Raw genomic sequence first — 55174 nt, 5'->3', positions numbered from 1 at the left:
TGTGCAAGAGTAAACTCCACCGCCCTTTGGAGAAGTGGAATTTAAATTTTCATTTTAGGGGCTGAAAAACACAATCTTGCCACTCTCGTTTTTTTATGCTTCATATGATATAATCTATCTATAGAAAATGCCTGTTCCGACAGGCTTAAAATACTTGCGTCTGCTCTTATCGGAAGCACTCCGCAGAAAACGAGGTGGCTTTATGCCCGGATTTACTACACACTATATCTTAGGAATGAAGGCCTACAATGACCTTCCCAACAATCAGTTAAAATATATCATTGCCAAATACCGCTGGCTCTACCAGCTAGGCCTGCAGGGGCCGGATATGTTTTTCTACAACATTCCCGTTCTGCGCCACCGGGACTACCGCAACGTTGGCTCCTACATGCATGAACATCACATCCAGGACTTCTTTGTCTGCTATCTGCAGCATTTAAGCGAAGTGAAATCCCGTCAGCAGAGAGAAGAAGGACTGGCCTACTTCTGTGGCTATTTAAATCACTACATCGGGGATTCCATCTGCCATCCTTATGTATATGGACGCATCGGCTACGATGCCAAGTCTCCAAACAGCCAGGCCCATGGCCGCCACGCTTCCCTGGAGAATGACATTGATGCCATACTCCTGTGGAAATACAAGCACAAAAAACCATCCCAGTTCAACCAGGCAGCAACCATCTGCTTAAACGGCATGGAAACCCAGTTTATCTCCCGTTTCCTTGCCGACTGTATCAATGAGACGTACTATCCCATCACCTACAGCAACAACTTCCAGGTAACCCCTGCCATGATCCACCGTTCCATTCTGGCTCTGCGCTTCGGCTGCCGGACCCTGGCAGACCCAAAGGGATCCAAACGCAATAAAATTGCCTTCGTGGAGAAGCTGGTCCTGAAAAATCCGGTGGCATCCCAGAAGCTGGTCACCGACGAGATCAATAACCCACGTGAAGTCCTGAACATCGACCACGACATCTGGTGCAACCCCTGGGACCGCAGGCTTGCCTCCCGCGCATCCTTCCCGGATCTGTTCCGCCAGTGCCTGCATAAAAGCAATGACGTTTATGCCATCATCAACTCCTATCTGACTGGTGAACTGCCATCCACAAGAGAAAGCATGGACCGGTTGTTAAATGAGCTTGGGAGTTATTCGTATCACAGCGGACTGCATGTGCCGGATTAAGCATATCGGATGAAGGAATTAACGGCCGTGCCTGGCTCATCCGCAATATGCAGTACAAACAAAAGAAAAGATGGAGACCAGCGATCCCTACCGGATCACCTGGTCTCCATCTTTCATACAGTAATGCTTTTCTATATTCAGTTCTTTCATCCACGCCTTGGTCTCCGGCGTTGTATACCGATCTCCTTCATTGTCCCACAGCCACTGCGGTGTCGGCCACATACAGATCTTTGGGCTGACTGCCTCATAAAACTCCTTTGTCACAGCATGCTGTCCGTGGTGCGCCATCTGAACAATGTCGGCTTTTAAATCTTCCTTTGCAACGGTTTCCAGCACATGGTTTCCGCCATCTACCTGCAGATCGCCGGTAAACAGAATCGTCACGCCATTGACTAACATCCGGTAAACCATGCTGGCATCGTTTCCGTCCCGCTCGCCGATGTGGTCATCATCCGGCTCGTAGCGGTCATTTAACACGGTAATGCAGACATCGTCCACCAGGATCTCATCGTCCTTTTTCACCGGGCATGCCTCTCCCTTTGGAAGGGCCGCCAGTGCCTTGAGGATCGCATCTGCGGTGCCAAGATCCCCCAGTTCATGGGTCTTGTACCAGTCCAGGGATGCAAAATCATAGTAGATATGGTCGATGGTGATGCCGCTGTCCTTTCCCTCTGCCTCGCTCTGCAGGATGTTTAACAGGGCTCCCACATGATCGGTGTGGGCGTGAGTCAGAAACCAGGCGCTGACATGACCGCCGCGCTTTTGGATCTCTTCGGTCAGATGATCTGCATCATCCCACCATCCGCCGTCTACCACGATCAGGCTTCCCTCTTTTGTTTCCAGAAGAAAGGACATCATCTGGGCCTTGGTCTGTCCGGCTAACATGGTAAGCTCGGCTCCTCCAAGGATCGGTTCGGTCAGCGCATCGATTTCCTGCTCGCTTTTTCCCTGCGCCTCCAGCTCTTTTCGCTTTTCCCCTTCAGTCACCAGCTCTACGTTTTCGTAAGTTCCGCTGTTTCCGGTCTGCTCCGTCTTGTGGGCAGATTCCGTCGCTTTTCCCTGTTTTGCCCGCACTGCACCGCGTACTGCAAACACAATGCCAAAAACCAGCACCAGTACCAGAACGATTCCAAGGATCAGACTCCACACGTTCCTGTGCTGCCGGTAGCTGCGGTATCGTCTCGATGCGGCACGGTCGATGGGCATCTCCATCTGCCAGCCGATCTTTCTGCTTCCGCTTCTTCTAAATCTGTGTCTTCTGCCAAATCTTCTCATATAATCCCCTTGCTTTTTCCGCATTGCTGTGCTATGATGTTCAATATAATTCAATTTTAAGTTTTTTTGAACAGGAGGCCGCTATGAAACATCAAACTGACCACTCCCTTTCCGAGAAAAAATCACTGCTCGGACAGATTGACTGGTTTACCACACTGGTTCCCTTTTTCTGCATCCTGGCGCTCTGCGCCTGGTTTGTCGTAAGCCCGGAGCAGTCCACCGCTGCCATCGGCGCAGTCCGCAATTTCCTGGGCGATGAGATGGGCAGCTATTACCTCATCATCGGACTGGGCGTTTTCGTCTGCTCCCTCTACATTGCCTTTTCCCGGTTCGGCCAGATCCGCTTAGGCGATGCAGAGCGCCCGTTGTACTCCGGGTTCCAGTGGGGTTCCATGATCTTCACCGCCGGACTGGCGGCTGACATCCTATTCTACTCCTGCTGCGAATGGATCTTATATGCATCAGATCCTCATACAGCGGAAATGGGAACGGTACATGAGTGGGCTGCCACTTACCCGCTGTTCCACTGGGGACCGATCCCGTGGGGCTTCTATCTGGTGCTGTCCGCGGCATTCGGCTTCATGCTCCATGTCCGCAAACGCTCCCGCCAGAAATACTCCGAAGCCTGCCGTCCGGTTCTGGGAAACCGTGTGGATGGCTGGGCTGGAAAGCTCATCGACCTGATCGCAGTCTTCGCACTCCTCGCCGGAACCGCCACAACCTTCTCCCTGGCGACACCGCTTCTGGCAGGTGCCATCAGCAATGTGACCGGCATTCCGCAGAGCACCGGTCTGACCCTGGTCATTCTGGTTGTCGTATGCGCGATCTATACTTTCAGCGTCTACTTCGGCATGAAGGGTGTCCAGCTCTCCGCAGCAACCTGTACCTGGCTGTTCTTCGGTCTCCTGGCTTATGTATTCTTTTTTGGCGGCCAGACCCGCTTCATCATTGAAGAAGGCATCACCGCTTTGGGAAATATGACCCAGAACTTCATCGGTCTTTCCACCTGGACGGATTCCCTCAGGACCTCCTCCTTCCCGCAGACCTGGACCATTTTCTACTGGGCCTACTGGATGGTATGGTGCGTGGCTGTTCCGTTCTTCATCGGTTCCATCAGCAAGGGCCGCACGCTGCGCCAGGTTATCCTGGGCGGCTATGTATTCGGTCTTTCCGGAACCTTTACTTCCTTTATTATTATGGGAAACTACGGACTCGGCCTGCAGATGCACGGAAAGCTGGATGTGCTCTCCTCCTATGCCGCAGACGGAAACCTCTATCAGGCGATCCTGGATATTTTGGGACAGCTGCCGCTCTCCAAAGCCGTGCTCGTCCTGTTAGTCCTGTGCATGATCACCTTCTATTCCACATCCTTTGACTCCATCACCATGGTGGCTTCCACCTACACGTATAAGGAGTTAAAGAGTGATGAGGAGCCGCACCGGAACGTGAAGCTGTTCTGGGCGATCTTCCTGATTCTGCTGCCGCTGGCCCTGATCTTTTCCGAGAACTCCATGTCCAACCTGCAGACTGTATCCATCATCGCGGCCTTCCCGGTCGGCATCATCATGCTGCTGATCATCACGTCATTCTTCAAGGATGCGGATGCGTACTTAAAAGAGCAAAAATAAATCCATGAAAAATTGCCTGCGGCAATGGGATTTTTGCTTTCTAGCCCATGTTTTCGTACGGTCAGCGCAGTGAATGCGCAGACCTACTGAACAGTTATTTATTTTCTTTGCTACACGCAACAATGTTCTGCGTTTCCTCCACGATGTAGATCGGCCGGTCTTTCAGTTCGCTGAACAAAATCGCGATGTACTCTCCGATAATGCCAACGATCAGAAACAGGATCGCAAACATAAAGCAATTTAAGATCACGATCGTGGCATAGCCGCTCGGCGCTCCCTGGCGGGTAAACAAGGTGTACACCATCACCACCACACCCAGAAGTGCCGCAAATGCTCCGGCATAGATACCGAGTTTTAACGGCAGGTTGGAAAAGCACATGATCGTGTTCATGGAGAACGCCAGCAGCTTTCGCAAGCTGTACTTGCTCTCTCCTGCCACCCGGTCGTGCGCCTCGTAGGTGATGGTTGCCTTCTGAAAGCCGATGCTCTGGACGTATCCCCGCAGGAAGCGCACCTTCTCACGGTAATTCTTCCGGAGCACATCTGCCGCTTCCTTCGATACTGCAAAAAAGTCCGATGCGTTCGGCTCAAATTTCACGTCGGAAAGGGTGTTGATGACCCAGTAAAAGCCAGCCGATGTGATGTTCTTGATGAGCCCCGCTGATTTGTTTTTTGTGCGCACCATGCTGATGACGCCGCAGCCTTCCTCAAACTTGCGCACAATCTCCGGCAGACATTCCGGCGGGTGCTGCAGATCTGCATCCATGCAGACGATCCCGTCGCCCTTTGCGTAATCGATTCCGGCGATCATGGCTGCCTCATGCCCGAAGTTCCGTGAGAAGGAAACAACCTTCACCTTCTCATCGTGGGCTGCAAACTCCCTTAGTATGGAAAGGCTGTCATCGCGGCTTCCGTCATTAACAAAGAGCAGCTCATAGTCCCATGGCAAAATCTCCAGGATCAGCTTCGTTGTCTCGTAAAACAGCGGCAGGGCCTGTTCTTCGTTGTAGACCGAAACCACTACCGATAATTTCTTTTCCATCATGCTTCCTCGTCTATGCTTCTTCGTCAAATACTTTGATGTCTACGGTGGAATGGGCTGGTACGCGCTCTGCCTCAGGCGGCAGCTTCATGTAGTCGCCGTATACCCAGGTCAGAACCTCATGCGCATGCTTCGATGCCATCAGTGTGGTGCCTGCAAATTCCACATCCGTAATTTCTTCACACCATTCCTTCTGGATCGTCACATACAGATAATCCGGCTGATAGTTGCTGTAGTAGCGCAGACTGCTGCGCCCATGTTTATCTTTTAAGGCTGCTGCATGCTGGAGCTTAAAGATCAGATTCATCGGAATCAGCTTTCCAACTGCAGATCCTCCACCCACCGCCAGCTTGTGGAACAGACTGTACTTGGAAAAATCCAGATGATAACGGTGTCCCATTGCCAGCAGGTAAATGCTCTTGTGAAGCAGACGGGTAAACCCTGCTGCTGCCTTGTTCTCCGGGAGCTCATCGATGATGAACAGATCTACCCAGAGGTGGTTTAACTTGCCCTCGTAATACTGCACCTCCGGCGTATTCTCATGACGGCGGCTGTTTTTATAAATGACGCGGGCTGTAAAGTCAAAGAACGCTTTGCCTCCCTGGAAATCCTCCGGCATCAGAAGCTCCATGGTATCCGGGAGTTCCCGTTTTACTACCTTTAAAAATGCCTCATAGTTGCTGCGGGTAAATGCAATATCCGCATCATCATCCCACGGGATGAAGCCTTTGTGGCGGACCGCTCCTAAAAGCGTGCCGCCGTCCAGCATATATTTGATCTTATATTTTCTGCAGATCCGGTCGATCTCTTTTAAAATTTTCAAGTTGATCTCATGGACCTTCGTTAAATCGTACTGCATATTCGCCCTCTTTTCCGGCTGTCGGATTTTCTTCGCAGCGAATCTGCCCGGCAGCCTGAGACTCTGTGTTGCTGTTCATACACTGCGCAAACAGCAACGGATTTTGCTGAAATGTTTTTCTCCAACGAACGGACTTATCTTTCCTGGTTGATTGCCTCACGGATCGTCTTAGCCATGTAATCGATCATCTCATCGCTCATGCCCGGGTACACACCCACCCAGAACGTATCCTGCATGATGCGGTCGGTGTTCTTTAAATCACCCACAACACGGTAGCCGCGGTTTTCTGCACGCATCTGGTCGAAGCACGGATGCTTGGTTAAGTTTCCGGCAAACAGCATACGGGTCTGGACACCTTTCTTCTCCACGTACTGGACCACTGCGTTGCGGTCCACGCCTTCCTTGCAGGTGATGAGGAATCCAAACCAGCTCGGTCTGGAGTTTTCACACGGCTCTGGCAGGATCAGCTTGTCTGTCGTATCGGCCAGAGCTGCCTTTAAGCGGTCGAAGTTATGGCGTCTGCGCTCTACAAAACCCGGGAATTTATCCAGCTGTGCACATCCGATGGATGCCTGCAGGTCGGTTGCCTTTAAGTTATATCCGAAATGAGAGTAAACATACTTGTGGTCATAGCCCAGCGGCAGCTCGCCGTACTGGCGGTCGAAGCGGTGTCCGCACAGGTTGTCCTTGCCGGACGGGCAGACACAGTCACGTCCCCAGTCACGGAAGGAGCGGATGATCTTATTGAGCAGCGGGTTATCGGTATAGACAGCACCGCCCTCGCCCATGGTCATATGGTGCGGCGGATAGAAGCTGGAGGTTCCGATATCACCCACGGTTCCGGTAAACTTCTCCACGCCGTCCAGTGTATAGCGGCTTCCCAGTGCATCACAGTTGTCCTCGATGAGCCACAGGTTATGGCGGTCACAGAACGCCTTCACTGCCTTTAAGTCGAACGGATTTCCCAGGGTATGGGCGATCATCACCGCCTTGGTCTTCTCAGAATAAGCAGCCTCTAACTGAGTCACGTCGATATTGTACTGCGGAATGGTCACATCCACGAATACCGGAACTGCGCCATACTGGATGGCCGGAGTCACGGTCGTCGGGAAACCGGCTGCCACGGTGATGATCTCATCGCCCGGGCGCACCTGGCGCTCCTTTAAGAGCGGGGAGGTCAGCGTCATAAACGCTGTTAAGTTTGCGGAGGAACCAGAGTTTACCAGTGCACAGTAGCGCACACCCAGATACTCTGCCAGCTTTGCCTCAAACTCATCGGTGTAGCGTCCGGAGGTCAGCCAGAATTCCAGTGCGCTGTCCACCAGATTTACCATCTCTGCTTCATCGTAAACGCGGGATGCATACGGAATGCGGTCTCCCGGTTCGTATTTCTTCTTATTATTAATATGATAGGTTCTGCAGTAATCCGCTACCAGGTCAAGTATTTCCTGGCGTGCCTGCTCCTGTGTTTTTTCCATATATTCATCTCCTATTTTGTTTCAATCAACGGGCAAAATCATTTTGCTCATCACCCATGGAAACTGGCAAATCCTTGCCAATCTCTGCCCTAGTCCTTACCGGTTTCAATATTCCTGGATCTGCGCATCCATCACCTGCTTCATGTCCTCCCCGGCCAGATACGCCTTCGACCAGACAATGGTCTTCTCGATCGCATCCTCAATATGCCAGTGCGGCTTCCAGCCAAAGGTTTTCTTAATCCTGGAACAATCAAGCTTTAAGAAGTTTGCCTCATGAGGACCTCCGTCATGCTTGTTGACCCAGGATGCACCCTCACCCCAGAGTTTGCAGAACAAGGTTACCAGCTCACCGGTCGTCACGCAGTCGCACTCATCCGGTCCTACATTATAATATCCCTGGTAAGTCCGGTCCTCATACTGTCTCTGGGCAATTTCCAGATACGCAAACAGCGGCTCCAATACATGCTGGAATGGTCTGGTAGAATACGGGTTTCGCACCACGATCTCTTTTTTTGCTGCCATGGCACGCACGCAGTCCGGGATGATCCGGTCGTTCGCAAAGTCGCCGCCGCCGATGACATTACCCGCACGTGCGGTAGAAATCGCGCAGTGTCCATCCGCAAAGAAGGATTTCTGGTAGCTGTGTGTTACCAGTTCCGAGCAGGATTTGCTGTTGGAGTAAGGATCGTAGCCATCTAACGGATCGCACTCCCGGTACCCGTACTCCCACTCCCGGTTCTCATAAACCTTATCCGTGGTGACATTTAAAAAGGACTTCACCGATGGAGTCTGGCGCACGCACTCCAGCACGTTCACCGTTCCCATGACATTAGTCTCATAGGTATAAACCGGATCCTTGTAGGAATCGCGCACGATCGGCTGTGCCGCCAGATGCAGCACAATTTGTGGCTGTACCCGGTCAAACACTTCCTTCAAATGCTTCAAGTCCCGGATGTCCCCGATCACACTGTCCATGGTTGTCTCCAGCCCGGCGATGGAAAATAAAGCCGGGTCAGTCGGTGCCTCGGCCGCATAGCCTGTCACCTGTGCTCCCGCAAGAGTCAGGATCCGGCACAGCCAGGAGCCTTTAAAACCAGTGTGTCCGGTTACCAGGACCTTCTTTCCCTGATAAAATTCCCTGCATGCATTCAGATCGTAATTCATATCATTCTCTCCCAATGGCCTCTGCATATCCGCAGCCAGCCCATTTTGTTTTTGCAGCACCCTGCACGTTTTCTATTCCTTCCAGATTTTCCATCGTGCTTTGCGCCGCACATTTATTCCTTCCAGATCTTCCACGGTGCCTTACCAGACTGCCACAGCTTCTCTAAAAGCTGCATTTCCCGCTGGGTATCCATGCACTGCCAGAAGCCGTCATGGTAGAAGGACATCAGCTGTCCCTCAGCTGCCAGGCGGCTCATCGGCTCCTGCTCAAACACCGTGGTGTCATCCTTTAAATAGGAAAAGACTTCCGGATTCAGCACCATAAAGCCGCCATTGATGATGGCTCCGTCCGAAGCTGCCTTCTCGCGGAAGGAACGGATCTCGTTATCCGGTCCGATATCCAGCACACCTTTCTGCTGGTCGATGCTGACCGTTGTAATGGTCGCGGTCTTTCCATGGGATTTGTGGAACTCCACCAGTCCCTTTAAATCTACGTTGCAGACACCGTCACCGTAGGTCAGCATAAACGGCTCATCCCCGATATACGGCTGAATGCGCTTTACACGGCCGCCGGTCATGGTATTTAACCCGGTATCAACCAGGGTTACCTTCCACGGCTCTGCATAATTGTTGTGGACCTCCATCTTGTTGTTCGCAAGGTCGAAGGTCACGTCGGAGGTATGCAGGAAATAATCTGCAAAGAACTCCTTGACCACATACTGCTTATATCCCAGGCAGATCACAAAATCGTGAAATCCAAACTCAGAATAGTATTTCATAATATGCCATAAGATCGGCCGTCCGCCGATCTCGATCATCGGCTTCGGCTTTAAATGACTTTCCTCGCTGATCCGGGTTCCCAGACCACCAGCCAGAATTACAACCTTCATCTTCTTTCCTCCGTTTTTTCCTCTCCGACCATTTCAGTCTCAAACTGACGGTTTTGTCGGTCGTACTCATTTTCTGTCGACGTCCTGTGCGCAGTCTCATTCCGTCTCCATCTCCTGCACATGCTGCGCACAACAGCTATGTTTATCTTAGTCCGCTGTCATTTTCAGTAACACTGCCAGACGGGTCACACCACGCTTCTCCAGTGCATTCGGCACAAAGAAGTTGCTCTCGAACCGCAGTGTCACCGGCTCATACGGATCTACCTGGATCGTGCATTCCTCATTCTGCTCCGTAAAGTTGATGTATTCCTTTGGCTCGCCGTTCACATACACGGTCAGCCACTGGTCCTTAGTCAGGTCACGCGGATAGTTGAAATTCAAATGAATCTCTCCGGTGCTTCCTGCCATCACCTGAACCGATGCGCGCTCATCCAGCCAGCCGTCGTCGTAAAATCCGTAGATCGGACGGCATTTAAATAATGAAGCTGCATGCGTGATATCCTGGAAGCGGTTGTTTTCCGGGTCCTCCTGGATCACCAGCATGTCATCGGTAATGAGTCCGATATCTCTCAGATCCTTGATGTGGACAACCTTCACGCAGTCCTCGCGGTTTAACCGGTCAAACACCCGGAAGAACTCTGCCTGGGTAAAATTATCCATCTCGAATTTATCGCCTACAATATAGATTGTTTTTCCGAAAATGCCAACACCGTACTGCCCGTAGGTTTCCTCTGCCAGCGCATTGTAGCGTTCCTGGTCAGCCCAGTAATACAGGTTCGGGAAAAGTCCCCGGTAATAATGCTCCACCGGAAGCATGAACAGCACATACAAGGTAAACAGGCTTAAGTACGGAAGCGCCTGAACCCAGCGGCCCCGCTTTGCCATCTGCTCCGTCAGCGTGCCGTACATCCAGGAAAGGAATAACAGCGCTGCCGCCAGGGAAACATACACCCAACGCATCTCCACACGGATCGTCACACTGGAGCAGACGATGCAGGCACCGATAAATGCCACAAACAAAAATGCTTTCTGCAGGTACGGCACGATTTTCTTACCCTTGTGCAGGACACGGATCACAAACGCCAGAACCAGAAATGCGATCATCAGGTCTGCCAGGGCAATGAGAATCGTTACCCACAGCGGAGCTTCCCGGAAGTTCTGCCCGTTTAAATGCTCCGGACCTGCGTTGATTCCAAAGATATAAGCGATCTGGCTCAGCACAAAATGCAGAACTGAACTGATCGACATGGTATCCACCACATCCGTTCCGCCGGTTCCTGGAGGGGAAATGGTTCCGATAAAAATAAAACGCAGAAGCTGGATCAGGGCAAAACCGGCTGTCGGCGCAGCCCAGAGCTTCCAGTTCTTCGAAAGCTTAAATACCAGGGAAAAGTAAAACAGCGGAAGCAGCACCATATAGCGCTCATGGACCAGGCAGACACAAAAATACAAAACTGCAGCCAGATAAAATTTCCGGCTTCCTTCTGCCTCATCCTCACTGCCTAAATACTCCAGCAGGAAATACAAAATCCCAAGCGCCATCCACATCGCCATGGTTTCCATGAGTCCCAGTGCCTGACCGATCTGATAGTAGGACATGCGGGACATCAAAAACATGACCGCACAGAGAATTCCCACATACGCAGAATGGCTGAACCGTTTTGCCATGCGGTAAAGATTGTAGGCAAGGCAAGAGTTCAGCACAATATTAAAAGGCACATACCAGTTGATATGAGTGCCGAATAATTTCATTTCCGTCCATGCCACCAGATTATACAGGGCACGGAAACGGGTTCCGCCGCTGGTAAACACCGCCGCGATAAACGGGTTATCGTTAAAGCAGAACCACTGGTAGAGATCATCCATGTAAAGGCCCTTGATCTCCATATGGCGGTTTACTACAAAGGCAAAGGCCGTCAGCAGGATCAGGATCAGGGCTTCGCTTTTCAAAACGTCTGCCCGTTTGGTCCACTGGTCCTGCATGGCCTCCGCCTTCTGCTTTCCGCTAAATTTCATCTTTTCCATAATTATATACTCCAATCAGCAGGCGCTTTCTTTGCGCCTTCTCGATATACAATGCAAATTTCGTTACGCTGCTGCCTGCGGCAGAACTTTCCGTTTTGCAAATTCCCGCCTGTGAGCATCAGCGAATATTCCCGCTGCTATCCCTCTTCGTACGCAGAATATGCCTTGCGGTAAAAATGCATGAGCAGCTTTACCACCGACTTCGGCCAGATTTTTGCGTACATGGCCGTTTCATCTGCCGCACGCTGGTGATTTTCGATGCAGGCCTTTGTCGTTGCCCCATCGTGGATCCGGTAGCGGATCAGCGGGCGCTCCACGCACACGAAACGTCCCGGGCGCTCTGCCAGCTTCCACATGGTATCCCAGTCCAGCGCAAATTTATAAGGAGAATCAAACAGCGGTGCGCCAAGCGCTTCTTTATTATAAGTACAGGAAGGACAGATGATGGGGTTTCCAAACATCAGCGCCGCTTTCTTCACCCAGGTCCGGTCTGCCAGAACGTGCAGACGCAGCGGCAGGCGCAGAAGCATTTTGATAAATTGGATCATGCCCGGGCGCATTAAGGTCTCCCCTTTTAAGATCGCGCAATCCGTGGTAAACACAGTCGTATCCGGATAGCGTGCCCAGCATCGTTTTACTTCCGCTGCGTAATCCCGGTGATAGCAGTCATCCTGATGTGCGATCGTCACCAGACGGGTATCCGCCTTCTCGTATGCGAAATTCCAGTCATCCTGGATATCGCTCTTTCCCTCCCGCACATAGAGCGGGATATCGTGGATCTTCGACATCGCCTCCAGAAACGGACTCGGTGTGGAAGTGCAGAGAATGATCTTTGACTTTACCGACTGCCGCTTCAGGGAATGAATGCAGGCATCCAGATACGGAGAATCCTTATAAGCGCAGATTGCAAAGGTATGATCGGGCATCCTAACGGCCTCCTTCCTGTTTTTACTTTGTTTCTCTTTTTTGTTTTGTTATTTGTTTTCTTTCCAGCCTTTCCGAAAGCATTCTTCTTTCGTACCGGTTTTTTCTTTATTATCTATGGGATTTCTCGTATACTTACTCTTCAAAAAATGCCTCTTCCAGCATCAGACACAGTGCATGATAAATCGGAAGATGCAGTTCCTGAATCTTAAATGTCTCAGGCTCCGGCACAATGATCGCCACATCGGCACGTTTTCCTAAAAGACCGCCGTCTTTTCCGGTCAGACCGATGACGCTTAAGCCTTTCGCCTTCGCAACGGTCACGGCATAATCCACATTTTTGGAATTTCCGGAGGTAGATATCCCCAGGAATACATCGCCTTTGTCCCCATATCCACAGACCTGCTGGGCGAAGATCATATCCGCATCTACATCATTGGCAAATGCCGTGGAAAGTCCCGGGTGTCCATCTAAGGCAATAGCCCGTAAACTGCCCTGCAGACTGCGTGCGAGCTCTGCCCCGTGACCGGCATGCTCCTCTGCCAGGCGTTTCTGCAATTCTTCGCTTAACGGGCGACGCTTTTTAAAGCCCTTCATCAGCTCGCCAACGATGTGCTCCGCATCCGCGCAGCTTCCGCCGTTTCCGGCAACCAGAAGCTTTCCGCCGTTTTCATAGCAGGCTTTTAACATCTCATAAGCCTTCAAAATATCATCCCGGTTCTTATTTAAGACCGGGTAACGCACAAACAGTTCCTCAAAGATTTCCTGCTGTTTCTCTGTTAATTTCATCGTATGCCTCCAACAAATCTTCTGCGTACAGATCGTAGGGGAAATCTCCCTGTTTTTTCTGCTCCTCATGAACCCCGGCACCATACCCGGTTCCCACCAGCACAGTGCGGACTCCGTAATTGCGTCCGGCTTCGATATCGATCAGCTTATCACCGATCATCCAGGACTTGCTTTTATCCACAGTAAAATCCTGCTCTGCCATCTCAAACATGCCGGTCTCCGGCTTTCTGCAATGGCACTGGATCTTGTACTTTCCGATGCCATGCTCCGGGTGATGCGGGCAGTAATAAAATGCGTCAATGCCCGCTCCCGCTTTTTCCAGCAGCTCGTTCATGTAACGGTGTAGTTCTTTTACATCGTCCTCGGTATAGTAGCCGCGGGCCACACCGGCCTGGTTGGTGATCACTACCAGCTTATAGCCCTGCTCTTTAAATGCCTTTAAAGCCTCCGGCACTCCGGGCAGAAGCACCAGATCTTCTTTGCGGTGCAGGTAGTTGACTTCTTCATTCAGCGTACCGTCCCGGTCCAGAAATATTACTTTTTCCATGCTATGTTCCTATTTCTACGTGCTTCCCGGACAGACAAAACTTTTCCCGTCCGGATCTCGTTAAATTCTTTCCAATTTTCCAAAATACTACAATTTGAATTCGTAGTCTCCGTTTGGCAGATGCACCTTCACCTCGTTGTAGTCCCAGCGGTTTTCATCCGCGATCCAGGACTGGGCGCCGCGCAGCTCAAAGTTCCAGTCTGCCAGCTGACCACCCATCTGCTCCATGCGGTCTGCCACCTTGTGCTTGACATTGTACGGGCAGTACATCAGAAGGTAACCGCCGCCACCGGCGCCAAGAAGCTTTCCGCCCAGCGCACCGGCCTTAATGGCCTCATCGTAAAGCTCGTCGATCTGCGGGTTGGTGATCTTGCTGCTCATGCGCTTTTTGCTCTGCCAGCCATAATCCAAAAGCTTACCAAAGCTGTGCAGATTGCCGCGCAGAAGCTCATCCTTCATCGCGTAGGCAAGGGCTTTCACCTCGCACATGGCATCGAAGGCATCTTTCTTTTCGTAGTTTTTCACCTGATCCTTGATGATGTTCGCCGACACATGGATGTTGCCGGTATAACATAAAAGCAAGTTGTACTGCAGCTCGTGCAGAATATCTTTCTTGATGCGCAGCGGGTTTACCACCACGTTGTTGCGACCGTGGAACTCAATAAAGTTGATGCCGCCGAAGGTTGCCGCATACTGGTCCTGATAGCCGCCGTCAATCTTTAAATCCTCACGCTCGACCTGGTAAGCCAGATCTGCCAGGCGGTACGCATCCATCTCAATGCCCTTCCAGCGTGCCATGGCCGTAAGTAAGGAAACCATAACGGTAGAAGAAGTTCCAAGACCGGAACCGGCCGGAGCATCACACTGTAAGTAAACCTCGCAGCCCTGGTTGATATCCATGGCCTTTAAGGCAGCGGTTACCAGATCCAGCCGTCCATCGTAAACGAAGTTCTCCTTCGCATTGTATTTGACGGTCATATCAAAGTCCAGAGAGTGGACGATAATCTGGTCATCCTCTCTCGGAACGATGGAACAGTACGCATATTTGTTGATGGTGCTGCCGATAATGGCTCCGCCCTGCTCTACACAGAAAGGTGCCACGTCTGTACCGCCGCCGCCGAAGCTGACACGGAGCGGTGCACGTCCTCTGATTACCATACCACAACTCCTTTCTTTACATCTTCCATAAACTGATAATATGCCTCCGGAATGCCAATGTCGATAAAGTAACCGTCATTGACAAAGCCGCCTAAGCGCCGGCCCTCCTTCAGCCATTTCGGGATCATCTCGTTTTCCAGGGAAACCTTTCCCGCCGGAATCTCGTCCAGCAGCGCACGCTTCATCAGGTACACACCGCCATTGATGGTGCCCGGCTTTGCCTCCGGACTCTTCTCATTAAAGCCGGTGAGCCGTCCATCTTCCAGAATGGCTGCCCCGTAACGGGAAATGTCCGGCACCTCGCGAAGCACCAGTGCCATGTCAAGATCCGCCTCCTGCTGCATGGATACCAGACGGCTGTAGTCGATCTGGTAAAAGGTATCCGCATTCAGGACGAAAAAGCTGTCCTCGGTCACAAATCTGCCGGCATTTTTAATGGCCCCGGCTGTTCCGAGAAGTTCTTCCTCATAAGCATAGTGAACGGTGATGGGTGTTCCATCCGGAGCTAAAAACCCGCTCCCGTCCCCGAAATACTCCTCCACCATGGAACCCTTATAACCCACGGCAAAGATAATATCCGTGATGCCGTGCTTTGAAAGTTCATGCACCACATACTCCATAAAAGGCTTCTCGCCGATCAGTGCCATCGGCTTCGGGCGGTCACTCACCACACTCCGAAGCCTGGTACCCAGACCGCCGGCCAGTAAAATTGTCTGCATTTCTATATTCTCCTATCTCTTAAAATCATCCTCGATAACCTTCCATGCTGCATCCATGCTGAAATGCGTGCGGATGTAGCTCTGGGTCTTCTCGCAGAGTGCCTTGCAGCCCTCCGGACTCTGGTAAAGACGGGTCACGGTCTCGGCAAATGCCTCCGGCTCGTCCTCCACCAACAGGACATCCTCCACCTGCGGGATTCCCTCCGCACCGATGGATGTCGTCACGATCGGGGCACCGTTGTAGATTGCCTCGACCACCTTGCCCTTCACGCCTGCACCGTAACGCAGCGGTACAACCACCACGCGGCAGGTCGCATAAAGCTCACTCAATTCTTCTTCGGATACAAAGCCCTTGATGATGATGCCATTGCCCGGCTGCTGCAGAGCTTTGATTTCATCGGTTACCTTAGATCCAACCACAATAAACTCTGGCGGAGTGACTCCGGCTGCCTCCATCTTCTGACGGATGCGCGGGTAAATATCCTTTGCAAACCAGAGCACTGCATCTGCATTCGGCGGATGTGCGAAGCCACCGACGAATAAGAGACCATTGCGCTTCGCAAAGTCTTCCTGTATGTCGGACTTGAACTCATCAAACACATACGCGGTGATATCCTTCACGTTGAGGGTTGGGTCGATTTCATGGATCGCATCACGCTCAATGTAAGACGGGTAGTAAGAAACGGCCGCCTTGCTCATCAGCGTAAACTCAATGGATTTCCAGTATTCCGCATCTTCGCGGATCTTCGGATCTTTCGTGATCTGGTACTCACGGCTTTCCCGCAGCCAGTGCAGGTCATGTCCGTAATAGATCACCTTGATATCGGTATTGTCTAAAATATAATCAATGTATTTGGATGCGATGTGCGGGCGGTTCAAGTACGCCACTGCAATGTCATCGCCGTGGTCACGCAGCCAGTCCCAAATCTTGACCTGGTACTCCGGTCCGTATAACACCTCGATGCCCATCTGCTCCAGCTCGCTGGTATACGGCTCCTCGTTCATGAAGTTATCACCGAGGAACTTCACCACATAGCCCTTCTTTAAGAACATCTTTAAGTACTGGTACGTGGTCTTGGAACCGGCGTCCTTATCGTAGGTCGGCACATAGTGGTCCACCACCAGAATGATCGGCTTGCCCATGCTGCGCTCTCTGGCACGGAACGGATCCGGATTGCCATCGTTCTCGCACTGCTTTGCAAACTCGTCTGCCCATTTTTCTTTCAGCTTCTTGCTGTTGGCAACCTGGTAACGCTTTAAGCCGGTGCCCTGTACATCGGTACCGTTGGAAACACCCTCAAAGTGGATGACCTTGGACTTCGGCTGGTATACCACGCGGTAACCTGCCTTGCGCACCTCAAATGCCAGGTCAGAGTCCTCGCAGTAGGCCGGTGCAAACCGGGTATCAAAGCCGCCGATCTGGTTCCACAGCTCGTTGGAAAGCAGGATCGCTGCACCGGAAATGTAGTCCACGTCCTTGACGTAGTTGTACTCCGGCTTATCCGGATTATCCAGACGGCCATAATTCCAGCCGGAACCATCGCTCCAGATGATGCCGCCTGCTTCCTGCAGACGTCCATCCGGGTAAACCAGCTTGGAGCCTACCATACCGATGGTCGGGTCAGACTCGATGAGCTGAACCAGGGAAGAGAGCCAGTTTTCGGTCACCTGGGTGTCGTTGTTTAAGAACATCACATACTTACCGCGGGCATGACGCGCTGCGTTGTTGCAGTTGCGTAAAAAGCCCTGGTTTGTGCTGTTTCTGCAGATGACCAGTCCTTCCGCGTACTCGGAAAGATGCTCGGTCGCATCCGTGGACACATCGTCCGCGATGATGACCTCATAAGAAACATCCTTCGTGTGCTCTAAAATAGAAAGCAGGCACGCGTAGGTATAGTGGATCTGGTTGTATACCGGAATGATGATGGAAACGGTCGGATTCTCCACCTTCTCAAACTTCAGGCGGCCGTGTTCCCGGTAAATCTCACCGATGTTGAAATCGCCATCACGCAGGTTTCGTCCCTCCGGTGTCGAGTAAAGCTTCATGGAGCGAAGCGGATGCAGCATGTATTCTTTCTTATAATGAAGCTTCTTTCGCTCTACCGATCCCTTTGGATACTTCTGGTTAAACTTATCGCCCAGCTTCCGGCGGATCTTAAAGAGAATCGCCTCATGCTTATTTAAGTAATTCAGGGTCTTTGCCATCTCCCCGATCTCATGCTCATGGTTATGGATGATGGCCTCTAAGTTCGTTACATGGTTGTTAGTCAGACGCTGAACTTCCGTGATCTTGCGGATGGTCACATCCTTCTCACGGCTGTGGATCTTCATCTGCTCAATGCGCTCCCTTGCCCGCGCAAGGTCACTCTCCGTCTGGCGGATGTCACGCACGGTACGGGAATAAACCATGTAATTGCCCAGGTAGAGCTGCTGGTTCTCACCGTGCACATAATTCTGGAAGTTCACTTCCATCTTCCGGTATACTTCTGCCATCTCCGGCGTGATACCGAACGAATCCAGGATCTGCTCTAAGGTCAGCTGTTTTAACACACTGCTGTACTGCTCATAAAAATAGTACAGAATGCGGTATTTCACAAAATGCTCCGGAACCGGGAATAAGAACACCCACTCGTAGTCCAGACAGTAGATGCCCTCCCGCGTCAGCAGCATATTCTCAAACAAGGCATCGATGTTGGAAACCTCGCAGGCGGTATCGGAAAGCAGCAGATTCTGCTCCTCCTCCGTTAAGTCCGCGCCAAACACCTCTGCGAACTCTGCGGTTCTGGTAAACGCACTGCGGCACTCCGGGCTGATGTCGTAGATCTGGTTCATGACGATCTGCAGCACATCCAGCGGAAGCTGTCCGCACTCTAACTGCTCCCCCAGCTTCTCCGCACAGGTCTGCCCCACAAGATACGGGAAATAAACCGAATTGCGGTGCTCGGCAAACTTTGGCTCCGTTACCTTTAAGGTCCGGTGCTGCTTCGTCAGTTTTTCATATTTTTCTTTGAAAGAAGCGATGTGGGCGCTGCCATCCAGGCTTAAAGCAGCTTTTTCCACGTAGCGCTCTTTTTTGACCGATGCTGCTGCACTGCTGTTTCCAGCCGCTGCACCAGATGTTTCCGACATTCCTGCTGCATTTCGCTCACAGATACAGGTCTTGATCTGGAATTTTTCTCTTCTTGTCTTGTTATATTTGATAAAAATCCGCTCATCATCCTTGTGAAGCTGCTTTGGATCTGCGCTCCAGAACACCAGATAAGCGTTTGCATATAAGTCGAACAGCCCTGCCTCGCAGACCGTGTCAAACTTCTCGCCCATCTCCATCATGTGATATGGCGGGTAATCGTACGCCGGGGTTACCCGGGTCAGATCGCCCTTCTTCGGCAGATACGCGTCGGAATAAATGCTCACCGGAGTCTTATAGTCCGGCATCGGATAATAAAACTTCAGGGCACCGCTTTCCTCTGCCATGCTCTGTGTCTCTTTTTCACCGCAGAGAAGCTCCGTTAACTGGCGCTTCGTCAGGGCATTCTCCTCCTCGGAAGTTCCAGCAAAATACTTCATGCCAAGCGCATTGGCTGCTGCCACGATCAGAATACCGGTCGGCTTCAGCAGCGATTTTGCCGCACGGATATGCTCCTCATACGGTGCTGCCAGTGTTCCGGCAAAAATCACATAGTCGTACTTTTTCCCCTCGGCGCAGGCTTCCCCTGCAAAGCCCATCAGGCTGTCCTTGCAATAATGAATGTTTGCTGCACCCGGATAACGCTGTCTTACCGTCTCCAGCGCAGACTCCGTCTCATCCAGCACAGTGACCTGCTTCACGCTGGTGCGCAGCAGTCCGGTCAGCGCACCATAATCGGCACCAACCTGCAGCACCTCTGCATCCGGCTCAAACTCATACCACTCAAGCAGGAGCTCCCGCTGGGAAGAGAGGGCATACAGAAGGTCCAACCGGTGGTTGTCCTGTAAGATGGAGCGGATATCCCCGCGGTGCTCCGAAAGGAGCGCCTGTATCTCATCATCAATCTTTCTCATGCTCTAAAAACCTCTTTCTTATGTTCACGTTCTGTATTCTGCCAGCTGCAATGTGCGATTCCGTTCTTGTTTTCCCACATTTCTGGCCTGTTTTTTTGGCTCACGCAATTTCTAGCTGTTACTGTTCTGTGTTTCCGTTTCCGCCGGTTTCAGCACAGCCTCCACCTCAGATTCCATATCGTACACACCCACGGTATTCTTATTCGAGATAACCGTAATGTTCGCTACATCGTACAGCCGGTGATACACCGTGTGCTCGCCCTGCTCAAAGCCGGTGCAGCTCATGGAAAGCAGATATTCACCGCCCTGGAGCGTCATCTTCTGGCGGAAATTCACCTCGTACTCATCGCCGTTCTTCACCGGACGGATCTCGGCACCCTCAAACATCGTGTTGGTTCCGGTTAAGTCCGCACCCTTTTTATCTTTGATCGTGTAAGTAAAGATTGGTGACTGGATGCTGTCATGGAAACGGATCTTTTCCTTGATTGTGAAATACTCACCCTTTAACAACAGATTCGTCAAGTTGCCGCGTTCATCGAACATGCCAAGGTCGTAGATCTCGGCCTTGCCGTTTCCGTACTCGGTGCGGTTCGGGTTGATGGTCAGCTTATCTTTCATGAGACCGCTGTGCTTTTTATGCGCATGACCTGCTGCGCCGTCCTGACCCTTTGCCGTTCCTGCTGCATTTTCGCTGGTATCCGCGCCAGCTCCTGCGGATCCGTCTGCTGTTTCACCGGACGCGCTCTTCGCACCGGCTCCTGCCGCGTCAGAGTCCATCCCACCGGAAAAATCATTCATCTCCAGCAGTTCCTCTTCCAGATCATCCATCTGGTTTGCCAGGATCTTCTTATATAAATCCACCATCTTGCCCGGCGCGCCTTCGGCTACATAGTGTCCCTTATTTAAGAGCACAACCCGGTCACAGTATTTGATGACACTGCCCATATCGTGGGTAACCATAAGAATGGTCGTGCCGTTTTTGCGGATTTCCTCCATGCGGCGGTAACACTTGGACTGGAAGAAGACATCTCCCACGGAAAGTGCCTCATCGACAATAAGGATTTCCGGCTCCACGTTGATCGACAGCGCAAAAGCCAGCCGCACAAACATACCGCTGGAATAGGTTTTTACCGGCTGATAAACGAAATCTCCGATATCCGCAAACTCCAGGATATCCGGCAGTTTTTCATCCATCTGCTTCTTGGAAAAGCCCATCATGGTTCCATTCATGTAGATGTTCTCAATGCCGGTGTAGTCCATATTAAAACCGGCTCCCAGCTCTAACAGCGCTGAGATGACTCCGCTCACCCGGACCTGACCGCTCGTCGGCGTTAGGACTCCGGTAATGATCTTTAAGATCGTCGATTTTCCGGAACCATTGGTTCCGATGATGCCCACCGTCTCGCCCTTTTTTACGTTAAACGAAATATCGCTCAACGCGAAAAAGTCCCGGTGGTAATTTTTATGGGTTAAGCTGAGCGACTCCTTTAACCGGTCGATCGGTTTGTCGTACAGCTTATATATCTTGCTCACGTCCTGTACCTGGATCGCGTATTCATTGTTTGAAGACATGGGATTCCTTTCATTTGCAAAGTTCCAGGGCAGTCACAGACATCTTTTCATACGATTGCTTCTTGCACAGCCAACACATTGATACGATGCGCAAAACCGCCCAAAAAGAATCCTGCTTTGCAGGATCCTGCCGCCCCTGTGGCCCTGCAAGCCGCAATACGGGTAATTTACCACGACAGTATACCATTAATTTTCCTCAGGTGCAAGGCACGTACGCCTGAGCGCAGTAAATTTCATAAAATCCTTAGAATTTCGCAAGATTGCAAAACTATGCAGAATGATTGACTTTGCAGCCTTTCCGCCTTAAAATAGTTGTAGATACAACTATTTACAACAAAGGAGGCAGCCAGATGAAGCGCATCTTACCTTATCTGAGACCATACGTGCCACGTATGAGCCTTGGATTCGCCATCAAATTTATTGGAACACTCCTGGATCTGATGATTCCATGGATGCTGTCCACCATCATCGATGAAGTCATTCCCACCCGCAGCATGCAGCGCGTCCTGCTCTGGGGCGGCATGATGATTCTGTGTTCCATCGCCGTTTTCGCATTCAATGTCATTCCAAACCGGATGGCATCCAAAGTAGCCAGCGATGTTACGGAAGAAATCCGCAGGGATTTATATCACAAGGCCACGTCCCTTTCCTGTGCCCAGATGGACCAGATCACAATTCCTTCCGTAATATCCCGCCTGACGACAGACACGTACAATCTGCACCGGATGATCGGCATGATGCAGCGGCTTGGTGTGCGCGCGCCGATTCTTCTTACCGGCGGTCTCATTGTAACCATGACCATGGAACCAAAGCTCGGTGCCATTCTCCTCGCACTGATGCCGGTTATGATTCTGACGATATGGCTGATCCTGAAAAAAGGCATTCCCATGTACACAGAAACCCAGAAAAAGACGGACCGCATGGTACAGATCGTGCGGGAAAGCGTAACCGGCATCCGCATCATCAAGGCACTTTCCAAAACCGATTATGAATCAGACCGTTTTGAAAACACCAGCAGGATACTCTCAGAACAGGAACAGGCCGCCAGCATCACCATGGCCACCACGAACCCGCTCATGAATCTTTATCTCAATAGCGGACTTGTTCTCGTTATTCTGCTTGGTGCGTATATGGTCTACTCCGGCACTACCCAGATTGGCCGTATCATCGCATTCCAGAGTTATTTTACGATCATCCTCAATGCTGTCATTTCCATCTCCAGACTGTTCATCATCTATTCCAAAGGCGCTGCCTCTGCAGGACGAATTGCGGAGATGCTGGATCTTCCCGAAAAACTGCAGGCACTGCCCCATGAATCCAAAAAAGATGTGTCTGCTGATGAATTCCTGGCATTTGATGACGTCAGTTTTTCTTACCTCGGTCAGAAAAACAACCTGTCCCACATCCGTTTTTCCTTAAAAGAGGGAGAAAGCCTTGGCATTATCGGTGCAACCGGAAGTGGAAAATCAACCATCATTCATCTCCTTTTGCGCCTGTATGACGTAACCTCCGGCCAGATCCGCATAGGCGGAACCGACATCCGGCAGATTCCGCCGGATGCGCTGCACCGGATGTTTGGTATTGTATTCCAGTCCGATACCCTGTTCGCAGATACCGTTGCAGAAAACATCCGTTTTGGCCGCGGCCTTACCCCGGAACAGATCCAGACAGCTGCGCAGCTCGCCCAGGCCGATGAATTTATTTCCAATAAGGAAAACCAGTATCAGTTTGGACTGAGCAGTCACGGAGGCAACCTCTCCGGCGGCCAGAGACAGCGGCTTCTGATCGCACGTGCCCTGGCCGGAAATGCACCGATCCTGGTTTTCGATGATGCCTCCTCCGCGCTCGACTACAAAACCGATGCGGCGCTGCGCCAGGCCATCCGCACCAGGAAGCAGAAAGTCACCTCGATCATCATTGCACAGCGGATCAGTTCCATCATGCATTCCGACCACATCCTGGTGCTGGACGACGGACAGTGCATTGGCTATGGCACCCATGAAGAACTCATGAAAACCTGTCACGTTTACCAGGAAATTGCCCAGACCCAGTTAAATTCCGGCAGTAATGCGGCAGAAACCTGCAGAAAGGAGGCATTGGCATGAACGCAAATCCATTAGGAAATGGTCCGGTCCGTCCAAAAGGCATGATCGACAAACCAAAAATGAAAACAACCCTGATCTTAAAGCGCCTCTGGAAATACCTGTACCACTTCAAATCCACCCTGATCCTGGCTCTTTTTCTGACATTTACCGGGAATTTCCTTGCCCTTACCGGGCCAAAGCTTTCCGGTATGGCGGTCGATGCGATTTACGGGGTCGGCAATGTAAACTTTCCGCGCGTCTTTTTCTATTGCGGTCTTATGATGCTCTGCTATGGCATTTCTGCTTTATTTGAATGGCTTCTCTCCCTGACACTGACCCGACTCAGCCAGAAAATCGTGCAGAAAATGCGCTCCGATCTGTTCCGGCATCTGATGACCCTTCCGGTCAGCTTTTTCGACCGCAATCAGACCGGCGATATCATCAGCCATATTTCCTATGACATCGACACGATCAACACTTCCCTGTCCCAGGATCTGGTCCAGACCTGTTCCAGTTCCATTGTCATCCTTGGCTCCCTGATCATGATGTTGCGCATCAATGCACTCCTGGTCCTGGTTTTTGTCATCACGGTTCCGCTTTCCTACCTGCTCACCAGTCACCGCACCAAACGGATCCGCCCTGTATTCAGCCGCCGGTCCGCACAGATGGGAGCACTGAACGGTTACACGGAGGAATCCATTTCCGGGCATAAAACCATAAAAGCCTACAACCAGGAAGACACCTTCCGCGCACGCTTTGAAATCCAGAACAAAGCAGCCTGCGATGCGTATTATCAGGCCGATTACGAATCCTCTCCCATGGGACCGACGGTCAACCTGCTCAACAACCTCTCCCTGTCCCTCATTTCCGTAGCCGGAGCGCTTTTATACCTGTTTGGCGGTTCATTTTCCCTGACGCTTGGCGAGCTTTCCTCTTTCGTGCTCTACTCCAGAAAGTTTTCGGGACCGATCAATGAACTGGCCAATGTCATCGGCGAACTCCAGTCCGCCCTGGCTGCCGCAGAACGCGTCTTCGTGCTGCTCGAAACCGATCCGGAAAGCCCGGATCTTCCTCAGGCCAGAGATCTGGAAATCAAAGAGGGCGCCGTATCCATGGAGCACATCCATTTCGGCTATACACCGGACAAACAGATCATCCACGATCTCTCCCTCGAGGCCAAAGGCGGTTCCCTGACTGCCATCGTTGGTCCTACCGGAGCCGGAAAGACCACACTGATCAATCTCCTCATGCGCTTTTATGATCCGCAAAGCGGAATCATCGCCATAGACCATACGCCGATTCTGGACATCACAAGAAAGAGTCTCCGTCTGGCCTATGCCATGGTTCTCCAGGAAACCTGGCTTTTCACCGGAACAATCAAAGAAAATATTGCCTATGGCTGTCCGGATGCCACGCAGGAAGAGATTGAGACAGCTGCCAAAGCAGCCCACATCCACAGCTTCATCACCTCACTCCCGCAAGGTTATGATACCCTGCTGACCGAATCCGGCATCAACATTTCCCAGGGGCAGAAACAGCTGATGACCATTGCACGCGCCATGCTCTTAAAATCCCAGATGTTGATTCTCGATGAAGCAACCAGCAACGTTGATACCCGCACAGAAATCCAGATCCAGTCTGCGATGCGAAAGCTGATGGTCGGGAAAACCTGTTTCGTCATTGCGCACCGCCTTTCCACGATCCAGAATGCCGACAACATCCTGGTTGTAAAAGACGGAGATATCATCGAGCAGGGCACCCATGCACAGCTGCTGGCGAAAAACGGATTCTATGCACAGCTGTTTTACTCGCAGTTTGCATAAGCTTTCTCACATCATAAAATCCATATATTTTTACCCAAAAAGGGGGTCTGACAGATATCAGATCCCCCTTTTCTATGAACAATTGTTCATTTACCATATACAATTCAGATTTTTACAGATGCAGTACCCGGTCACGGATCTCCTGGGTACGTCCCTGGTTCCAGAACTGGGTTCCAATGTAACCGCAGGTACGGCGTGCCACAGACATCTTGTCCTGGTCACGGTTTCCGCAGTTCGGGCACTCCCAGACCAACTTGCCGGATTCGTCTTCGACAATCTTAATCTCACCGTCGTAGCCGCAGCACTCGCAGTAGTCGCTCTTGGTATTCAGCTCTGCGTACATGATGTTCTCGTAGATGAACTTCATGACAGAGAGAACGGCCGGGATATTCTGCTGCATGTTCGGTACCTCTACATAGCTGATTGCTCCGCCCGGAGACAGCTTCTGGAACTCAGACTCGAATTTCAATTTACTGAACGCGTCAATCTCCTCGCTTACATGCACATGATAGCTGTTGGTGATGTAGTTCTTATCGGTAACACCCGGAATGATGCCGAAACGCTTCTGCAGGCATTTTGCGAACTTGTAGGTGGTAGACTCCATCGGCGTTCCGTATACGGAATAGCTGATGTTCTCTGCCTCTCTCCACTCCTTGCACTTGTCGTTCATCTTCTGCATGACAGCCAGAGCGAACGGTTTTGCAGCCGGATCGGTATGCGGCTTTCCGGTCATGCGCACGCACATCTCGTGGAGACCGCAGTAACCAAGAGAAATGGTGGAGTAACCATTAAACAGAAGCTTGTCGATGGTCTCGCCCTTTTTCAGTCTTGCCAGGGCACCGTTCTGCCAGAGAATCGGCGCTACATCGGAAATCGTTCCAAGCAGACGCTCATGACGGCAGCGCAGCGCGCGGTGGCAGAGTTCCAGGCGCTCTTCAAAGATCTCCCAGAAACGGTCCATATCGCCCTCAGAGGAACATGCTACATCCACCAGGTTGATGGTTACAACCCCCTGGTTGAAACGTCCATAGAACTTGTGGCTTCCATCCGGATTTCTCTGGGAATCCTCGACCGTCAGGAAAGAACGGCAGCCCATGCACGGGTAAACGTTTCCATTTTTCATCTCTTTCATGATCTTTGCGGAGATGTAGTCCGGAACCATGCGCTTTGCAGTACATTTTGCAGCAAGTTCAGTCAGATGCCAGTACTTGGAATCCTCCGTAATGTTGTCCTCGTCCAGAACATAGATCAGCTTCGGGAATGCCGGAGTGATCCAGACACCTTTTTCATTCTTAACACCCTGCATTCTCTGGACCATGACTTCCTCGATGATCATGGCAAGATCGTCACGGGTACGGCCTTCCGGTACCTCGTCCAGATACATGAACATGGTTACGAACGGAGCCTGTCCGTTACAGGTCATCAGGGTGATGAGCTGGTACTGGATGGTCTGGATACCGCTCTTGATCTCATCGCGCAGTCTGCGCTCTACCACACGGTCGATGATCGCATCGTCCAGGGATTCTCCGCACTCCTTGCGCTCCTCAATGACATTCTTGCGCAGTTTCTGACGGCTGATGTCCACAAACGGAGCCAGATGCGCCAGAGAGAAGGACTGTCCGCCATACTGGTTGCTGGCTACCTGAGCCACGATCTGGGTGGTAACGTTGCAGGCCGTGAAAAAGCTGTGCGGCTTCTCGATCATGGTCTCGCTGATGACAGTGCCGTTCTGAAGCATATCCTCCAGATTGATCAGGTCACAGTTGTGTTCTTTCTGTGCGAAATAATCGGTGTCGTGGAAGTGGATGATGCCCGCCTCATGAGCGCGCACAATCTCCTCTGGGAGCAGAACACGGCGGCTTAAATCCTTGCTGACCTCACCAGCCATGTAGTCACGCTGGGTGGAATTAATCACCGGGTTCTTGTTGGAGTTTTCCTGTTTTACTTCCTCGTTCAGGTGCTCGATCAGTGCCAGGATGCCATTATCCGTCGTATTCGATTTTCTGGTCAGTTCTCTCTTGTAACGGTAACGCACATATTTCTGTGCTACCTCGTAACCCCGCATCTCCATGATTCCGGTCTCTACCATATCCTGAATATCTTCTACGTTTACCGCATGCGTAGCCTCTTCCACCTGTTTTGCGATCATATCTGCCACTGCGTTGATCTGATACTCATTCAGCTGATGAAGATGATCGACGCTGGCATTCGCCTTGGTGATCGCGTTCACAATCTTAGAGACATCAAAAGAAACCTCTTTGCCATTTCTCTTGATCACATTTGTCTTAACATCCGTAGTCATGCCCAAACCCCTCTCGTATATACTATATCTTGTATTTTATTGTGTTATAAACAACTATATGTCGTAGCAGAATTTATGATACTACAAATATGGGGAAAATGGAAGTGGCAATTTCACGAATATTTCATGGAATATTTGGTTGAATATTTATTTTACATAAGGTATGATTAGACAGGTCCGTTTTGCCAAAATGCGGGAAACACCGCAGAGTTCCTTGCTTTTGAACCCAAACCGCAAACGGAAAAAGAACACAGGAGGTTCGCACATTGCTGAATAAATGGAAACAAAAGATAACAAAATTTGTATGTTTTGCCCTAACATGCCAGTTGTTCATTCTGACAGCCTGGGCTAAACCCGACTGGCCTTCTGATACCGGCATTATGGCAGAGGCCGGAATTGTCATGGATATGGATTCCGGTGCCATTTTATACGGACAGAATATCCACCTGGCTTATCCGCCAGCCAGCATCACCAAGATTCTGACAGCACTCATCGTCCTGGAAAATTGCAATCTGGATGATACTGTAACATTTTCTACGACCGCTGTCAACCAGGTGGAAGCAGACAGCGGAAATAAAATCAGCGTCGTAGCTGGAGACCAGCTCTCCGTGGAAGACTGTCTCTACTCCATGCTTTTGGTATCCTGCAACCAGGCAGCCAATGCCCTGGCTGAGCATACAGCAGGCAGCATTCCCGCCTTTGTGGACATGATGAACGAAAAGCTGGTGGAACTGGGATGCCAGGAAAGCCATTTTGAAAATCCATCCGGTTTAAACGGAGATAATCAGTATGTTTCCGCTTACGATATGGCCCTGATCGCGCAGGCCGCATACAATAATGAAACCATGGTAGAGATCAGCTCTGCCACGACACATAAGATCGCACCGACCACCCAGAATCCGGACGGTTTCACCATCCGCGGCGAACACCGTCTCTGTGTCACCGAAGATCAGAGCAGTCCCTACTACTATCCGGAAGCAATCGCCGGAAAAACAGGTTATCTGATCAAAGCCGGAAACACCCTGGTCACCTACGCAGTCAAGGATAACCGCCGTCTGGTCTCTGTCATCTTAAAAGGACAGCCGCGTCAGTACTTCGTAGATGGAAAAGCACTCCTGGAGTTCGGCTTCCGTTCCTTCCAGAACTACACCGTAGCCGACTACGAAAGCCGCTACGTCACCGGAAACGAAACCATCAACCTGGACAAGGGTTCTTTCCTGGCTTCCGATCTGATGATCGACCCGGACAGCGTCATCACCCTTCCAAACGGTGCTTCTTTCGAGGATGCCGACATTTCCCTTGGCGCACTGCCGGAAGTCAGCCCGGACAATGCCGTGGCCCTGCTCACCTACACCTACAATGACCGGGTGATCGGAACGGCCTATCTGCTCGCCAAAGACGGTGTCACTATCGATAACGGTGACAGCAGCACCGATTCTTCATCTGCAGCCAGAGATGGCAGTACCAACACTGCTGATTCTGCAGATGACGCAGGCAATTCCCTGGCTACCAGCTCCGATGCATCCGATTCACAGCGCACCCACGGAAACTTCTCCATCGTCGGCGTACTGGTCACGATTCTGATCGTGCTCCTCGTCCTTGCCGTGATCGGAATCGCAGGCTGGATCGTCTACTCCAGAAAGCAGGAAGCAAAAGCCCTCGCCGAGCGTCGTGAACGCAGAAGACGGAGACTGCAGCGTTCCGGTGATGAGGAAGAGTTTGAGCGGCTGCTGGAAGAATACAAAAATAAGAAGAAATAAACAATATTGCACAGTAAATCAAAGGGGCGAAAGTTTCCGCAGCCGCCATGCATGGCGGCTGCGGGAACTTTCGCCCCTCATTCGTTATCGTGCAATATTGTTCATTTACTGTCCCAGCCGGATTGGCTCTCCGCCTCCGGCCGTAATGGTTTTTGACGTGGTTGTCTGGGATTCTGTCTGGGCTGCATCTCCGGAGTTTTGTGTTTCCTGTCCGGATTGTGCGCTTTCTGGATTTTCAGTATTTCCTGCATCCGCTGAGACATCGGCTCCGGTGTTATCAGTGCTGCCGCTGTTTCCTGCATCCACGCTTTCTGTCGTATTCTCTGCTGTACTTTCAGCCGTGTTTTCTGTCGTTCTTCCGTAATTCAGGGCCGCGTACACATCCAGCATGCCGTTGCTGCTGAGTTTGCCTTCCAATGGCGGGATCTTGCGGGCGGTTTCTAACAGGACTTTACGGATATCGGAAAGCTGCAGGTCGGTGCGGTAGGAATACAGGAATGCAGCCGCACCGGTTACCATCGGTGCAGACATGGAGGTGCCAGTCATAAAGCCGTATCCACTGTTTGCAATGGTGCTGACGATATAAGTGCCGGGTGCTGCGATATCAACGCTCTTGGCGCCATAATTGGAGCTCTCAGCCAGGTTTCCGTCGAACATCAGGTTCGCAACGGATATCACATTATTTAAATCAAAGGAAGACGGGTAATCCGGTTTCTGATCCGTATCCTCTCCGATTCCTTTCGCGTCTCCGTTTCCGGCTGATACCACAAACAGCATCTTCGATTCGCGCATGACCTTTTCCAGTTCCGGATAATATTCGGTCGTTCCAAAACTGAGGTTGCAGATGGAGGCACCGTTTGCTTCCGCGTAGCGGATGGCTTCGATGATTGCCTTTTCCTCACCCACGCCGTACTGGGTTCCCAGCGCTTTTAGAGACATGATCTTGACATACTTGTTATCCGCGATTCCGGCAATGCCGCCATTTCCACGGGTCGCGGCAATGGTTCCTGCCGCATGGGTTCCGTGATCGTCCTCGCTGCCCTTGCAGAGTTCATTGTTTCCATCAAAGAAATTCCAGCCGTGCACATCGTCGATATAGCCGTTGCCGTCATTATCGATGCCATCTCCCGGAATTTCGTCTTCGTTGGTCCAAATGGCATCTTTCAAATCCGGATGATTGATGTCGATTCCGGTGTCAATGACCGCAACTACCACCTGACGATGTTCCTCTGTGCTTGCATCATAAAGGTTCCATGCAGGAAGAACATCGATATCTACTCCTTTTCTGGCACGGATTTCTTTGATCCGGTAAGCATCCGGACCAGCCACCGGTGCCGGCATTCCCAGATAGTTTGCCAGATCAATGAATGTGGCAAGCTTCGGATTACTGTCCTTGAAGCGGTTGATAATCTCGCTGTACTGAAGTTCCGCATCATTTTTCAGACCCCACTGGTACCTGGAATAGCTGTCGGAAGAAGACAGATTGGTTACGCCCGGACCGTAGACATCTGTAGAAAATGTATATCGCTCCGCATCGTAGGCTGACGTTTCCTGTGTCCGATCTGACGTAGTTTCTGTCTGCCCCGTAACCCTTCCGGGTATCCCCGGTCTTTCCGGCTGGTATGCTGCCAGACTGGCGCCGCAAAGGCATAGTGCCAGACCGGAAATTAATTTTCGTTTATAGTTCATTCATTTACTCCTTGTTCTGCTACCCATTTTATGTTATCCACTTGCTGTGTTATCCATGGATCACTTCTATGTGATAATGCCTAATCTTACATTTATAATACAGTTTCTGATTATAACATAAGTTACCAGTTCTTACTTTGAAAAATGTGTGAATTTTCCTTACGTTTTTACCCGTGATAGTAGCGTCCTTGCTGATGCTGTTCTGATTGCAGTTCCAATACACATCTGCCGGACCTGCCCATGACATTTTGCAGGTGCCAGATAAAGTTTTCCAGGTGCCAGATAACAGAAAAACCCGTGGAGAAAAATCTCCACGGGTCCTCTTACGTTTGGACACAGTAGGCGCACCAGGCGCATCTACATTATATGAAAATTTCGATTAATTTCTAATTAGAGATTATTCGCAGATAGAAACAACACGACCTGAACCTACGGTTCTACCACCTTCACGATACTTTAATCCCGTTTTACCTCATATTTTTTATGGTTTTCTCTCCAAAATACAGTGAAAAACGGCTGAATTGCACCACCTATTTTGATTTGCCTGATTTCTTGGCACCGTTTTGGCACCGTTTTGGCATCGGAGAATACTCAAACCGATTTTCTTCTGTAGATACTAGATACTTCTCTACCAACTTTATATTGCACCGGTAATTTTTAACTGTTATAATCGAAACATGGGTGCTACCATAACGGTAGGCGGTTAGTCCTTCTCCAGAGGGACTGTGACCCTCTGATTACATAGAAACCTGTAAAGGAATCCATTGGAAAGGAGGGCTAAGCCAATGAGTATTATTGACTTCATAGCAGTAGTGAGCTTCGGCTTAACCTGCTTTAGTATCGGATATACATTAGGCAAAGATAATCATAAAACACAAAAATAACCGCCCTGGTCTGGTAAACTAAGCGGTTATCTTTGATGATATTCTAAATAGTAAAACGGACTAACCGTCTATCGGTAGCACTCTTTTTCTATAATCATATTAGCACGCGTCTGTGGAAATGTCAAAAATTTTCTTCTTTCTCAACTATATCTATTTCCATACATTTTTACAACCTATTTCAAGTGTTCCTCAAAAATTAATTCGAGTTCCTTATTCCCTCTCAAGAATTCATACTCTTTCTTATTTTCAATTTCCGAATACAATTCACGAACAAAATTTTTTCCAACTCCCGAAAAGGCTTTTCCCTGTGCAGTATCTTCATACCTGTAATACAAAGGGGATTGTGTCATATTCCAAGGCTTCTGTGATTCACTTAATAATTGCTTAATTAACTGAACACATTTTTCTACATCTTTTCGATATCCAGCAATCAGCAGATATGGCACTGTGTTGCCGTAATTCCATAGTCCAAACAACGATATCATGTGATCTGTAATCTCAGCAATTCTCTCTGCTTTATCATGATTTTCTGTTTCTTCTTCCATTTCAATTAACTTATACAAGTAGCTTTGAATATTGACAACTGCCTGTAGCAGTTTCCCTTCCAGGAATAACGCAGCAGTGTCTGTTCCTTCCTGATGTGCTAATACACTTGTTTTCATAATCGTTGCATCAATTACAGTATCAGGAATTTTTTTCAAAAGGGCATTTGCTTCTTCATATTTCTCCATTTGGACATATTTTGTTGCAAGTATAAAAACGCTTGAATTTCTCACTCTTTCATCCTGACTGTCTGCTGTTCGTTCCAGCCACTCAATAATAGCTGTATTATATTCCATTCGTTCTTCGTCATTAAGATCTGACAAAGTCAAAGATCCGTTCAGAACGGTTGCGATCGTATATATTAATAAGTCGCAATGAGGATACTCCTGTATTTTACGAGATGCCATCTCGAAAGCCTCTGTAAAGCTGTCCAATGAAACTTCCGAAAGTTCATTCACAAATTGTCCAATCTCTTTTTCTGTCAATTCTTCATGAAACGAAAACAATTCATTCATATCAATTTTCAATAGTCGTGCCAAAGCTGGAAGTAATGAGATATCGGGATATGTATTTCCCTTTTCCCATTTATTTACCGCTGGAGTAGAAACACCCAGATAATTTGCCACCTGTTCTTGTGTTAATCCCGCAGTTTTTCGATAATTTTTTATCTGCTCACCAATACGCATTGTTCACACCTCCTGTCCTTATTTCCATTATAGCGTTCCCAATACATGTTTACAATTGAGCCTTTGTTTACTTATTACTTTCTTTTTTTAACTTTCAATTAATTTTCTCTAATATTTATATCATCAGCAACAAACTGCCCACAAGTTTATGAACGGGCTACTAACCCTCAAACGACAGTGTATTACATTGCATCAACTAAACCAACCTTGTTATCCTGAATCACCACTCCTTCATCTTCGCTTCATGCCTATTTTTCATAATTTGCAACTGGTATATAATGACAGGGATTAGAAAAATCACAGCAACTATGCCTAAAATAACAGACCGATTTACAGTAGCAAATGCCGCGAGCATAAGCATTAATAACAGCCATGGATTTCGCAAATTACTGTAATAATTTGCCCTATCTTCATAGGACGTATGAAGTTCAAAAGGTTTTCCATCATTTTCTTTTTCTACAATCAGCAATTCCCTGTTAAATGTTGTAGTGTTTGTTGCAATACGACCGCCAATTTCAGCCCACGGACGCCAGCGAACTTTACCAACAGAATAATTAAGATTGATATTTTTATAGAATACGGAATATCCCATTTCTTCCAAGAAATCATGGTAATCTTCAGCATTAGCTTTTGATTTTTGTCCTATAAACTCCACGCAATATTGAACTTGACCTGGCTTACATTTTTCAAATTCATAGAGTAATTTTCCCGTTCGAATAAGGCGATAACCTTTTTCAGCCATCTTATTCAGCCAGTTTTTCTGTACCGTCAATAGCCCGCCAAAAAAACGATAACACTTTTTGCTCATAATGTACCTCCTACAATTCCGCTTGCAATACCTACAAGTTCACGAAGTCTGATAAGTTCTTTTTCAGCTATCTCCTTTCCTTTTACAGTGATAAGATACTCTTTTTTTCTACCTTCACTATCTCCGAAAAGCTCAATCCATCCCTTTTCCTGCATTGAATTTAATGCACCATATAAAGTGCCTGCTCCCAATGAAAGCCGCCCACCTGTTTTTTCTTCAATGAACTGCATGACAGCATATCCGTGTTTAGGTGAATAGAGTGAAAGCAAAATATAGAATGTCACTTCTGTGAGTGCACCACTTTTCACATTATCCCTCATAGCATCCCCTCCTTATTACGGTTACTGTAATAACTATATCAGTAACCGTAATAAAAATCAAGAGATGTGAAATAAATCTTAATAAGCCGGATAGTATTATACTTTTCCTGTTCAGTCCTTTACAACCAATACTTATATATAAAGTATTTCTCTCAACACCATTTCTTCTGCATTGGCTTTTATATTATTCATCAGCCTAACCCACTTCGTCTGGTTCTGTACCTTTAATTCTTCAGTTACACCCTGTTTTTCTGCCATCTGTTCCATAAGCATTTCCACCTGTTCTCTGCTCTCCTGATCAATCTGATTCAGGTGTTCCGTCAGCTTTCCAGTCAACAACAAATATTGATATTTTGCTAATCTGTGTTCCTTCAGAAACTGTTTTCGCAGCATTCCATATTTCCCATATATCGGTTTTTCTTCATTCAATACCAAATTCGGCAAATAATAATCTCCATGCAAAGTATAGCTTAATCCGTTCTTTTCATCATAAATGTGTGTTTCCATAATCTTATCTCTCCATTTCTCTGTTTTTTGATTTAGTTTTCTTACGCTGCTGATTCTCCATCTCGCTTTTTTTCATTCCCCATGCCAATCTTTCATGAATATTTCCCTTCGGCATTTGCTCCATCCGTCGCTTTTCTTCCAGGACTTTCTCGTTTTGAATATCCTGCTGTACTGCTGTATCTACAGTTTCTATTCCAAGAACACGCACAACACGATCATACCTATCAGAAACACCTTGTAATATATCTTTTTCTTCTGACAATTTCTGATTGTCTTTACGTATATCATCCAGTTCTCTCTGAATAGCATTATATTTCTGTTTCACCTTTTGATATTTTTTCTTCCACCCTTCCACCTCTTTCGTGAGTTCTTTAACCTGAGCCGCCATTACAGCAACCTTATTCTTTATTTGAAGAAACAGTGGTTTAATTTTTTTGTCTCGATAGATTACTGCCCGTTCTAGCGTGCCCGCCTCCGGCAGTAACATTTTAACTGTTCCATATTCTTTGATTTCTTTGCTCACACTATCCATAATCGGTTGTAGCTGTTCTCTGCGATCTTCCAGGCTTTTTAGTTCTTTTTCTGCACTCCCTGCCTTTTGTTCTGCTTCTTGCTTCGCCTTGATTGCCTGTTCCTTATCGTCTTTTAAATTCTGGATATCTGCTCTGGATTCTGCAATTTGTGCTGTTAATTCTTCTTTTTCAGCAGTTAGATGCTCTTTTTCCTGCTCCAATTCCTGTACTTCCTTTTTCCGTTCTTTTTTCTTGAAGTTATAGACATCCAGATGTTCCTCATGAGTACCTTTCTGTTCCCATTCAATTCCATACTGCCTTGCAATCTCTGCCAGTACTTCTTTTTCATGATTTATCCACTGATTCAGCTCCGTATCATGCTTATTTCCACCTTGAAATCCAAGACCTTTTAATGCCTGTTTCAGCGAAACTCTGGTATCCATTCCTTTTCCTTTCCAGCCCGTCACATAAGGAATAAAGTCAATATGAAGATGTGGAGTAGCCTCATCCTGATGCAAATAGCAACTAAATACCCGAAGTGTCGGATTCCGTTTCTGGAAATCTTTTACATACTCATCCAGTACGTTTACAGCCAGATTTCCTGCTTCTGTTCCAACAGCCATATCTTCTCGGTTTCCAATCTGGAAAATCACTTCATGGAACAACTTTTCCTGTTTTCCCTGCCGGATTTTTTCATAGTAATTTGTAATCTTCCGGTCTTTTCTTTTCCCGGTATTGTATCTCTCCACAGCATCATCAAATAACTCTTTGTAAACTTCTTTCAGATTTTCATTCTGGTAACAAATATTTAATTGTACTCTGTCTGGGTCTACATTCTCTGCGAAAAACTCTCTCCTGTTATGAGCCAGAGAACCTTTCCCAATCATACCGCTAATTGTTCGTTTTATCATAATGTTTCTCACCTCTTTTCTAATCAAGTGCTAGATATGGCACATAATTTTTATTCACGCCAGTAATAGCGATATTAAGAAACTTTCGCCGGATACGGCGGTTTTGTTACTTTTGTCAAAAGTAACGCAAAAGCACTTTCGACAGCCGTACCGTCCATCAAAAGTACCCTTGCGCCCTGCCGGGGGCTATTCCTCCCGTTGGTCGGTTCACTCCTGCGTTACTTGTATGGCTGAATTATCCCGGTATCCTTGCCCGGATATATTCCAGATCACCACAATACGGTGTTCCTACAAGATACCATTCTCTTGCAGGATTCATTTCCATTCTAGTCTGAACCCATTCATCATCAAGCAACACTTCCAGGCATTCTCCACAGTGAAATCCTGTATCAATCCATAGATCTGATGATAATAATCCATATCTTTTGTTATAACTGTTATATCCTAATCTTCCTTCTCGCATTATGCCATTCTCCTTTCATTTAGCGTTTCCGCAGGGACGCCCTGAATCAGGGCTCCCTTTTGAAAATTCTCTTCTCCACCAACAAACTCCCGGCTACATCTTACCAGCTTTCTACTTGTCTGCTATCTACAGGTGCGTGACACGCTCCTGTAATAAAGTAGTCAGAAAGAACCTTTACCATCGAAAGTTCTCCGGTATTCCCCGTCTGTCCAGATATTCCTGCCGGAACTTTTCCCTTTCTTCTTCCGTTGGTGCTGTTTTGGATTTGCTATACACTTCACGATTCACCATTGCATCCAGTTTTTTCTCCAATCCCAACCGGATTATTTCTTCGCCATCGTAGTTATCCATCAAAAAATATTGCAGGAGTTGAAAAAATAACTCGTATGGAATCTGTACATTTTTATTTTGCATCTGTTCTCCTTTCAAGGTGGCAAGATTCCCTCTTCTTAAGAAATGGTAATCTTGCCATCTTCCATTTTTATTCTGGCAGCATCCAATACCATTGCTTTCCACGTTTTACAGAATCAATTTCAAGTTCCCGTTTGGCATTCCATAACGTTTTACTTTTTATTCCTCTGGTTTCGGCTTCTTCTGCAATTTTCTTTTGAGTCATTCCTCCATTTGCCAGTATCTCAAGGAGAAATTCTTTTGCTTTCCGACTTTTCTGTCCTCTTCCGTCTCCATTAAGAAGTTCATCGGCACTGATATCATATTCTCCAATCCATTCAAACCCATTATTCTTATCCAGTCTGAATGCAATGGACGTTCCTTCCGGTGCAAGAGAACTCTTCGTATGACATACCACTCTTACTTCCGGTTCATCTTTCACTCGCCCGACAATCAGAACACTTCTTGCAGCAGCCTGAAAATCAATGGATCCAAGTCCTCGATAAGAAGATTTGCCGTTGCTGTTTTTGTTCATATGACCGATTAAAATGACTGCACAGTGATATTTTTCTGACAGCACTGCGATACGCTTCATCAGTGGTCTGATCTCATTTGCCCTGTGCATATCTACGTCCGCTCCCAGAAAGCCCTGTATCGGATCAAGAACAACCATTTTTGCTTTTGTCTGCACGATTGCTTCTTCCAATCTGACATCTGCCATTGTCAGTGGCTGGTCACTGTCATCAATCACCAGCACCTTTGAACAATCTGCACCTGCATCAAGTAATCTGGGTTTGATAGTATCTCCAAGTCCATCTTCTGCTGTCTGATAGATTACATTTACAGGTGACACAGAAGACTGTTCCTGCATATTATCTTCAGCATCTAAATCTTCATTCTCACTATCGACTTCATCACTTCGTTTTTCTTTTGTTTTCGTTGTATCAGTAACAGGAAGAATCGGCTCTCCTCTGGTCAGTTTTGCAATAATCTGAAGTACCATCGTTGTCTTGCCTTCTCCTGGATCTCCCTGTATAATGGTCACTTTTCCATAAGGAATAAACGGATAAAGCAGCCATTCTACCTGTTCCACCTCTACTGAATCCATATTGATCAGTTTCAGTTTTGGTTCTATTCTACAATTCTCAATTTTATTTTTTTCATTCATATTCATTCCATCATCTCCTCTTGCCCTTCCGGGCAAGTCTCTGATGAACAGATATTCGGGAATTGTCGTATTTCCCGATTCGTGATATACTGAATCTGCCAAGATGGTATATCAGTGAATCTGATTATCAGAGAACTTGCTCAGATTATTTATCTGGGCTTTTTCTTTTGCCTTTTCAACATTCATCTCTTTCTTCTCCCAATCCGGTAACAGCATTTCCATTTTCATTATCCAGAAGATTTGCAATCTTTCTCTGCTGATTTGGATAAAGATGTCCATAAGTGTTCAATGTTATACGAATATCTTTATGACCTAATCTGTCCCGAATCAATAACGGTTCCACACCTTTCTCAATAAGATAAGCTACATGGCTGTGCCTGATATCATGCACTCGAATTTTCTTCACTCCTGCCAGCTCAATCTGCCGTTTCATCTTATGCTGTACCGCTTCCTGAACAACCGGAAATAATCTTTCTGTATCCGGCATTCCGTAATGACCATCTACAAATTCCTTAATTTCCTCTTTCAGAAATTCCGGAATTTCGATTGTCCGAAAGGACTGTTTTGTTTTCGGTTCTGTGATAATATCCTGCATTCCTGTCCGGTAATAAGTCTTATTGATACTAAGCCGATTCTTTTCAAAATTGATATCAGCTTTTGTAATCGCAAGCAGCTCCCCGATCCTGCATCCAGTCCAGAACAACATCTCAAACATAAGATAATATCTTGTTCCCGGCTCCATTGTCTGTATAAACTGTTTGTACTCGTCCAGTGTCCAGAAGTTCAAACTTCTCGAATCTGAATTTCCCATTCGTTTCACTTTCTTGCATGGATTAACCGGCAGATCATAGATTTTAGCTGCATGTGTAAACAGGCTGGTCAACTGATTCTGTATCATTCTCAAATAAGAATCTGAATATCCTTTCTTCTGTATTTCATTCTGCCACTGAATAATCTGCGAAGCCTTGATCTCACTCATCATCTGATTTCCAAAATATGGAACTATATGCTGTTGCATCATATATCTTTTATTTTTGATTGTTCGATCTTTCAGATCATTTTGTTTGTCTGAAAAATAAATCTCAATAAAATCGCTCAGCTTCATATCCATACTTCGCTCATTGCTCAACTTTTTGCTTCGTTCAAACTCCAATGCTTCTCGCTTTGTTTCAAATCCACGCTTTCTGCGTTTTTTCTTCTCACCCATGACATTTGTCTCAAACCACTGGGCTGTCCATTTTTTTGTGTCTTTTTCTCTGTAAGCCATATTGATCCTCCCTAATTTCCTGCTATTTCATAGCCATACATCTTTTTTGCCCAAAACGCCTTTGGTATTCTTCCAGCCATCGTAATATATCCCTGTGCAGATAATTCTTTATTCATAGCTTTCACCAGTTTATAGGCATGAGATTTTGAGCAGTTTAATTCCTGTGCCACTTCATCAGCACTCATCATATAATTGTAACTTGCCATATTGCCTCCTCCTTTCCTCTCCAGATATAGAATACGTTTACTGTATTTCTATATCTGTACGATTTTCGTAAATTGATAATATCATGTATTTCTATCGTTGTCAATATTTCGTAAACACATTTTTACGAACTTCGTACACTATTTTTTCTTTATTTTATTCCACGTCTGTGTTATGATATTTTATAGATTTATGTTTTTCGTAATTTTCTAATATATGAAAAAGGAGGATTCTATGGGTGACGGTAAAAATTTAAAGAAATATCTTGATGAAAAAGGCACAAATGTCCGCAAAATTGCAAAGGCAACCGGAATCAGTGCTACAACCTTATATTCAATTATTCAAAAAGATTCCAATATTCGATTTGATTTTGCATTAAGACTTGCGAATGAATTGCAAATTGATGTGAATGAGATATGTTCTGCCAGTCCATTTTCTGGCACAATTAAGGAAGAAGAGATTTATCCTACACTTCCAGACGGTTTGAACGGAGCATTAGACGCAAGTCGTGTAAAGACTTACTTAAAAAATTCTATGTATCCGCTGATGTACCTTTTCGGTAAGAACAGTATGCCTGATGTAGATAATCTGCTTACATCGTTCTATCAGCTTGATGATGAATCCAGACAGGAAGTTGTGGAAACTATCCGTCTGAAACTACAATATCATCGTGATCCGGAACGTGCTGAACAGATCAAACAGATCAAAGGCTGGTAAAAAATTACTCCTGTGAATAGCAAACATTCGCAGGAGTTTCTTTTTGGCACCGTTTTGGCACCGCTGGTCTTATTTTTCAATTATAAATTTATCTGTATTTCATCTTGCTGATAAATGTTTCGCTATTGCAAATCTGATAAATTTACGAATAATTCTTTTCTTAGAGTACAGAAAAACCCCAGAAACACAAGGTTTCTGGGGTATCTTACGTTTGGACACAGAGTGTACTCCTGACACTCAATTTATATCAAGTTATAATTACTCGATGATTGTAGCAACACGACCTGATCCTACAGTACGTCCACCTTCACGGATAGCGAAACGAAGACCCTGCTCCATAGCTACCGGATGGATCAGCTCAACGGTCATCTCTACGTTATCACCAGGCATGCACATCTCGGTTCCTTCCGGAAGCTCGCAAACGCCGGTTACGTCAGTTGTTCTGAAGTAGAACTGCGGACGATAGTTGTTGAAGAACGGGGTATGACGACCACCCTCGTCTTTGGTCAGAACGTAAACCTGTGCGGTAAACTTGTTGTGGCACTTTACAGATGCCGGCTTACACAGAACCTGTCCACGCTCGATCTCAGTTCTCTGGATACCACGAAGCAGAGCACCGATGTTATCACCAGCCTGAGCCTCATCCAGTAACTTACGGAACATCTCGATACCGGTAACAACGGTCTTCTTGGTCTCCTCGTGGATACCAACGATCTCAACCTCATCGTTCAGATGAAGAACACCACGCTCTACACGGCCGGTAGCAACGGTACCACGACCGGTAATGGTGAATACGTCCTCGACTGGCATCAGGAACGGCTTATCAGTCTCACGCTGCGGATCCGGGATCCAGCTATCAACTGCATCCATAAGCTCCATGATCTTGTCGCCCCACTCGCCCATCGGATCTTCCAGAGCTTTCAGAGCAGAACCCTGAATGATCGGGGTGTCATCGCCCGGGAACTCGTACTCGTTCAGCAGCTCACGGATCTCCATGTCTACTAACTCAAGCAGCTCCGGATCGTCAACCATATCACACTTGTTCATGAATACAACGATGTACGGTACGCCTACCTGACGGGAAAGCAGGATGTGCTCTCTGGTCTGAGCCATAACACCATCGGTTGCTGCTACTACAAGGATAGCGCCATCCATCTGAGCTGCACCGGTGATCATGTTCTTAACGTAGTCAGCATGTCCTGGGCAGTCAACGTGTGCATAGTGTCTCTTCTCAGTCTCATACTCAACGTGTGCGGTAGAAATGGTGATACCACGCTCTCTCTCCTCCGGAGCCTTATCGATGTTCTCGAAATCGGTAGCGGTGTTACCAGCAACTCTCTCAGACAGAACTTTGGTGATTGCTGCGGTCAGAGTGGTTTTACCATGGTCAACGTGGCCGATGGTACCAATGTTACAATGCGGTTTGGTTCTTTCAAACTTTGCTTTTGCCATTTTATAACGTCCTCCTTGATTTGCCCGCCTAGTACGGGCGATTGATTATATGGTTAGGCTGTTCTTTATTATATGCTATTTGCGCAATATTTTCAAGCCTTTTCTCTATTCCGGGCGGCAGTCCCGCAAAGCCTCTCAGCCGGAGCTGGAGATACATTCACGGAATGCCTGTGCCGGAAATTAGATTTGATTGTAATTAAGGTTTAATTACTTTTTGTGCTCGTTGATAACCTTCTCCTGTACGGACTTCGGAACCGGCTCGTACTTCTCGAAGAACATGGAGTAGTTACCACGTCCCTGAGTCTTGGAACGAAGGTCGGTAGAGTAACCGAACATCTCGGAAAGCGGAACGTATGCTCTTACGATCTTACCGCCGCCTAAGTCATCCATACCCTCGATACGGCCACGACGGGAGTTGATATCACCGATAACATCACCCATGTATTCCTCTGGCATGGTAACCTCAACCTTCATGATCGGCTCAAGCAGGATAGCGCCTGCCTTCTGCATAGCCTCCTTGAATGCCATGGAACCGGCAATCTTGAATGCCATCTCGTTAGAGTCGACCTCATGGTAAGAACCATCGTATACGGTAGCTTTTACGCCGAGTACCGGGAATCCAGCAAGGATACCGGACTTAGCAGCCTCTTCGATACCAGCGCCAACTGCCGGGATGTACTCTTTCGGGATAGCACCACCGACAACGGTAGACTCGAACTTGAAGGTCTCTTCTGCGTTCGCATCCATCGGCTCGAAGTGAACTTTACAGTGACCGTACTGACCACGACCACCAGACTGCTTCGCATATTTGCTGTCTACGTCTACGGCCTTGGTGAAGGTCTCTTTGTAAGCAACCTGCGGAGCACCAACGTTAGCTTCCACGTTGAACTCTCTCAGAAGACGGTCTACGATGATCTCCAGATGTAACTCACCCATACCGGAGATGATGGTCTGGCCAGTCTCCTGGTTGGTGGATGCACGGAAAGTCGGATCCTCCTCTGCAAGTTTTGCAAGTGCCTCACTCATCTTGCCCTGACCAGCTTTGGTCTTCGGCTCGATAGCGATATCGATAACCGGCTCCGGGAACTCCATGGACTCCAGGATAACCGGATGATTCTCATCACAGATGGTATCACCGGTACCGGTAATCTTAAAGCCTACTGCTGCAGCGATATCGCCGGAGTAAACTTTGTCGATCTCCTGTCTCTTGTTAGCGTGCATCTGAAGGATACGACCAACACGCTCTTTCTTGCCCTTGGTAGCATTCAGAACGTAAGAACCGGAATTCATGGTACCGGAGTACACACGGAAGAATGCCAGTTTACCTACGAACGGGTCAGTCATGATCTTGAATGCCAGAGCTGCGAAAGGCTCTTCGTCGGAAGAATGACGGAATACTTCATTGCCGTCCATATCGGTACCCTTGATAGACGGGATATCGGTCGGAGCCGGCATGAACTCGATTACAGCGTTCAGAAGTCTCTGAACACCTTTGTTTCTGTATGCACTACCGCAGCATACCGGAACAGCGGTACACTCACAGGTAGCTTTTCTTAATACTTTCTTCAGATCCTCGATAGACGGCTCTTCGCCTTCCAGATACTGCATCATCAGATCGTCATCCAGCTCGCAGATCTTCTCTACCAGCTCGGTGTGATATAACTCTGCATCATCCTTCATATCATCCGGGATTTCGCAAACAGTAACGTCGTCGCCCTTATCATCGTTGTAGATGTAAGCCTGCATCTCGAACAGATCGATGATGCCCTTGAACTCGTCCTCTTTACCGATCGGCAGCTGTAAGCAGATAGCGTTCTTACCAAGTCTGGTACGGATCTGCTCTACTGCACCGTAGAAGTTCGCACCCAGGATATCCATCTTGTTGATGAATGCCATACGCGGTACGTTGTAGGTATCGGCCTGACGCCAAACGTTCTCGGACTGCGGCTCTACACCACCCTTTGCACAGAACACGCCGACAGCGCCGTCCAGTACACGAAGGGAACGCTCTACCTCAACAGTAAAGTCTACGTGACCTGGGGTATCGATGATGTTGATACGATACTCCGGCTGTCCTTTGATCGGACGGTTGTCCTGACCATGAATGGTCCAGTGACAGGTAGTAGCTGCTGAAGTAATGGTAATACCTCTCTCCTGCTCCTGCTCCATCCAGTCCATGGTAGCAGTACCTTCGTGAGTATCACCGATTTTGTAGTTTACACCAGTGTAATACAGGATACGCTCAGTCAAAGTGGTCTTACCAGCATCGATGTGAGCCATGATACCAATATTTCTGGTTCTCTCCAACGGATATTCTCTTCCAGCCAAAGCTTTTTCCTCCTATTAGAATCTGAAGTGGGAGAAGGCCTTGTTAGCCTCTGCCATCTTATGCATGTCTTCTTTACGTTTTACAGATGCACCAGTGTTGTTTGCTGCGTCCATAATCTCGTTTGCCAGTCTCTCTTCCTGGGTCTTCTCGCCTCTCTTACGGGAGAACATGGTGATCCAGCGAAGTGCAAGAGTCTGACGTCTCTCCGGCTTAACCTCGATCGGCACCTGATAGGTAGCACCACCGATACGTTTTGCCTTAACCTCCAGAACAGGCATGATGTTGTTCATAGCCTCTTCGAAGACTTCCAGAGCCGGCTTGCCGCTCTTCTCTTCTACACGGTTAAATGCACCGTATACGATTTTCTGTGCAACACCCTTCTTACCATCAAGCATGATGTTGTTGATCAGCTTGGTTACAACCTTGTTGTTGTATAAAGGATCTGCTAATACATCTCTTTTCTGAATATGTCCTTTACGTGGCACGTTACTTCCCTCCTTAATTATAGAAATTAATTCATAGGTACTCACATGTTTCCATAAAAATGTGTTCGCGCACGGTTCTATCTATTCCTGCAACCACAGGCAATATCATCCCGGCACTAACTACTTTTACTTACGTTAGTGGTACTACTAGTGTAAGTTATTACTTATTTCTTCTTAGCGTCTTTCGGTCTCTTAGCGCCGTACTTGGAACGAGCCTGCTTTCTGTTGGCTACGCCTGCGGTATCAAGAGTACCTCTGATGATGTGGTATCTGGTACCCGGAAGGTCCTTAACACGACCACCACGAATTAATACTACGCTGTGCTCCTGTAAGTTGTGTCCCTCGCCCGGGATGTAGCTGGTTACCTCGATACCGTTAGAAAGACGTACTCTGGCGATTTTACGAAGTGCAGAGTTCGGCTTCTTCGGGGTTGCAGTCTTAACTGCGGTGCAGACACCTCTCTTCTGCGGTGAAGAAGTATCAGTTGCACGCTTCTGTAAGGAGTTGTATCCTTTCTGCAGAGCCGGTGCAGTAGACTTCTTAACTGCGGTCTGTCTTCCCTTTCTCACTAACTGGTTGAATGTTGGCATTCCTTTCACCTCCTGTGATATTGTCTGTTGGTTGCTGTATTTCTTTTCAGCTTTTTTGCGCATCAAAAAATCCTGCGATTTTCGCACGCCATTCTATTATATCCATTCCCACATGTCATGTCAAGGATATTTTTGTAATTTTTCGATACATTTTTTGCTCCTGTTTTCGCCATTTTCCCGCACTTTTTCTGCTGGTATTTTTATAACTTTTCCAGAACTTTTCCAAGAAGCTTTCCCGGATCTCTTTTTGGACATTTTCCCGGACAACACAGAATAAAATGAACTGATCAGAGTATTTCCAAAAGGAGAACTTTTATGCTTCCATCCCGCCCAAAGGCCCTGTTAATTTCCCTGGTTGCCTCTTACCTGCTGTCTGCCGTGCTGCTGTTTATCCTGACTTTCATCCTCTATAAGCTGAAGCTTCGGGAATCGCAGATCACACCGGCGGTCTATCTGCTCTATGGCATTTCCTGTTTTGCCGGCGGTCTGCTCTGTGGGAAGGCACTGCGCACCCGGCGTTTTTTCTGGGGACTGCTTACCGGGGTTTTGTATTTTCTGGCACTCTTTGCCGCTTCGATTCTGCTGCGCCAGGGCAGAGTCCCGGATATTTCCCACGTACTGCCAGTGCTTGCATGCTGCGTCGCAGGCGGAATGGCAGGTGGAATTCTCAGTTAACACAAAAATTGCGTGTGAAACAATTTTCACACGCAATTTTTCTCCTGATGCTATTCATTCTCTTCTTTCTTTTCCGATTCTTCCTCTTCCGTTTTTTCCGGATGATGGATCTGAATGCGGATCTTGCCGATCCGGTTTTTATCCATATCTTCTACTTTTAAATGAAGATTCTCGTAATCAACTTCTTCCCCGGCTTCCGGCAGATGATCCAGAAGCCCGATCAACAGACCTCCAATGGAATCGTAGTCTTCTGACTGCAATTCCAGACCAAGCCGGTCATTTAAATCATCCAGTTTGGTGGAGCCATTGACCAGATACTCATCCGGACCGATTTCTTTTACCTCGTCCTCTTCGTCCTGATCATATTCATCTCGGATTTCTCCAACGATTTCCTCCAGCATATCCTCCAGTGTGATCAGACCGGCAGTTGCGCCGTATTCATCCAGCACGATAACAATGTTATTGAAGGTCTTGCGCATTTCCATCATCAGTTCCGCTGTCTTCTTGTATTCATACGTGTAGAGCGGCTGGCGCAGATAATCGCGGATGGAGAAATTTTCTTCTTTGTCGTGATCGAATAAAATGAAATCTTTCATATTAACAATGCCAATGACATTGTCTGTATTTTCTTCGTAGACCGGGATACGGGTAAAGCGCTCCTTCTGAAACAGCTCCATAAGCTCATCGAACGATGCCGTAACATCTATCATGACCATGTCGATACGCGGAACCATAACATCTTTTGCAACAGTATCCCCGAAATCAAACACATTATTGATCATCTTTTTTTCTTCGCTCTCGATCACACCTTCCTCATGGCTGACTTCCACGATGGTACGCAGTTCATCCTCTGTGATGGGATCCTGTTTTTTGTTTGGATCTACCCGCAGTAAAAACAGAACGCACATAGAGAGCTTATTCACGATAAAGATGACCGGAGTCAGAACAACCATCAGTACATGAATGATTCCTGCATAGGCAAAAGAAATCTTTTCCGCATACAGCGTAGACATCGTCTTTGGCGTAATCTCACCAAATACCAGAATCAAAAGCGTCAGTACACCCGTTGCCGCACCGACAGCTGCATTGCCAAAAAGACGCAGCGTCAGTGTCGTCATCAAAGATGAAGCCGACAGGTTCACGATGTTGTTGCCAATCAAAATGGTACTCAGCATTTTGGCAGGATCTTCAATCACTGCAGCCACCATCGCGGCGCGCTTGTCGCCGCCCTCAGCCAGAGTCCGCACTCTCACCTTATTTACCGTGGTAAGCGCAGTCTCTGCCGATGAGAAAAACGCGGATAGCATCAGCAGAACCAGAACCGCCGCCAGTTGTATGCCCGTACTGTCTCCCGAATCTAACATAAGAATTTTTTCGCTCCTTTATTTTTTTCATACGATTTTACATGGTTTCCTGACCGCTGTCAACCAGACTTTTGATGCTGTTTGCGCGCTGTTCAGACAACAATGACGTTTCTTTCGGAAAGACGCCGCGGATTTCTTTGATCACTTCTGCAGTGAACAGAATGCCAGAGCCAAGAAATACAAAGATATCTCCAAGATTGAAGACCACTTCTTTCAGTTTTCCACACTGAATACTGAAATAGTCCACAACATAACGCCGTACCAGACGGTCATAGAGATTGCTGATGGCGCCGCCCAGAATAATGGCAATGCCAATCTTTTGCACCCGTTTTCCTTTCTGTGGAAGCAGCGCAGTCAGAAAACCGAAAAGTCCGGAGATGACTGCCAGCGGCAGCATCCGTACTACTTCCCCATGCTTTTCCAAAAATCCAAAAGGAAATCCCGCGTTATGATTTCGATACAAAAGGATTTTTCCGCATGTGTGACGCAGTGGTTTTGGAAAATCCTCCGGTTTTTCCCGTTCAATCAGCCATTTGATCCCAAGGTCCAGCGATGAAAGCGCTGCAATGATTCCGGTATAGATCATGATGTTTCCTTCCTCCTGATGTTTTTATTTTCCATTCTCTTCCTTTATAACTGATTCTGTCTGCAGATATCGCTCCATAGATCACGTTTTCTATTTTCACGATCATCTCCATTGTACTATTGAATCACCGCCGCGTCAAACAGCATATACTATGAAAAACCGTGCGGAGCACCTATGATTCCATGCAATATTTCCCCTGCTTCTGAAGATTATGCAGATTTCATTGTCCGCTATTCCCCCAGAGCCGTAGAATCCCTCTATGAACTGACCGGGACGCAGTGTGTCAATCTGGTCAGCCAGGAATATGCCATCGTCCATGTGCCACTGGCAAATGTTCTGCCATTAAGTTTTACACAGCAGACCTATTCCGCGATCCCAAAACTCTACGGTCTTCAGGATACCACCGCCCTGGAAAGCGCCGGCATTCTTCCTGTCTTTTCCCAGCCAAATCTGACAAGTACCGGTCAGGGAATTCTCATCGGACTGATCGACACCGGAATCGACTATACCAATCCGCTGTTTCAAAACCCGGATGGGACCAGCCGTATCCTAAGCATCTGGGATCAGACCAGACAACGTGATTTCGTCCCGGAACCGGTCGCCGGCTTTCAGCCTTTTTACGGTACGGTATACAGCCGCGAAGATTTAAACCGGGCACTTGCTTCGGAAGATCCTCTCTCCGTAATTCCCCCGACGGACACAAACGGACACGGGACGTTTCTCGCCGGTGTGGCCGCTGGTAACCAGACCGACACCATTCCATTTTCCGGCGCCGCGCCAGATGCCACACTGGCCGTTGTACGCCTGAAACCTGCCAAGCAGTATTTAAGGGATTTTTTTGCAGTCTCCCCTGAGGCAGATGCTTACCAGGAAAACGACATCATGGCAGGAGTCGCTTTTCTCCTTGGTATCGCCGGACAATACCAGATGCCGCTTGTTCTCTGTCTCGGAGCCGGCACCAGTCAGGGCAGCCACAGCGGCGTTTCTCCCCTGTCCATACAGCTGCAGGCTTTAAGCGGCACCCGCGGCTTTGCCTGCGTCCTAGGTGCCGGAAACGAAACCGGCTTTGGGCGGCATTACACAAACCAACTGCCTCAGGAACAGAAATACGATGACGTCGAACTCCGCATCGCTTCTCCCGGCCGCAGTTTTTCCATGGAGCTGTGGGCAGATGCCTCGGAACTTTATACCATCGGCTTTGTCTCGCCTTCCGGTGAAGTGATCGAACGGATTCCCCTTGCAGTCGGACAGGAAACCACCCTTTCTTTTCAACTGGATGCCACCCGGATCTTTGTCAGCTATCAGATCACAGAATCTGTTTCCGGGCGTTTTCTTGCCTTTCTCCGTTTTACGGATCCGATGCCAGGCATCTGGCATATCCGGGTTTACCCCACCCTCTACCTTACCGGGCAGTTTCACATCTGGCTTCCCCTCCAGAGTTTTCTCTCAGATGATACCCGTTTTCTCCGCCCTGATCCCGACATCACCATCACAGACCCTGGAAATGCGCCGCTGCTTCTGACTGTCAGCACCTATAACCACATCACAAACAGTCTCTACATTCACAGCAGCCGCGGTTTCACTGCCACTGGTCAGATAAAGCCAGATCTGGCCGCCCCAGGTGTCGATGTACAGGGGCCGGCGCTGCAGCGCCAGGCAAGTTCCCCTCCGGAGCAGCGTGTACCGGCCGGGTCGTTTTCCCGTTCCAGCCAGCTTGGGAGAAGTCCGGTTTCTGACTCCGGGCAGGCTTCGCCACCCGGTCAGCTTTCCCTCACACGGCGCACCGGCTCTTCTGTCGCGGCTGCTCTCACCGCCGGAGCGGTTGCCTGTCTTTTTTCCTGGGGATTCACCCAGGGCAACGATGCAACACTCACCAGCATCTCCGTAAAATCTATTCTTATCCGTGGGGCAGACAGAAAAGAAGCGTTCCAGTACCCCAACCGACAGTGGGGGTACGGAACGCTGAATCTGTACCGTTCCTTTCTGCTGCTAAGAGAATAAACCATAAAAGAAAAGGGCGTAGCCAGCCCGTCAGCTTCGGACCTTTCTCTGGTTACGCCCTTTATATGTTTAGTTCGTCTCACCGGTCGGCTTGGTTCCCAGTGTAATCTGGACGGTACGCTCGGTGTACTGTCCATTTTCCAGGGACTGTACGGTCAGGTTTACGGTGTCGCCGCCTTTATAATAGGTCAGCATATCTTTCAGATCTGCCATCGTGCGGACAGTCTGACCATCAAACTTGGTAATGATATCTTTCTCATGTAAATCTGATTTCGATGCGGCACTGTCTTCTACAATCTTGTATACATAGATACCTCTCGGCATACCATACATACTTGCCGCAGTTTCATCGATGTTCTGACCCTGAATGCCCAGATAACCCTGCTGTGCCTCATCAACTGCAACACGGGTCTTCTTGTTCATCAGTTCATTGATGATATCCTGTGCCTGGGAGATCGGAATTGCATAGCCCATGCCTTCTACTTCCGTAGAGGAATATTTTGCAGCGTTGATACCAATGACCTCACCCTTCATATTCAACAGGGCGCCACCGCTGTTGCCAGGGTTGATTGCTGCATCGGTCTGAAGCAGGGTGCGGGTTGTCTGATCCTCTGCCTTAACCTCACGGTTCAGGGCGCTGACATAACCAACGGTTACCGACTGACCATAGCCAAGGGCATTGCCGATCGCAACAACACCCTGACCAACCTTTAATGCATCGGAATCACCAAGAGTTGCAACCTTGATCTGACTCATGGTATCAGATGGGATATCCTTTAACGGAATGGCAATGACTGCCAGGTCTGTCTCGGAATCGGTACCTTTGATTGCTGCTGCGACCTGCTGGTTATCGATAAAGGTAACCGTCAGCTCCTTGGAGTCCTCAACTACATGGTTGTTGGTAACGATTAAAAGTTCCTCGTCGTTCTGACCAACAATGATGCCGGATCCACTGCTCGGAACCTCGACAGTCTGACTCGGTCCGAACCAGGTCTGCTGCTGCATAACCATGGTATTGTTGATGGCAACAACCGATGGCATTGCCTTCTCTACGATGGAAGAAACATCCGTCTGAATTGCTGAGGTAACCGGTGCTCCCGCGGTGGTACTTCCATCGCCAGAATCCGACTCGGCAACTTTCACCTGTGCCTGGGTTTCCGTCTGACCGATGGTAGTATACTGTCCTTTCAGATACTCGCCCATGGTATCGACTGCAAACATCGTTCCACCTGCTACCGTACCAAACAAAACTGCTGCTGCCGTAACCGCTGCAACTTTTTTCGCCATACCATGACCGCTGCGTTTTGCATGTTCCGGTTTCTGATGCGCATTATGATGAAACTCCGGTCTGCGCGGTGCCCAGCCACCGGTTGTATGATGGGTCTGTGCCTGTGCGTCTGCCTGCTGTGTGCTTTCCTGGGCTGCGTGCTGTGCGCCCCATGCAAAATCCTGGTTCTGTCCGGATGCCTGGCCGCTACTCTGCGGTGCAGACTGCCATGCATCTGCACTGCCACTCTGGCTGCTTCCCTGCGGGGCCGACTGCCATGCATCTGCACTGCCACTCTGGCTGCTTCCCTGCGGGGCCGACTGCCATGCACCTGCACTGCCACTCTGGCTGCTTCCCTGCGGGGCCGACTGCCATGCACCTGTGCTGCTGCTCTGGCTGCTTCCCTGTGCTGCGGACTGCCATGCACCTGCGCTGCCATTCTGGCTGTTGTCCTGTGCTGCAGACTGCCATGCACTGGCACTACTTCCCTGCCTGTTTTCCTGTACAGAGTTCTGACTGCCTCTTACTTCCTGGCTCTCTGCGCCCTGCACGGTGTTGTTGCGGTATTCCATATGTTCATCGTCGCGGTTCTGATAACCAGCTTCCGAATAATCTTTTCTGTTATCTCTGTCTTCTTCGTACATAATGATGATCTCCTTTCTGTACTTCTTTTCTTAACTCTGTAAAGAACTATAACAGACAATTGTGATACAATTGTGTTCGATTTTCAATTTAATTGTGAACGGTAAACAATATTGCACGATAACGAATGAGGGGCGAAAGTTCCCACAGCCGCCATGCATGGCGGCTGTGGGAACTTTCGCCCCTTTGATACTTACTGTGCTAAATTGTTCAAAATTTACTGCCCCGGTCCTGCCACCATTCCGGAAACCGCGGAAGATGATGAGTTGCCGCTTCCGGATGGTCCCGCAGAGGACGGGTTGCCGGAACCAGTCGGGGTTGTGGATGTATTTCCCGGATGACTTGCTGCGCTTGTCGGCGTCGTGCTGCTTCCCGGGTGGGATGCTGCCGTCGGAACCGTACTGCCACCACCCGATGTGGTAGTCTCCGTATTGCTGCCCGGATGGGATGCCGCACTGGTTGGCGTCGTACTGCTTCCCGGATGGGACGCTGCACTGGTTGGGGTTGTACTGCTTCCCGGGTGGGACGATGCGCTTGTCGGCGTCGTGCCGCTTCCCGGGTGACTGGCAGAACTGCTCTCCGCAGTGCTTCCCGGATGAGAGGCAGATGTCGATTCGGATGACGTTCCCGGACGGTCTGTTACCTTAGAATCTGCAATTCCGGACTCACCGGTTGAAGACTCATTGTTCTTATGACTGTTGCCGCTTTCCGATTCCTTCAGTTCTCCATTCTCGTCCGTCTCTGCTTTGGAGGCATGGCTGCTGGAGATGGTCTCGTCTTTTACCAGGAATCCGTCCGCGTCAGTCTCATATTTTACATATTTGCCGTCTGCATCGGTCTCCATCTTGACCTTCTTGCTGACTTTTTTGCCATTCTTGTCATACTCGTATACGGTCTGATAGCCTTCTTCCTCTTTGCTTTCCGATTTATCAGAGGATTTGGTGGCTGCCGCCGTCGTTTTCTGCGGCTGTACGACTCCGCCGCCCGTTCCTACATTTCCTACAAACTGCCCTTCCTTGTAGATGCCGGTATCGGAAGAAATCTTCGCGCTGATCTTCTTTACCGTATCGGAAGGCGTGTATGCTTCGTCACCAAACAGGAACTTATGCAGTTCAATGACATTGCTCTCCAGTGTTGCCGGAACAACAACCGCGCCCTTCTTGCCCATATTGGCATCGCCGCGGGCCTGCGGGAATCCGGTTGTCTCACCCAGATGGAACTTGCTGATGTTTCTCGCATTGCTGACCAGATCGTCAACGCCGATGCTGGTCGATACCTGCGGAAATACCGTTCCGATCAGGGTATAAAGCGTCTGGAAATCTGCTTTCTTTGATTTTTCAAATGCCTGTGCAATGATCTTACGCTGACGCTCGGTACGCGCATAGTCCGTATCCATCAGGCGCAAACGTCCATATGCTACTGCCTGGACACCATCTAAATGATTCATGCCTGCATGGGTCAGCTGGTGGGAACCGATTCCAGTTGCTTTTACGGTCTCCGTGATGAAGGAGTTGATATAGAAGAACTCTGCCTTACTCAGCTCGATATCCACACCGCCAAGCACGTCGATCGCATTTGCTACAGCTTTCCAGTTAAAGGTCATGTAATCCTGGATCTGAAGGTCAAGGTTGCGGTTTAAAGCCTCTACTGCCTGCTTCGGACCGCCCATAAAATATGCCTGGTTTACCTTGGCATAAGATCCCTTATCATTGATATTTAAGTAAGAATCACGGTATACCGACACCAGTTTGATCTCACCGGTATCGCGGTTGATGTTGCAAAGAATGATAACATCCGAGTTTGTAGACTTCTCGATCGCGTTGTCACGCGCATCGACGCCAAAGATGGCAATGGTCCAGTAACCCTTCATGTTTTCTTCTGCATCTACTGCGATGTCATTGGTCTTGATCTCACTGATCTGGAAATCCTCCGAGCGCTGGATCTTGGACATCATACGTGCCATAAAGGCATAACTGAAAATTGCCACCAGTGCAATGCACTCTGCCACGATCATGGCAATGATACGGCGGCGGCGTTTTTTCTTTGCTTCACTGCGGCCAAACTCAGAACGTCCGCTGCGGCGCCCGCCTCCGGAAGTTTCTGTCGTTCTTGTATCCCAACGGTTTTCTCCGGTTTCGGCATCTCTCATACCGCGCTGGCTTCTTCCCTGCCCAGTGCCCCGGGTATTCTGTCCGTTTCCTGCTGAGGCTGCGTTTCTGCGGCGGCTTCTTCCAGACTCACCTTCTCTGGCATTCTGCCAGTTTTCCTCCACACCGGCATCCTGGCGCTGACTTCCAGCGGCTTCGCTGTCTGCTCTGCCGCTCCACTCTTCCCCGGCTGTTCCTGCACGGTGGCTGTTTCCAGCTCCTGCCTTTGCAGCTGCTGTCTCGCGCACGGCACGGCTTCCGGCTGTCTCCCGCACGGCACTGCTGCGCGTGCTTTCATCCGATGCACCGGTCTCGTAATCTGCGCTGTTTCTGCGGCGGGATGAGGCACGCACACGGCCCATCTCCAGTTCGTCAAGCATATCCGGTTCTTTGGTGCTTCCGGAAGCTTCCGGTTCATATTGGCGTTTCGGCTGCTTGGGAAACGCATAGATCCGGGAATCTCCCATAACATCCAGTTCCCGCTCTGCAGCCTCCTGGCGCTGTCTCTGGCGTCTCTCCCAGCGTTCCCGTTCATTTGCGTAACCGCCTTCCCGATCAGAAGACGCATACGCTCCGGAACTGTCTCGCATATGGGGATTTCGTCTGCTGCGTCTTTCTGTACTGCGCTCTAACTCATCGTCATAATCGTGACTCATGTTTTGTACCTCATCTTAATTCCTGCCTGCTCCGGCAACCGGGTCAATAGGCGTTCTTATTAATAAAGCCTTTGAAAAATGTCAGAAACAATATCTTAAAGTCAAATCCCAAAGTCCAGTTTTCAATGTAATAAAGATCATGCTCGATCCGTTTGGTGATCGAAGTGTCACCCCGATAACCATTCACCTGGGCCCAGCCCGTCATGCCCGGCCGCACCTGGTGTTTGATCATGTAGCGGGGGATTTCTTCCTTAAACCGCTCCACAAAATAGGGACGTTCCGGCCGCGGTCCCACCAGGCTCATGCTGCCAAACAGGACGTTGAAAAGCTGCGGCATCTCATCAATACTGGTTTTTCGGATGATCCGTCCGATCGGTGTTACCCGCGGGTCACGTTTGGTCGTCCACTCGCTCTTTTCTTTTTCCGGTGCCTGCACTTCCATGGAACGGAACTTGTACATTTTAAATGGACGGTTGTGAAGTCCTACCCGTTCCTGACAATAGATCAGCGGTCCCGGAGAAGTCAGCTTGATCAGCACGGCCGTCACCAGCATAATGGGGGAAAACAAAATCAGTGCAACAACCGCACCAAAAATATCAACCACACGCTTCATTGCTGCATTCAGCGGATCGTTTAACGGAACATGGC

Annotated in this window: 43 protein-coding genes (1 of these 43 running past the window's edge); 8 read left to right on the top strand and 35 right to left on the bottom strand. The window is 48.8% G+C overall.

Annotation, left to right across the window (positions count from 1 at the left end):
* The first annotated feature begins 127 nt into the window (after positions 1–127).
* Positions 128–1183 (top strand): zinc dependent phospholipase C family protein, encoded by a 1056-nt coding sequence (locus DXB18_RS05455; protein ID WP_347560855.1) that lies wholly within the window; start codon positions 128–130, stop codon positions 1181–1183.
* 87 nt (positions 1184–1270) lie between these two features.
* On the opposite strand, the gene DXB18_RS05450 is transcribed toward DXB18_RS05455, so the two are convergent.
* The gene (locus DXB18_RS05450) at positions 1271–2458 is read right to left on the bottom strand and encodes an MBL fold metallo-hydrolase (protein ID WP_182430482.1); all 1188 of its coding nucleotides are present in this window, start codon (positions 2456–2458) and stop codon (positions 1271–1273) included.
* A gap of 83 nt (positions 2459–2541) precedes the next feature.
* Between DXB18_RS05450 and DXB18_RS05445 the strand changes: the two genes are divergently transcribed.
* Entirely contained in the window at positions 2542–4086 is a 1545-nt protein-coding gene (locus tag DXB18_RS05445; protein WP_118706455.1) for a BCCT family transporter, read from the top strand.
* A 94-nt stretch (positions 4087–4180) separates the two neighbouring features.
* On the opposite strand, the gene DXB18_RS05440 is transcribed toward DXB18_RS05445, so the two are convergent.
* The 13 genes from DXB18_RS05440 to DXB18_RS05380 form a co-directional block, all read right to left on the bottom strand.
* Positions 4181–5128, bottom strand: a complete 948-nt coding sequence (locus DXB18_RS05440) for a glycosyltransferase family 2 protein (protein WP_118706453.1) — start codon at positions 5126–5128, stop codon at positions 4181–4183.
* A 13-nt stretch (positions 5129–5141) separates the two neighbouring features.
* Positions 5142–5987 (bottom strand): LicD family protein, encoded by an 846-nt coding sequence (locus tag DXB18_RS05435; protein ID WP_118540262.1) that lies wholly within the window; start codon positions 5985–5987, stop codon positions 5142–5144.
* A 134-nt stretch (positions 5988–6121) separates the two neighbouring features.
* Positions 6122–7465: a lipopolysaccharide biosynthesis protein RfbH gene (rfbH, locus tag DXB18_RS05430; RefSeq protein ID WP_118706451.1), complete on the bottom strand. Its 1344-nt coding sequence runs from the start codon at positions 7463–7465 to the stop codon at positions 6122–6124.
* 105 nt (positions 7466–7570) lie between these two features.
* Positions 7571–8629, bottom strand: a complete 1059-nt coding sequence (rfbG, locus tag DXB18_RS05425) for a CDP-glucose 4,6-dehydratase (protein ID WP_118706449.1) — start codon at positions 8627–8629, stop codon at positions 7571–7573.
* Positions 8630–8742: 113 nt separating this feature from the next.
* Complete coding sequence (gene rfbF / locus DXB18_RS05420; RefSeq protein WP_118540265.1) at positions 8743–9519, bottom strand: glucose-1-phosphate cytidylyltransferase; 777 nt, start codon at positions 9517–9519, stop codon at positions 8743–8745.
* 147 nt (positions 9520–9666) lie between these two features.
* Positions 9667–11544 (bottom strand): hypothetical protein, encoded by a 1878-nt coding sequence (locus DXB18_RS05415; RefSeq protein ID WP_118706447.1) that lies wholly within the window; start codon positions 11542–11544, stop codon positions 9667–9669.
* Between the two features lie 137 nt (positions 11545–11681).
* Positions 11682–12470 carry a glycosyltransferase family 2 protein gene (locus DXB18_RS05410; protein ID WP_118706445.1) on the bottom strand — a complete coding sequence of 263 codons (789 nt, stop codon included), beginning with the start codon at positions 12468–12470 and terminating at the stop codon, positions 11682–11684.
* 133 nt (positions 12471–12603) lie between these two features.
* Complete coding sequence (locus tag DXB18_RS05405; RefSeq protein WP_118706443.1) at positions 12604–13257, bottom strand: SIS domain-containing protein; 654 nt, start codon at positions 13255–13257, stop codon at positions 12604–12606.
* Positions 13223–13804 carry a D-glycero-beta-D-manno-heptose 1,7-bisphosphate 7-phosphatase gene (gene gmhB, locus DXB18_RS05400; RefSeq protein ID WP_118706441.1) on the bottom strand — a complete coding sequence of 194 codons (582 nt, stop codon included), beginning with the start codon at positions 13802–13804 and terminating at the stop codon, positions 13223–13225. Before gmhB ends, DXB18_RS05405 begins: the two co-directional genes overlap by 35 nt.
* An 87-nt stretch (positions 13805–13891) precedes the next feature.
* On the bottom strand, positions 13892–14962 hold the full coding sequence (locus DXB18_RS05395) for a GHMP kinase (RefSeq protein ID WP_118540270.1): 1071 nt from the start codon (positions 14960–14962) through the stop codon (positions 13892–13894).
* Positions 14956–15681, bottom strand: coding sequence for a nucleotidyltransferase family protein (locus DXB18_RS05390; RefSeq protein ID WP_118706439.1), 726 nt, complete (start codon positions 15679–15681; stop codon positions 14956–14958). The genes DXB18_RS05395 and DXB18_RS05390 overlap by 7 nt, the downstream gene beginning before the upstream one ends.
* A 12-nt stretch (positions 15682–15693) precedes the next feature.
* On the bottom strand, positions 15694–19722 hold the full coding sequence (locus tag DXB18_RS05385; protein ID WP_118706437.1) for a glycosyltransferase: 4029 nt from the start codon (positions 19720–19722) through the stop codon (positions 15694–15696).
* Positions 19723–19833: 111 nt separating this feature from the next.
* Positions 19834–21294: an ABC transporter ATP-binding protein gene (locus DXB18_RS05380; RefSeq protein ID WP_118706435.1), complete on the bottom strand. Its 1461-nt coding sequence runs from the start codon at positions 21292–21294 to the stop codon at positions 19834–19836.
* Positions 21295–21644: 350 nt separating this feature from the next.
* Here DXB18_RS05380 and DXB18_RS05375 point away from each other — a divergent pair, with 350 nt between their 5' ends.
* The gene (locus tag DXB18_RS05375; protein WP_118706433.1) at positions 21645–23399 is read left to right on the top strand and encodes an ABC transporter ATP-binding protein; all 1755 of its coding nucleotides are present in this window, start codon (positions 21645–21647) and stop codon (positions 23397–23399) included.
* Positions 23396–25201: an ABC transporter ATP-binding protein gene (locus DXB18_RS05370; protein WP_243103182.1), complete on the top strand. Its 1806-nt coding sequence runs from the start codon at positions 23396–23398 to the stop codon at positions 25199–25201. The genes DXB18_RS05375 and DXB18_RS05370 overlap by 4 nt, the downstream gene beginning before the upstream one ends.
* 112 nt (positions 25202–25313) lie before the next feature.
* Here the strand turns inward: DXB18_RS05370 and nrdD are convergent, their stop codons facing one another.
* The gene (gene nrdD / locus DXB18_RS05365; protein WP_118706431.1) at positions 25314–27503 is read right to left on the bottom strand and encodes an anaerobic ribonucleoside-triphosphate reductase; all 2190 of its coding nucleotides are present in this window, start codon (positions 27501–27503) and stop codon (positions 25314–25316) included.
* 326 nt (positions 27504–27829) lie between these two features.
* Here nrdD and DXB18_RS05360 point away from each other — a divergent pair, with 326 nt between their 5' ends.
* Positions 27830–29263: a D-alanyl-D-alanine carboxypeptidase family protein gene (locus DXB18_RS05360; RefSeq protein WP_243103180.1), complete on the top strand. Its 1434-nt coding sequence runs from the start codon at positions 27830–27832 to the stop codon at positions 29261–29263.
* Positions 29264–29368: 105 nt separating this feature from the next.
* On the opposite strand, the gene DXB18_RS05355 is transcribed toward DXB18_RS05360, so the two are convergent.
* From DXB18_RS05355 to DXB18_RS05305, 11 genes are all read right to left on the bottom strand, one after another.
* Positions 29369–30952, bottom strand: coding sequence for a S8 family peptidase (locus tag DXB18_RS05355; RefSeq protein WP_118706429.1), 1584 nt, complete (start codon positions 30950–30952; stop codon positions 29369–29371).
* Between the two features lie 1057 nt (positions 30953–32009).
* Complete coding sequence (locus DXB18_RS05350) at positions 32010–33065, bottom strand: helix-turn-helix transcriptional regulator (RefSeq protein ID WP_117598187.1); 1056 nt, start codon at positions 33063–33065, stop codon at positions 32010–32012.
* Between the two features lie 220 nt (positions 33066–33285).
* Entirely contained in the window at positions 33286–33873 is a 588-nt protein-coding gene (locus DXB18_RS05345; RefSeq protein ID WP_117598186.1) for a DUF2812 domain-containing protein, read from the bottom strand.
* Complete coding sequence (locus DXB18_RS05340; protein ID WP_055056227.1) at positions 33870–34193, bottom strand: PadR family transcriptional regulator; 324 nt, start codon at positions 34191–34193, stop codon at positions 33870–33872. The genes DXB18_RS05345 and DXB18_RS05340 overlap by 4 nt, the downstream gene beginning before the upstream one ends.
* Before the next feature lie 132 nt (positions 34194–34325).
* A complete protein-coding gene (locus DXB18_RS05335) occupies positions 34326–34700 on the bottom strand; it encodes a TnpV protein (RefSeq protein ID WP_117598185.1) in 375 nt (124 codons plus the stop codon).
* Between the two features lie 4 nt (positions 34701–34704).
* The gene (locus DXB18_RS05330; RefSeq protein ID WP_117598184.1) at positions 34705–36123 is read right to left on the bottom strand and encodes a plasmid recombination protein; all 1419 of its coding nucleotides are present in this window, start codon (positions 36121–36123) and stop codon (positions 34705–34707) included.
* A 235-nt stretch (positions 36124–36358) separates the two neighbouring features.
* On the bottom strand, positions 36359–36586 hold the full coding sequence (locus DXB18_RS05325; protein ID WP_055258605.1) for a DUF5348 domain-containing protein: 228 nt from the start codon (positions 36584–36586) through the stop codon (positions 36359–36361).
* A gap of 174 nt (positions 36587–36760) precedes the next feature.
* A complete protein-coding gene (locus DXB18_RS05320) occupies positions 36761–37000 on the bottom strand; it encodes a hypothetical protein (protein WP_055258607.1) in 240 nt (79 codons plus the stop codon).
* A gap of 67 nt (positions 37001–37067) precedes the next feature.
* Complete coding sequence (locus DXB18_RS05315) at positions 37068–38144, bottom strand: AAA family ATPase (protein ID WP_117598203.1); 1077 nt, start codon at positions 38142–38144, stop codon at positions 37068–37070.
* Positions 38145–38319: 175 nt separating this feature from the next.
* Positions 38320–39411: a site-specific integrase gene (locus DXB18_RS05310; protein ID WP_117598183.1), complete on the bottom strand. Its 1092-nt coding sequence runs from the start codon at positions 39409–39411 to the stop codon at positions 38320–38322.
* A gap of 11 nt (positions 39412–39422) precedes the next feature.
* Positions 39423–39617, bottom strand: coding sequence for a hypothetical protein (locus tag DXB18_RS05305; protein WP_004850599.1), 195 nt, complete (start codon positions 39615–39617; stop codon positions 39423–39425).
* A 232-nt stretch (positions 39618–39849) separates the two neighbouring features.
* Here DXB18_RS05305 and DXB18_RS05300 point away from each other — a divergent pair, with 232 nt between their 5' ends.
* A complete protein-coding gene (locus DXB18_RS05300; RefSeq protein WP_008790928.1) occupies positions 39850–40332 on the top strand; it encodes a helix-turn-helix transcriptional regulator in 483 nt (160 codons plus the stop codon).
* Between the two features lie 258 nt (positions 40333–40590).
* On the opposite strand, the gene tuf is transcribed toward DXB18_RS05300, so the two are convergent.
* From tuf to rpsL, 4 genes are all read right to left on the bottom strand, one after another.
* Entirely contained in the window at positions 40591–41784 is a 1194-nt protein-coding gene (gene tuf / locus DXB18_RS05295) for an elongation factor Tu (RefSeq protein ID WP_118706427.1), read from the bottom strand.
* 207 nt (positions 41785–41991) lie between these two features.
* On the bottom strand, positions 41992–44112 hold the full coding sequence (fusA, locus tag DXB18_RS05290) for an elongation factor G (RefSeq protein WP_118540278.1): 2121 nt from the start codon (positions 44110–44112) through the stop codon (positions 41992–41994).
* Positions 44113–44127: 15 nt separating this feature from the next.
* On the bottom strand, positions 44128–44598 hold the full coding sequence (gene rpsG / locus DXB18_RS05285; RefSeq protein WP_118531413.1) for a 30S ribosomal protein S7: 471 nt from the start codon (positions 44596–44598) through the stop codon (positions 44128–44130).
* Positions 44599–44762: 164 nt separating this feature from the next.
* Positions 44763–45188, bottom strand: coding sequence for a 30S ribosomal protein S12 (gene rpsL / locus DXB18_RS05280; RefSeq protein WP_118540279.1), 426 nt, complete (start codon positions 45186–45188; stop codon positions 44763–44765).
* A gap of 315 nt (positions 45189–45503) precedes the next feature.
* Here rpsL and DXB18_RS05275 point away from each other — a divergent pair, with 315 nt between their 5' ends.
* Positions 45504–45863 (top strand): TIGR04086 family membrane protein, encoded by a 360-nt coding sequence (locus tag DXB18_RS05275; RefSeq protein WP_118540280.1) that lies wholly within the window; start codon positions 45504–45506, stop codon positions 45861–45863.
* A gap of 50 nt (positions 45864–45913) precedes the next feature.
* On the opposite strand, the gene DXB18_RS05270 is transcribed toward DXB18_RS05275, so the two are convergent.
* Positions 45914–47227 (bottom strand): hemolysin family protein, encoded by a 1314-nt coding sequence (locus DXB18_RS05270; protein ID WP_118706425.1) that lies wholly within the window; start codon positions 47225–47227, stop codon positions 45914–45916.
* 37 nt (positions 47228–47264) lie between these two features.
* Positions 47265–47813, bottom strand: a complete 549-nt coding sequence (locus DXB18_RS05265) for a signal peptidase II (protein ID WP_118540282.1) — start codon at positions 47811–47813, stop codon at positions 47265–47267.
* A 174-nt stretch (positions 47814–47987) separates the two neighbouring features.
* Here DXB18_RS05265 and DXB18_RS05260 point away from each other — a divergent pair, with 174 nt between their 5' ends.
* A complete protein-coding gene (locus DXB18_RS05260) occupies positions 47988–49814 on the top strand; it encodes a S8 family peptidase (protein ID WP_118706423.1) in 1827 nt (608 codons plus the stop codon).
* Between the two features lie 69 nt (positions 49815–49883).
* Here DXB18_RS05260 and DXB18_RS05255 read toward each other — a convergent pair whose 3' ends face one another.
* The 3 genes from DXB18_RS05255 to DXB18_RS05245 form a co-directional block, all read right to left on the bottom strand.
* On the bottom strand, positions 49884–51725 hold the full coding sequence (locus DXB18_RS05255) for a trypsin-like peptidase domain-containing protein (protein ID WP_243103177.1): 1842 nt from the start codon (positions 51723–51725) through the stop codon (positions 49884–49886).
* A gap of 215 nt (positions 51726–51940) precedes the next feature.
* The gene (locus DXB18_RS05250) at positions 51941–54526 is read right to left on the bottom strand and encodes an LCP family protein (RefSeq protein WP_118706421.1); all 2586 of its coding nucleotides are present in this window, start codon (positions 54524–54526) and stop codon (positions 51941–51943) included.
* A 43-nt stretch (positions 54527–54569) separates the two neighbouring features.
* On the bottom strand, positions 54570–55174 hold the final stretch of the coding sequence (locus tag DXB18_RS05245) for an undecaprenyl-phosphate glucose phosphotransferase (protein ID WP_118540385.1). The gene runs 817 nt beyond the window's last position; only the last 605 of its 1422 coding nucleotides appear in the window; its start codon lies beyond the right edge, outside the window — the gene reads right to left on this strand; it ends in the stop codon at positions 54570–54572.

This window comes from Clostridium sp. OM02-18AC (assembly GCF_003481825.1).
GTDB lineage: Bacteria > Bacillota > Clostridia > Lachnospirales > Lachnospiraceae > Brotaphodocola.
The sequence above is the reverse complement of the archived record's forward strand: the minus strand, read 5'-3'. Positions and strand labels throughout refer to the sequence as shown.

Excerpts from the sequence above, each read along its gene's own strand:
- DXB18_RS05455 (WP_347560855.1), top strand. The coding sequence starts at position 128 with ATGCCTGTTCCGACAGGCTTAAAATACTTGCGTCTGCTCTTATCGGAA.
- DXB18_RS05450 (WP_182430482.1), bottom strand. The coding sequence starts at position 2,458 with ATGAGAAGATTTGGCAGAAGACACAGATTTAGAAGAAGCGGAAGCAGA.
- DXB18_RS05445 (WP_118706455.1), top strand. The coding sequence starts at position 2,542 with ATGAAACATCAAACTGACCACTCCCTTTCCGAGAAAAAATCACTGCTC.
- DXB18_RS05440 (WP_118706453.1), bottom strand. The coding sequence starts at position 5,128 with ATGGAAAAGAAATTATCGGTAGTGGTTTCGGTCTACAACGAAGAACAG.
- DXB18_RS05435 (WP_118540262.1), bottom strand. The coding sequence starts at position 5,987 with ATGCAGTACGATTTAACGAAGGTCCATGAGATCAACTTGAAAATTTTA.
- rfbH (WP_118706451.1), bottom strand. The coding sequence starts at position 7,465 with ATGGAAAAAACACAGGAGCAGGCACGCCAGGAAATACTTGACCTGGTA.
- rfbG (WP_118706449.1), bottom strand. The coding sequence starts at position 8,629 with ATGAATTACGATCTGAATGCATGCAGGGAATTTTATCAGGGAAAGAAG.
- rfbF (WP_118540265.1), bottom strand. The coding sequence starts at position 9,519 with ATGAAGGTTGTAATTCTGGCTGGTGGTCTGGGAACCCGGATCAGCGAG.
- DXB18_RS05415 (WP_118706447.1), bottom strand. The coding sequence starts at position 11,544 with ATGGAAAAGATGAAATTTAGCGGAAAGCAGAAGGCGGAGGCCATGCAG.
- DXB18_RS05410 (WP_118706445.1), bottom strand. The coding sequence starts at position 12,470 with ATGCCCGATCATACCTTTGCAATCTGCGCTTATAAGGATTCTCCGTAT.
- DXB18_RS05405 (WP_118706443.1), bottom strand. The coding sequence starts at position 13,257 with ATGAAATTAACAGAGAAACAGCAGGAAATCTTTGAGGAACTGTTTGTG.
- gmhB (WP_118706441.1), bottom strand. The coding sequence starts at position 13,804 with ATGGAAAAAGTAATATTTCTGGACCGGGACGGTACGCTGAATGAAGAA.
- DXB18_RS05395 (WP_118540270.1), bottom strand. The coding sequence starts at position 14,962 with ATGGTAATCAGAGGACGTGCACCGCTCCGTGTCAGCTTCGGCGGCGGC.
- DXB18_RS05390 (WP_118706439.1), bottom strand. The coding sequence starts at position 15,681 with ATGCAGACAATTTTACTGGCCGGCGGTCTGGGTACCAGGCTTCGGAGT.
- DXB18_RS05385 (WP_118706437.1), bottom strand. The coding sequence starts at position 19,722 with ATGAGAAAGATTGATGATGAGATACAGGCGCTCCTTTCGGAGCACCGC.
- DXB18_RS05380 (WP_118706435.1), bottom strand. The coding sequence starts at position 21,294 with ATGTCTTCAAACAATGAATACGCGATCCAGGTACAGGACGTGAGCAAG.
- DXB18_RS05375 (WP_118706433.1), top strand. The coding sequence starts at position 21,645 with ATGAAGCGCATCTTACCTTATCTGAGACCATACGTGCCACGTATGAGC.
- DXB18_RS05370 (WP_243103182.1), top strand. The coding sequence starts at position 23,396 with ATGAACGCAAATCCATTAGGAAATGGTCCGGTCCGTCCAAAAGGCATG.
- nrdD (WP_118706431.1), bottom strand. The coding sequence starts at position 27,503 with ATGACTACGGATGTTAAGACAAATGTGATCAAGAGAAATGGCAAAGAG.
- DXB18_RS05355 (WP_118706429.1), bottom strand. The coding sequence starts at position 30,952 with ATGAACTATAAACGAAAATTAATTTCCGGTCTGGCACTATGCCTTTGC.
- DXB18_RS05350 (WP_117598187.1), bottom strand. The coding sequence starts at position 33,065 with ATGCGTATTGGTGAGCAGATAAAAAATTATCGAAAAACTGCGGGATTA.
- DXB18_RS05345 (WP_117598186.1), bottom strand. The coding sequence starts at position 33,873 with ATGAGCAAAAAGTGTTATCGTTTTTTTGGCGGGCTATTGACGGTACAG.
- DXB18_RS05340 (WP_055056227.1), bottom strand. The coding sequence starts at position 34,193 with ATGAGGGATAATGTGAAAAGTGGTGCACTCACAGAAGTGACATTCTAT.
- DXB18_RS05335 (WP_117598185.1), bottom strand. The coding sequence starts at position 34,700 with ATGGAAACACACATTTATGATGAAAAGAACGGATTAAGCTATACTTTG.
- DXB18_RS05330 (WP_117598184.1), bottom strand. The coding sequence starts at position 36,123 with ATGATAAAACGAACAATTAGCGGTATGATTGGGAAAGGTTCTCTGGCT.
- DXB18_RS05325 (WP_055258605.1), bottom strand. The coding sequence starts at position 36,586 with ATGCGAGAAGGAAGATTAGGATATAACAGTTATAACAAAAGATATGGA.
- DXB18_RS05320 (WP_055258607.1), bottom strand. The coding sequence starts at position 37,000 with ATGCAAAATAAAAATGTACAGATTCCATACGAGTTATTTTTTCAACTC.
- DXB18_RS05315 (WP_117598203.1), bottom strand. The coding sequence starts at position 38,144 with ATGAATGAAAAAAATAAAATTGAGAATTGTAGAATAGAACCAAAACTG.
- DXB18_RS05310 (WP_117598183.1), bottom strand. The coding sequence starts at position 39,411 with ATGGCTTACAGAGAAAAAGACACAAAAAAATGGACAGCCCAGTGGTTT.
- DXB18_RS05305 (WP_004850599.1), bottom strand. The coding sequence starts at position 39,617 with ATGGCAAGTTACAATTATATGATGAGTGCTGATGAAGTGGCACAGGAA.
- DXB18_RS05300 (WP_008790928.1), top strand. The coding sequence starts at position 39,850 with ATGGGTGACGGTAAAAATTTAAAGAAATATCTTGATGAAAAAGGCACA.
- tuf (WP_118706427.1), bottom strand. The coding sequence starts at position 41,784 with ATGGCAAAAGCAAAGTTTGAAAGAACCAAACCGCATTGTAACATTGGT.
- rpsL (WP_118540279.1), bottom strand. The coding sequence starts at position 45,188 with ATGCCAACATTCAACCAGTTAGTGAGAAAGGGAAGACAGACCGCAGTT.
- DXB18_RS05275 (WP_118540280.1), top strand. The coding sequence starts at position 45,504 with ATGCTTCCATCCCGCCCAAAGGCCCTGTTAATTTCCCTGGTTGCCTCT.
- DXB18_RS05270 (WP_118706425.1), bottom strand. The coding sequence starts at position 47,227 with ATGTTAGATTCGGGAGACAGTACGGGCATACAACTGGCGGCGGTTCTG.
- DXB18_RS05265 (WP_118540282.1), bottom strand. The coding sequence starts at position 47,813 with ATGATCTATACCGGAATCATTGCAGCGCTTTCATCGCTGGACCTTGGG.
- DXB18_RS05260 (WP_118706423.1), top strand. The coding sequence starts at position 47,988 with ATGATTCCATGCAATATTTCCCCTGCTTCTGAAGATTATGCAGATTTC.
- DXB18_RS05255 (WP_243103177.1), bottom strand. The coding sequence starts at position 51,725 with ATGTACGAAGAAGACAGAGATAACAGAAAAGATTATTCGGAAGCTGGT.
- DXB18_RS05250 (WP_118706421.1), bottom strand. The coding sequence starts at position 54,526 with ATGAGTCACGATTATGACGATGAGTTAGAGCGCAGTACAGAAAGACGC.